The 46,614-nt window shown below is 62.8% G+C and carries 33 protein-coding genes; 17 read left to right on the forward strand and 16 right to left on the reverse strand.

What is annotated here, in order from left to right; all coding sequences use genetic code 11:
• On the reverse strand, window positions 1-369 hold a 369-nt coding region (locus ACXJMY_RS31910; protein WP_456623317.1), incomplete at its 3' end, for an Lrp/AsnC family transcriptional regulator.
• Between the two features lie 225 nt (window positions 370-594).
• On the opposite strand from ACXJMY_RS31910, the gene ACXJMY_RS31915 reads away from it, so the two are divergent.
• Together ACXJMY_RS31915 and ACXJMY_RS31920 are read left to right on the forward strand one after the other, a co-directional pair.
• Window positions 595-1,920 carry an NAD(P)/FAD-dependent oxidoreductase gene (locus ACXJMY_RS31915; protein ID WP_456623318.1) on the forward strand — a complete coding sequence of 442 codons (1,326 nt, stop codon included), beginning with the start codon at window positions 595-597 and terminating at the stop codon, window positions 1,918-1,920.
• A gap of 103 nt (window positions 1,921-2,023) precedes the next feature.
• On the forward strand, window positions 2,024-3,274 hold the full coding sequence (locus tag ACXJMY_RS31920) for a D-amino acid dehydrogenase (protein ID WP_456623319.1): 1,251 nt from the start codon (window positions 2,024-2,026) through the stop codon (window positions 3,272-3,274).
• Between the two features lie 704 nt (window positions 3,275-3,978).
• Here the strand turns inward: ACXJMY_RS31920 and ACXJMY_RS31925 are convergent.
• The 6 genes from ACXJMY_RS31925 to ACXJMY_RS31950 all read right to left on the reverse strand — a co-directional run bounded on the left by ACXJMY_RS31925 (window position 3,979) and on the right by ACXJMY_RS31950 (window position 10,055).
• Window positions 3,979-5,295 (reverse strand): NAD(P)/FAD-dependent oxidoreductase, encoded by a 1,317-nt coding sequence (locus ACXJMY_RS31925; RefSeq protein WP_456623320.1) that lies wholly within the window; start codon window positions 5,293-5,295, stop codon window positions 3,979-3,981.
• 199 nt (window positions 5,296-5,494) lie between these two features.
• On the reverse strand, window positions 5,495-6,811 hold the full coding sequence (locus ACXJMY_RS31930) for an NAD(P)/FAD-dependent oxidoreductase (protein ID WP_456623321.1): 1,317 nt from the start codon (window positions 6,809-6,811) through the stop codon (window positions 5,495-5,497).
• 121 nt (window positions 6,812-6,932) lie between these two features.
• Window positions 6,933-7,679 carry an amino acid ABC transporter ATP-binding protein gene (locus tag ACXJMY_RS31935; RefSeq protein ID WP_456623322.1) on the reverse strand — a complete coding sequence of 249 codons (747 nt, stop codon included), beginning with the start codon at window positions 7,677-7,679 and terminating at the stop codon, window positions 6,933-6,935.
• Window positions 7,676-8,494: an amino acid ABC transporter permease gene (locus ACXJMY_RS31940; RefSeq protein WP_456623323.1), complete on the reverse strand. Its 819-nt coding sequence runs from the start codon at window positions 8,492-8,494 to the stop codon at window positions 7,676-7,678. Before ACXJMY_RS31940 ends, ACXJMY_RS31935 begins: the two co-directional genes overlap by 4 nt.
• Window positions 8,491-9,207 (reverse strand): amino acid ABC transporter permease, encoded by a 717-nt coding sequence (locus tag ACXJMY_RS31945; protein WP_456623324.1) that lies wholly within the window; start codon window positions 9,205-9,207, stop codon window positions 8,491-8,493. The genes ACXJMY_RS31940 and ACXJMY_RS31945 overlap by 4 nt, the downstream gene beginning before the upstream one ends.
• A gap of 17 nt (window positions 9,208-9,224) precedes the next feature.
• Complete coding sequence (locus tag ACXJMY_RS31950) at window positions 9,225-10,055, reverse strand: transporter substrate-binding domain-containing protein (RefSeq protein ID WP_456623325.1); 831 nt, start codon at window positions 10,053-10,055, stop codon at window positions 9,225-9,227.
• A gap of 198 nt (window positions 10,056-10,253) precedes the next feature.
• Between ACXJMY_RS31950 and ACXJMY_RS31955 the strand changes: the two genes are divergently transcribed.
• On the forward strand, window positions 10,254-11,024 hold the full coding sequence (locus ACXJMY_RS31955; protein WP_456623326.1) for an IclR family transcriptional regulator: 771 nt from the start codon (window positions 10,254-10,256) through the stop codon (window positions 11,022-11,024).
• 35 nt (window positions 11,025-11,059) lie between these two features.
• On the opposite strand, the gene ACXJMY_RS31960 is transcribed toward ACXJMY_RS31955, so the two are convergent.
• Window positions 11,060-11,821 (reverse strand): GntR family transcriptional regulator, encoded by a 762-nt coding sequence (locus tag ACXJMY_RS31960; protein WP_456623327.1) that lies wholly within the window; start codon window positions 11,819-11,821, stop codon window positions 11,060-11,062.
• A gap of 77 nt (window positions 11,822-11,898) precedes the next feature.
• On the opposite strand from ACXJMY_RS31960, the gene ACXJMY_RS31965 reads away from it, so the two are divergent.
• From ACXJMY_RS31965 to ACXJMY_RS31995, 7 genes are read left to right on the forward strand one after another with little or no spacing between them, the layout of a single operon-like run.
• Window positions 11,899-13,215 carry a M20 family metallopeptidase gene (locus ACXJMY_RS31965; RefSeq protein ID WP_456623347.1) on the forward strand — a complete coding sequence of 439 codons (1,317 nt, stop codon included), beginning with the start codon at window positions 11,899-11,901 and terminating at the stop codon, window positions 13,213-13,215.
• An 18-nt stretch (window positions 13,216-13,233) separates the two neighbouring features.
• Window positions 13,234-14,781, forward strand: a complete 1,548-nt coding sequence (locus tag ACXJMY_RS31970; RefSeq protein WP_456623328.1) for an ABC transporter substrate-binding protein — start codon at window positions 13,234-13,236, stop codon at window positions 14,779-14,781.
• A 15-nt stretch (window positions 14,782-14,796) separates the two neighbouring features.
• Entirely contained in the window at window positions 14,797-15,744 is a 948-nt protein-coding gene (locus ACXJMY_RS31975; RefSeq protein ID WP_456623329.1) for an ABC transporter permease, read from the forward strand.
• Window positions 15,737-16,567, forward strand: coding sequence for an ABC transporter permease (locus ACXJMY_RS31980; protein ID WP_456623330.1), 831 nt, complete (start codon window positions 15,737-15,739; stop codon window positions 16,565-16,567). The genes ACXJMY_RS31975 and ACXJMY_RS31980 overlap by 8 nt, the downstream gene beginning before the upstream one ends.
• Complete coding sequence (gene nikE / locus ACXJMY_RS31985; RefSeq protein WP_456623331.1) at window positions 16,564-18,138, forward strand: nickel ABC transporter ATP-binding protein NikE; 1,575 nt, start codon at window positions 16,564-16,566, stop codon at window positions 18,136-18,138. Before ACXJMY_RS31980 ends, nikE begins: the two co-directional genes overlap by 4 nt.
• Window positions 18,139-18,156: 18 nt before the next feature.
• Window positions 18,157-19,371, forward strand: a complete 1,215-nt coding sequence (locus ACXJMY_RS31990; protein ID WP_456623332.1) for a M20 family metallopeptidase — start codon at window positions 18,157-18,159, stop codon at window positions 19,369-19,371.
• 40 nt (window positions 19,372-19,411) lie between these two features.
• Window positions 19,412-20,539, forward strand: a complete 1,128-nt coding sequence (locus ACXJMY_RS31995) for a M24 family metallopeptidase (protein ID WP_456623333.1) — start codon at window positions 19,412-19,414, stop codon at window positions 20,537-20,539.
• 288 nt (window positions 20,540-20,827) lie between these two features.
• Here the strand turns inward: ACXJMY_RS31995 and ACXJMY_RS32000 are convergent, their stop codons facing one another.
• On the reverse strand, window positions 20,828-21,715 hold the full coding sequence (locus tag ACXJMY_RS32000) for a LysR substrate-binding domain-containing protein (protein ID WP_456623334.1): 888 nt from the start codon (window positions 21,713-21,715) through the stop codon (window positions 20,828-20,830).
• A 225-nt stretch (window positions 21,716-21,940) separates the two neighbouring features.
• Between ACXJMY_RS32000 and ACXJMY_RS32005 the strand changes: the two genes are divergently transcribed.
• On the forward strand, window positions 21,941-22,309 hold the full coding sequence (locus ACXJMY_RS32005; protein WP_456623335.1) for a nuclear transport factor 2 family protein: 369 nt from the start codon (window positions 21,941-21,943) through the stop codon (window positions 22,307-22,309).
• Between the two features lie 50 nt (window positions 22,310-22,359).
• Entirely contained in the window at window positions 22,360-23,169 is an 810-nt protein-coding gene (locus ACXJMY_RS32010) for an MBL fold metallo-hydrolase (RefSeq protein WP_456623336.1), read from the forward strand.
• Between the two features lie 90 nt (window positions 23,170-23,259).
• Here the strand turns inward: ACXJMY_RS32010 and ACXJMY_RS32015 are convergent, their stop codons facing one another.
• From ACXJMY_RS32015 to ACXJMY_RS32040, 6 genes are read right to left on the reverse strand one after another with little or no spacing between them, the layout of a single operon-like run.
• Window positions 23,260-24,309, reverse strand: a complete 1,050-nt coding sequence (locus ACXJMY_RS32015; RefSeq protein ID WP_456623337.1) for a LacI family DNA-binding transcriptional regulator — start codon at window positions 24,307-24,309, stop codon at window positions 23,260-23,262.
• Window positions 24,306-24,950, reverse strand: coding sequence for a ThuA domain-containing protein (locus tag ACXJMY_RS32020; RefSeq protein ID WP_456623338.1), 645 nt, complete (start codon window positions 24,948-24,950; stop codon window positions 24,306-24,308). The genes ACXJMY_RS32015 and ACXJMY_RS32020 overlap by 4 nt, the downstream gene beginning before the upstream one ends.
• 10 nt (window positions 24,951-24,960) lie before the next feature.
• On the reverse strand, window positions 24,961-26,058 hold the full coding sequence (locus ACXJMY_RS32025) for a Gfo/Idh/MocA family protein (RefSeq protein ID WP_456623339.1): 1,098 nt from the start codon (window positions 26,056-26,058) through the stop codon (window positions 24,961-24,963).
• Window positions 26,059-26,080: 22 nt separating this feature from the next.
• Window positions 26,081-26,929, reverse strand: coding sequence for a carbohydrate ABC transporter permease (locus ACXJMY_RS32030; RefSeq protein ID WP_456623340.1), 849 nt, complete (start codon window positions 26,927-26,929; stop codon window positions 26,081-26,083).
• On the reverse strand, window positions 26,922-27,863 hold the full coding sequence (locus ACXJMY_RS32035; RefSeq protein WP_456623348.1) for a carbohydrate ABC transporter permease: 942 nt from the start codon (window positions 27,861-27,863) through the stop codon (window positions 26,922-26,924). The genes ACXJMY_RS32030 and ACXJMY_RS32035 overlap by 8 nt, the downstream gene beginning before the upstream one ends.
• A 2-nt stretch (window positions 27,864-27,865) precedes the next feature.
• Complete coding sequence (locus tag ACXJMY_RS32040) at window positions 27,866-29,125, reverse strand: extracellular solute-binding protein (RefSeq protein WP_456623341.1); 1,260 nt, start codon at window positions 29,123-29,125, stop codon at window positions 27,866-27,868.
• 166 nt (window positions 29,126-29,291) lie between these two features.
• On the opposite strand from ACXJMY_RS32040, the gene ACXJMY_RS32045 reads away from it, so the two are divergent.
• The 5 genes from ACXJMY_RS32045 (at window position 29,292) to ACXJMY_RS32065 (ending at window position 37,175) form a co-directional block, all read left to right on the forward strand.
• A complete protein-coding gene (locus ACXJMY_RS32045; protein WP_456623342.1) occupies window positions 29,292-30,050 on the forward strand; it encodes an SDR family NAD(P)-dependent oxidoreductase in 759 nt (252 codons plus the stop codon).
• Between the two features lie 500 nt (window positions 30,051-30,550).
• On the forward strand, window positions 30,551-32,224 hold the full coding sequence (locus ACXJMY_RS32050) for a TolC family outer membrane protein (RefSeq protein ID WP_456623343.1): 1,674 nt from the start codon (window positions 30,551-30,553) through the stop codon (window positions 32,222-32,224).
• A 312-nt stretch (window positions 32,225-32,536) separates the two neighbouring features.
• Window positions 32,537-34,699, forward strand: coding sequence for a type I secretion system permease/ATPase (locus tag ACXJMY_RS32055; RefSeq protein WP_456623349.1), 2,163 nt, complete (start codon window positions 32,537-32,539; stop codon window positions 34,697-34,699).
• Window positions 34,689-35,939: an HlyD family type I secretion periplasmic adaptor subunit gene (locus ACXJMY_RS32060; protein ID WP_456623344.1), complete on the forward strand. Its 1,251-nt coding sequence runs from the start codon at window positions 34,689-34,691 to the stop codon at window positions 35,937-35,939. The genes ACXJMY_RS32055 and ACXJMY_RS32060 overlap by 11 nt, the downstream gene beginning before the upstream one ends.
• 321 nt (window positions 35,940-36,260) lie before the next feature.
• Window positions 36,261-37,175, forward strand: coding sequence for a transglutaminase-like cysteine peptidase (locus ACXJMY_RS32065; protein WP_456623345.1), 915 nt, complete (start codon window positions 36,261-36,263; stop codon window positions 37,173-37,175).
• A 61-nt stretch (window positions 37,176-37,236) separates the two neighbouring features.
• Here ACXJMY_RS32065 and ACXJMY_RS32070 read toward each other — a convergent pair whose 3' ends face one another.
• Complete coding sequence (locus tag ACXJMY_RS32070) at window positions 37,237-46,533, reverse strand: immunoglobulin-like domain-containing protein (RefSeq protein ID WP_456623346.1); 9,297 nt, start codon at window positions 46,531-46,533, stop codon at window positions 37,237-37,239.
• Window positions 46,534-46,614: the final 81 nt, after the last annotated feature.

Raw genomic sequence — 46,614 nt, forward strand, 5'->3', positions numbered from 1 at the left:
CTCCATGATCGTCTGGTACTCGCCGATGCTGGCGGCGACGAATTTCAGCATGTAGTCGTAACCTCCCGAGACCAGATGGCATTCAATCAGCTGGTCGACTTTCTCAACCGCGCTCAGGAAGCGGGCAAAGTCGATCTGTCGATGGTTCTTCAACGTCACTTCCGTGAACACGGTCAGCGTCTGTCCCAGCTTGCGCATGTTGATCTGGGCCGAGTAACCCTCGATGTAGCCCTCGGTCTGCAGTCGCTTCACGCGCATGAGGCATGGGCTGGGCGATAGGTTGACCAGCTCGGCCAGCTCGACATTGGTGACGCGGCCATTCTTCTGGAGCTCGTGAAGAATCTTGATGTCAATCCGATCGAGTTTCATTGATCGCCCTCCACTCCTCAACGCGCAGCAGAAAATTCTGCACAGCGAGCAAAAAGCTTACTTCTCTCGCAGCCGACGTCCGTCACTGACATGTATCGTTCGGACAGAACGCCGTTTTGCAGTACACCGAGGATACAGCATAAAATGCTGGACCACCATCGAATCCGGTGCCGTCTACGCGAATGCGCGATCTAAGATGCAGTCATCGAAATCCAGGAACACAGGATGCCCGCGCCCCTCTGTCAGATTGAGACCTCGCCTGATCTTCCCGACCGCGCCGACGTGGTGGTCATCGGAGGCGGCATTATCGGAGTGTTCGCGGCCTATTATCTCACCTTGCGCGGCCTCAGCGTCGTTCTCGTGGAGAAGGGGCGGATTGGAGCCGAGCAATCCAGCCGAAACTGGGGTTGGTGCCGCCAGCAAAACCGCGATGCTCGAGAGCTGCCGATGGCAACCAAGAGCCTGGACCTGTGGGAGAGATTTGGCGCTGAAAGCGGAGAGAACACCGGTTTCTCCCGCTGCGGCCTCCTGTACCTGAGCAACGATGAGGCCGAGCTGGCGGGCTGGGCGCGCTGGTGCGACTTTGCCCGSGGCGTGAACGTCAGCACTCGCATGCTCGATGCGACCGAAGCTACTTCCCATGGCGCAGCCACCGGGCGCGCCTGGAAGGGCGGCGTCTTCTCGGCGAGCGACGGCATCGCCGATCCCTCCAATGCGGCCCCTGCGGCAGCGCGGGCCATCCTCAAGGGTGGAGGCACCGTGCACCAGATGTGCGCGGCACGTGGATTGGAGACTGAGGGCGGCCGGGTGAGCGCGGTCGTGACCGAGCGCGGTACGATCCGCACCAAGGTCGCCATATTGGCAGGAGGCGCGTGGTCCTCCTCCTTCTGCCACCAGTCCGGCATCCGCCTTCCGCTTGCCTCGATCCGCTCGTCCATCCTTTCGGTCTCGACGGCCGTGAAGGGCTTACCCGATGCATTGCATACCTCCAGCGTTTCGGTCACGAAACGCGGCGATGGCGGATATACACTCGCCATCAGTGGTCGAGGGCGCGTTGATCCGACAGCCCAGCAGTTCCGCTTCGCCCCGCAATTCCTCCCGATGTTTCTGCGGCGCTGGCGCAGTCTGCTCCCCGGCGGCCTCGAGGGTGTGTGGTCGGGACATGAAACACTCCACCGTTGGCGGCTCGACAGCCCTACGCCGATGGAGCGGGTTCGCATTCTGGATCCGGCGCCCGATCGAAGCACAATTGAACTCACGCATCGGCGCGCCCTCGACCTCTTACCGGCCCTGAGGGACACGAAAATCACCGCTGCATGGGCGGGCTACATCGACTCGACGCCCGACGGCGTGCCAGCCATCGGAGAGGTTTCATCTCTACCCGGCCTGATATTGGCCGCGGGCTTCAGCGGACACGGCTTTGGTATCGGCCCGGGCTCCGGCCACCTGGTCGCGGATATCGTGACTGGGGCGGCGCCAATCGTTGATCCGAAGCCCTACCGACCAGATCGCTTCGCTGGCTTTACGGTCGGAAAAGTTTCGGATTTCTGAGTGGTGGCCTGCCGATGTCTGAGGGGTATCGGCTGAGGCGATAGCGCCTGCAAAGCTTGAACACTGACCTCACCGGGTTGCCGCAAAGCGAGTAAGAGGATTCATGAAAGTCACGGTGTTGGGTGCGGGGGTGATCGGCGTCACGACCGCATATCAGCTTGCAAGGTCCGGACATGAAGTGACAGTCGTTGATCGCCAGCCAGGACCAGCGCTGGAAACAAGCTATGCGAATGCGGGCGAAATATCGTTTGGATACTGCTCACCTTGGGCGGCTCCAGGGATTCCGCTGAAAGCCCTTAAGTGGATGCTGATGGAGCACTCACCGCTAATCCTTCGCCCGAAACTGGACCGCGCGATGCTGTGTTGGCTGTTTAGGTTGCTCTCAAACTGCACTTCCCACCGCTACGCGCGTAACAAGAGCCGGATGTTGAGGCTTGCGGAGTATAGCCGCTTAGCGCTTGCTGCCGTACGAGCAGAGACCGGGCTGACTTTTGACGATCGCATGCAGGGAACGCTGCAGCTCTTTCGGACTCAACGGCAACTCGACGCCTCAGCAAAGGACATCGAGAGGCTTTCAGCAGACGACATTCCCTATGAGATCCTTGATCGCGACGGTTGTATCCGGATCGAGCCGGCACTGCATCATGCTCGCGATCGCATTGTCGGCGGGCTCCGAACTCCAAACGATGAAACCGGTGATTGCTTCAAGTTCACCAATGGACTTGAGAAAGCCGCTGCCAGGCTTGGAGTGACCTTCCGTTACGGCGAGACCATCAAGGATTTGGACGTTGGGAACGGACAAGCGCGCGGAGTTCTCACGAACAGGGGTGTCATTCGTTCTGATGCGATAGTCGTCGCGCTCGGCAGTCATTCGCCGCTCTTGCTGAAGAAGGCCGGAATCTCACTTCCTGTATACCCCATCAAGGGCTATTCGCTGACGATATCGATCAGTGACGCATCGCGCGCGCCTCAATCAACCGTGATGGATGAGACCTACAAGATCGCAATCACCCGTCTCGGCGAGCGCATTCGGGTGGGCGGAATGGCCGAGGTGTCAGGGTACACCAACGACCTAGGTTTGGCGCGGCGGCGTACGCTTGAGCACTCCGTGATGGACCTATTCCCCGGCGGAGATCCGAAGACCGCAACTTTCTGGTCTGGCTTGAGGCCGATGACCCCCGATGGGCCTCCGATCATCGGACCGACGGCAATCCGCAATCTGTTTCTCAATACGGGCCACGGCACATTGGGCTGGACGATGAGCTGCGGCTCGGCGCGGGTTATTGCGGATCTGATCTCCGGCCGAACACCCGAGATCGAGACGGCAGACCTCGGGCTGTCCCGTTACGATTGATCCGAGAGAGTGAAAATTTCCACGTCGGGTAGCCGAGACTACCCGTCAGTGCTCGACTGTCCTTCCCCTGCCCTCAGAAACTTTCGGTCGCTCCCGTCCGCCGACCACACGCGGCCCCACCAACTGGGAAGACCCGCTCACATTGGCTTTCGCGAGATTTTTCCTTGATCTCCCGGTGCACACGTCGTGCACACACCGCCTCCTAACCGCCTGAAAAGCTTGAGCTCTCGCTCCAATCCAGCATGGGGGCTACAGAGAATTTATATTCCATATCAACGACTTAGAGAATTCATTGATCCAATGCAACGGGAAGCGACGGAATTTTCCCGTTGAAGATTGAGGCGAAGTCCTGATGTCATGCAGCCGGCTCGCTGCTGTCACCGTGGGACGGAAGCGGAAAAACGTGACGATCCAACAGCTGGCTGGTCAAACAGGCTTATCAAGCCATCTTGTCAGCGCTTCAAGCACCCGATTGACGACGATGTTCCCGGCTCTCGGATGGCCTCCGGGTCTTCCTTTAGTCGGAGCGACGCGCTTCCTGCAGCGACATCCTGCCTGCCTGTTCTGTGCTCGGTTCGAAGGCGTACCTACGGCGCATCGCGCTACCACGGATGCGCCGGGCCGGACCCTGGCGAGATAGTCGAGGTCGCGAAGGGTGGAAACAGCAGCGGCCGACTTGATCTTGTTTGGCATGGGTTGGAAAATCAGGCGGCTCTCTTCAGGCGTTTGAAGCGCTCCATCCGGAAGGGGGCAGGATCGACACAGGGTGTCGATCCGATCACCAGATCAGCCATCAGAGCGCCCGCACCAGGGCCAATACCGAAACCGTGACCGGAGGAACCTGTCGCGAGATAGAAGCCCGGAACGGAGTTGACCGGCGCGATCACCGGTACAGCATCGGGCGTAACGTCCATGAGACCAGCCCATATCTTCGTGATCCTTGCGTCGCCGAACGCTGGGAAGGCCGCGCGAAGATGGCTCACGCCGCCCTGAGCGAATCGCTGCGACGGATCCGGATCGAGAATGCGGACCTGCTCGAAAGGCGTAACCTCGTCACTATTCCAGCGTCGAGCCATCGACAACTCACGAAAGAACTGGCCGCCGATGCGAAGCGTCAGTTCATTCCAGCTCTTGATCAGCGTCGGCGTATAGTCGCAGAACAAACGGAAGCTGTCCGGCGTGATCGGGGCGATGTTGGCGTTGCGTTGGGCGACGGTAAAGCCGCCGTCCAGGCGGCGACGGAAAGCGAAGTTGCCTGCACCGACTGGAAAATTCGGAACGCCGTCGACCGAGGACAGGCGGACAACGCTGCCAAGGATCTTCAGGACAGGAAGATCGATGCCCAGATTGCCGGCGAAGAGGCGCGACCAGGCTCCTCCCGCCAGAACCACGGACGAACAGCGGATCTCACCGCGCTCGGTCACGCAGCCGCTGACCCGGCCCGCCGATCGCTCGATGGAACGGACCGCACAATTGGTGAGGATATGCGCGCCCTTGGCGGCCGCTCCTCGCGCGATCGCCGAAGCTGCAATGAACGGCTCGGCCTTGCCATCGCTCGGCGTATGCAGCGCGGCGCGAAACGGCTTCGTCGCACCGGGAATGAGGGTCTCTAGCGCCTCGCCACTCACAAGGTGGGAATCGAGACCAAGCGAAGTGGCGTGCTTCAACCACGCTTCATGCATCGCAACGTCGGCATCGGTGTCGCAGAGATAGGCGATGCCGCCCTGACCAAAACCTGTTTCGCCGTCGATGCGCGCGTTCATGCCACGCCAGAGCCGAAGACTCTCGATGGCAAGCGGCAACTCGGCCGGGTCGCGCCCCATCTGGCGCACCCAGCCCCAGTTTCGCGACGACTGCTCCGCCCCGATCAATCCCTTCTCGCATAAGGCAACGCTGACGCCGCGCTCAACCAGCGAGAGCGCTGTCGATACGCCAATGATGCCGCCACCGATGATGACGACGTCCACCTTCGCGGGCAGTTCCYGCGGCGTGACGACGAGGTCGGGAATTATTCTGGACAAATTGTCCTCCTTCAAGACGAGCGAATGGAAGGCATGCGGATCAGACGTTTCTTGCCGCCCTGAAGCGGACAACCAGGCGTTCGGTCCGCTCGGGATCGGTGAAGACCGTGATGTCGCCAAACAGGAGATCGGCTTCCGCCCCGCTCATGAGGCCCCAGAGACCGACGCATCGCGGATCGACAACCCGTGTGCCGCTATTTCAGCGTCCCGGACGATCGAGAAAATCGCGCAGGCGATACCAGCCGGCAAACAGCGGCACGAACCACGGCTTGCCCGAATAAAAGGGCACGGCTGTGAATGTCTCGCGGTCGAAGGCCGAGGGCATGTTCTGCTCACCGAGAATTTTGCGCRCTGTCTGGTACCCAAGAAAGGTCATCAGCGCGACGCCGTTGCCGTTGCAGCCAGCCGCGAAATCCGCGCCGTCGCGGGCGCCGAGATGGGCGATCTTGTCGACGGTCATGGCCACGCGCCCGCTCCAGGCATGAGTGATCTTCACGCCCGCAAGCTGCGGCCAAACGGCCAGCATGCGCGCATAAAGCCGCTTCGCGGCAAGCTTGTCGGGCATGTCGAAGATGCCCGGACGCGAACCGAACAGAAGCCGCGTCCCGTCAGGCGACGGCCTGGCGTAGATCAAATCACGGCGCGTGTCGGACACCATGCGGGCCTGCGGAATGAGCTCGGCCAAGAGATCGGCCGGCACCGGCGCGGTGGCAATCTGATAGCTCTTGACCGGCACGATGCGGCTGGCGAGGCTCGGCGTCGCATCGGCGGCGGTGTAACCGTTTGTGGTTGCGACGACGTGGGCAGTCCGAATGCTGCCTCGAGCGGTCGGCACGATCTTCTCTCCGCTCGCACCATCCTGTACGACACCCGCACGCGCATGCGAGCGCAGCATGACGCCAGCGGCGCGCGCCCGGTCGCGTAGCGCCTTGTGATACTTGCCCGGATGCAGACCGCCATATTCATCGATCACCATGCCGCCATGGTAGTAGTCCGAGCCGATCGCCGCCTGCTGATGCGCGCGATCGTAGAAATGCACGGTCACGCCCGTCTTTTCCGCCAGGAGCGTGCCATGCCGCTTCAGGGTTTCGTAATCGCCCGCGGCGTGGGCGCCGAAAAAGCGGCCGGTGAGCGCAAGACCCGCATCCAGCTTCTCCGTCTCGACCAGCATCTTCAGATAATCGAAGCTCTCGTTGCTCTCGCCGATCAGGCGCGAGAAGAGCGCCGGATCGATCCCCTTGATCGCGCCACCAACCACCAGCTTCTGGCCACTCGACACCATGCCGCCCGAACGCGTCGAGGCTCCCTCCCCGATCCGGTCACCGTCGATGACGACGACGGAGCGCCCGGCGCGCGCCAGATGGGTCGCCGCATTCAGCCCGGCATAGCCCGAGCCAATGACCACGACGTCGGCTCGCTGCGGCAGCGGATCGAGATCGGTCTCCGGTTCTGCGGCCTCCCACCAGTAGGGCGCGTCCTTGAAGTCCTTGGCGTAGATGTCGTCAAAACGAGGCATGATGTATTGGGCCTTCCGGCTCACCTTTCATTTTCATTGCACGTGGGCGCGCAGCGTGCGCCCAATCCCGACGAGTCGTCTGCACCGGTCCGGACGACATTCGCCCGCCCCGGTGATGCGATCAGAGAACCTGACCGAGGAATTCGCGAGTGCGCGGGTCTCGCGGATTGTCAAAGAGTTCTGCAGGCGGCGCACTCTCCACGATCAGACCATGATCGGTGAAACAAACGCGGTGCGAGACGTCCCGGGCGAACTTCATCTCGTGAGTCACGAGAATGCAGGTGAGGCCTTCCTCCACCAGTTCGCGGATCGCGAAGAGCACGTCCTTCACCGTTTCGGGATCGAGCGCAGCCGTCACCTCGTCGAACAGGATCACTTCCGGCTGCATCGCGAGTGCGCGGGCGATTGCCACGCGCTGCTGCTGGCCGCCGGAAAGCTGCCCCGGATAGCTGTCCGCCTTCTCCGACAGCCGCACCTTCTTCAGGAGCTTACGGGCTCGCTCCTCGACTTCGGCGCGATCGTGTCCGAGCACCTGGATCGGCGCCATCATGATGTTTTCCAGTGCCGTGCGGTGCGGAAACAGATTGTACTGCTGGAACACCATCGCCACCTGATGGCGCAGCGCCCGCATCTGCTTTTCCGACCTCATTTCATGCACTCGGTGTGCGCCGACCCGGACAAAGCCGTCGTCCACGGGAATCAGGCCATTGATGCAGCGCAGGACGGTGGACTTTCCCGACCCGGAGGGGCCGATAATGCAGACTGCCTCGCCCTTCTGCACGAACATCGAGATGCCCTTGAGAACTGGGACGTTACCGAAGGACTTGCGGACGTTATCGAGCTCGATCAGCGCGTCGATGCGGTTCACAGGCTTTCTCCCTTCACGGCACGCTCCCACCGACGCGCCACGGCAGCGATCGGATAGCAGTAGGCGATGAACAGGAAGAGGATGGTCAGATAGAAGTAGACGATCACCCGCTCGTTCTCCATGGCCAGCAAAGTATTCAGAATCGTCAGCACGTCCTGGATTCCGGTCACCGTGGCGAGCGCTGTCGCGATCATCAGCAGCGCGTAGAGATTCATCCAGCCTGGGATCATGCGCCGCAGCGCCTGTGGCATGATCACGTGGCGATAGATCTGGCCGGTGCCATAGCCGAGCGAACGTGCCGCTTCCCATTGGCCGCTGTGAATGGACTGAACGGCACCCCGGATCACCTCGGAGAAATTCGCCGCCGTCGGCAACGCAAGGCCGATCACGGCCTTCACGAATGGCGGGAACGGAATGGTCGCGCCGAAGACGTGCATCTCGAACGGCAGGAAATAGAGCGTCGCAAAAAGCAGAACGAGCCACGGTGAATTGCGCAGGAAATTCATCAGCAGAAAGGACGGGACCCGGATCGGTCCGAACCTGGCGAGCGTCGCAAGACCCATGATCGTACCGAGCGCCGTCGCCAGTGCCATGGAGGCGAGCGAGAGAATGATATTAAGGACAAAGCCGCCCGTGATCGGCCAGCCGGACGCCGAGCCAGTGAGAAGCAGAGGAAGCCGCACCAGCACGCGGCTCCAGTGCGCCGAGCCGCCCGCCGCGGCATCGACCCCGATCCAGACGACGACGCCAAAGGCGATCAGCAGCAGAACGGCGCGCTTCTTTCCCTCATAGGAGAGCATGGAGCCCGCGATCAATGCTCCCTCCCGTAACCTGGGAAGGCCATGAAGGCCTCAAGCCTCGCCATTGCGAAGCTGAGAATGGACACCAGCACCACGTATATCAGGAGGACCAGAATCATGACCTCCAGCGTGCGAAACGTGTCATTGTAGATCTGTCCCGCGTAGTACATCAGTTCCGGCACGGTGATGACGGATGCCTGCGACGTCGTCTTGAAGAGGTTGGTCAGGATGTTCGTCAGTCCCGGCAGGCAGATGCGCGTGGCGATCGGCGCCTCGATGCGCCAGAAGCGGGCCCATCGGCCGTACCCCAGTGACCGCGCCGCATCGATGATCGACCGCGGCATGGTTTCGATGCCCGAGCGGAAGGCCTCGATCGCCAGCGCCCCGCCGAAGAGACTGAGCGAAGTCGCAGCGCAGGCAAAGGCACTGAGAAGCGGAACCGATAATCCCGTCGACGGATCGGTCACCCTGAGGCCGAGGGTTGAGAGGGTGAAATAGGCAAACAGCATCTGCAACAGCGGCGGCGTGTTGCGGAACACCTCTACGAACAACTCGATCAGGGCATCGAGCCAGAAAATCCGCAGCGTGAGCCCGAGAGCCCCGAGCATGCCGATGAGGATGGCGGCACTCGATGAGAGCGCCGCCAGCTTCAGCGTGTTGACGAGACCGGTCAGCAGCCATTGCTGGTACGCAGGATCCGCGAGCCAGGAATAATCGAGACCGAACAAAGGCCGCTCCGTGTCCGTCAGTTCTTCTTCGCAGCCGCTGCCTTCGCCCGCGCCGCAATGTAGTCGGAGTGCGGCATGCCGAACTCGGTCTCCCACGCGATCAGCTTGCCTTCGGCCTCGGCCTTCCCGATGGCCTTGTCGACGGCTTCGTGGAATTCGGTGTCTCCCTTGCGGAGGCCGCCCGCCATCGGCTGGAATTCATAGGGTGCCACCGCGATCTTGTAGCTTGCCCAATCGGGCTCCTTGAGCTTCTGCTGAAGCGTCATGTCGTCAAAGACGAAGCCGATGCAACGATTGTCCTTCAGCGCGCGATAGGCTTCCGGCTGGGTCTTGAAGGCCACGAGATTGATGCCGAACTCCTCGGTCATCTTCTTGTTGTAGTAGGAGCCCTGGATGCCGCAGACCGACTTGCCCTTCAGCTCTTCCCACTTGGAGATCGTCGCTTCCTTGGCCGCCAGCACGGACGGGCCGGCAGCGGAAACGTATTCCGTCGTGAAGTCGATGACCTTGGCGCGTTCGGCCGTGACGCCGAGCGTGGCAAAGATCGCATCGATGCGGCCGGCGGTCAGGAATTCGATGCGATTGGAAGCGACGACAGGTACGAGCTCGATCTTGTCCTCGGAGCCAAGGAGCTCCTTGGCAACGTACTTCGCAAGCGAGACCTCGAAGCCGACGACGTCGCCCTTGTCGTTCAGATAGCCATAGGGCACGTAGTCATTCTTCACGCCGACGACGAGCTTGCCGCGTGCCTTGACGTTCTCAAGCGTGCCCGCCACGGCGGCGCCACCAACAAAGGAGGCAGCGAGCGCAAGGGCGGAAACGCCCATCATCCTTTTGAAGCCTGTCATCCTGTTCCTCTGGAAAAATCACGGCCTTCCAGCGCTGTTGCCGCAGCGCCGCGTCAGCCATCAGCTTTTTGCGAATGAAGAAATCAGGTCGCTCAAAAAATATGCACCCTTCTCAAGCGACCTAATTTTCATCATTGGAGACACATCTTTCTCAATGTACAAGTTGCCAAGGCCTCTTTTTTCATAATGTGAGATTCCATGCCGGCGATCGCCCAACCGCCGTCCGGTGGAGCCCAGTTGCTCGACCGGACCGTCATCCTGCTGGATCTCGTCGCCGATGGCGGCGTCGAGGGCCTCTCGCTCAAGGACCTGGCGGCGCGCTCCGGGCTCAATACCGCCACCTGTCACCGCATCCTCAATACGCTGGTCGGTCACAAGCTGCTTGCCCGCGACGACAAGAAACGGCGCTACAGGCTAGGTGCACGCATGGCGATCTACGGCGTCCGCGCTGCTCGCGGCCCCGGTATCATCAGCCGCTGCGAGATCGCACTGTCCCGGCTCAGGCGCCGCACCGGCGACACGACGCACCTGATGGCCCGCTTCAATCACGATTCCGTCTGTCTCGACCGGCGCGACGGTGAATGCATCGTGCCGACGCTGACGGGATCGATCGGCGGCTTCGTGCCTCTCGGCGTAGGTCCCGGCTCGATCGCGATGCTCGCATTCCTGGACGAGGACGAGCAGGACTACATCATCCGCGCCAACCTCGGGCGCTACGCGTCCTATCGCAATCTCACCGAGGACAAGGTTCGGCAGCTGATCGCCGACACCCGCCGCCGCGGTTACGCGGTGGATGTGGGCGAACTCATTCCCGGCATTGCCGGCGTCGGATTGCCGATCATGACGCCGGGCGAAAAGCCGGGCGCCGCCCTTAGCTTCACGTTCCTCTGCGCGAAGCTGAGGCCAGGCGTCCTCGAACATTACGGCGCCCTCCTGAAGGAGGAAATCGACGTGATCGTCGGTCAGTAGGAAGCGTCACGGGCGCGCGGCACGACTCGCAAAGGTTAGCGGATCTCGTTCACGTAGTGATGATGCGCCGTCGTGGCGCGATGCTCGCTCAGGAGCGCAAGCGCACCGGCTTGATCGTACGCCTCCTCGCGGATCACCAGAACGGCGTTCGGCGAAGCCAGCGCAAGCAGACGCCGATCCTCCTTGTCGGCGAGCTCTGCCAGGAGCTTCTCGCGGATCGCCGCGATACGAATGCCGTAGGCGTCGAGCAGATGGAGGTAGAGCAGCGCAGGCACGCTCGCCGCCTTGCGCGGGAAATCCGGCACGCGGCGCGCAACGAGCCGTATTCGCGAGTGCATCACCGGCGCGCGGCCAACACGTCGGATGCGGTGAAGACAGAGCAGCGGCTCACCAACGGCTTCCGTGAAGAGCGCCGCCTCATCTGCGTCTGCCGGCCGCAGTACCACAGACAAGACTTCGGGCACGGAACGCTGGAGGCTGCCGTCTTCGCCGTGAAGTCGGAAATACTGGAAGAAGAAGCGCAGACTGTGTTGCGGTGCGCGGCCGGTCACGACCGTCCCGGTCTTGCGCCGGCGCACCAGCATGCCGTCGGCGGTCAAATCCGCGAGCGCCCGGCGAATGGTGCCGACCGCAACGCCATATCGCGCGGCAAGCGCAACTTCACCGGGAAGCACCGTGCCCGGAGACAGTTCGCCCACCAGGATCGCCTCGGCGATCTGCCGCTTGACGTGCTCGTACAACGGAACCGGCAGGCTCGATGGGCCGCTCGCCGCTGCTTTTGCCTGTTTACCGGTCACCCCTGCCTCATTCTTTGGAATTGACAGCAATCGGCTTCGCCTATTTCTTTATAGAATATAGAAATGAGCCGCCGCAAATGGTTTCTCCACCACCAGGCCCAGGACAGGCCAGCCCGACGCTGATCGACGGTTTCGCCGAGATCGAGCGCACAGCCGAGCGTGCGATCGACGATCTTGCGCGGATGGTGGCAATCGACACGACGTTCCCGCCCGGCGCGGGATACGAAGCGTTTGCCGACTTGATGGAGAGCGCCGTTGCGGCGCTCGGCCTGGACTGCCAACGCGTCAATGTCCCCGAACATTTGTGGCGCGTGGCGGGTGGCCCGGCGCAAGGGCGCAGAACCAATCTCATCGCGCGCCGCCGCTCGGACAAGCCGGTGCTCGGGCTGTATTTTCATGTCGACACCGTACCGGCAGCGCCCGGGTGGACCTCCAATCCGCTCCAGTTGACGCGCGATGGCGATCGCCTGATCGGCCTCGGCGCCGCCGACATGAAGGGCACCATCGCGGCCGTGCTGCTCGCGCTGCGCGCCGCCGACACGATCGGCCTTCCACTCGGCTACGACCCGATGCTGCTGCTTTGCACCGACGAGGAAGGCGGACTCTATCCCGGCGTGCGCTATCTGGCGGAGCAAGGTTTGCTCGAAGGCCACATTCTCAATTTCAATGGTGCCGCGGCGCCGCGCATCTGGGCCGGCTGCTTTGGCCTCTTCACGCTTCTGGTGCGCGTCCGCGGCAGGACGGTTCACGCAAGCGAAGCCAGGACCGCTGGCTCAAGCGCCAACGCTATCGAGGTTGCACTGCCGATCCTCAATGCGCTTGCAACATTGAAACCAGAAATCGCCGCACGGACGTCCGCCCTGCCTGCGCAGCCGCATGCAACGCATCCGCTCGCAGCCCAGCTTGATATTTCAGCAGCCCATGGCGGGCAATGCGGCGGGCAAATTCCATCGCTCTTTGAAGTTCTCGTCTGTCGGCGCTATGCGCCCGAGGAAGACTTTCAGGCCGCGCGTGCCGAAATCGAGAACGCCGTCCTTGCGGCGGCCCCCGGAGCCGACGTCGATGTGGCTCTCACCGGCCACCTGATGCCGACATCCGATCCGACAGGCCGGCACTGGCCGCGCTGGCAGGAGGCGCTGTCGGTCGGATTCGGATACGCACCGGACGATTTCGCCAAATGGGGTGCGACGAGCTGTTCCGATTTCGGCTGGGTGCAACAGACCGGAATGCAGGAGATCCTGCTGGCCGGCCTCGTTCGGCCGGACAGCTGCGTTCACGCGCCCGGCGAATTCACCACGCTCGCCGACATCGTCGCGTTGGCGAAATCGGTCCTTGCCTATCTGTCCGCCGAATTCCATCCCGATCTGTCTCCCGAAACACTCGCCGCCCGCTAACTCAAGGAGCACCCATCCATGCTGTCCGTCAGTCGCCGTCTTTTCCTCGCGGGAACCGCGATCGGCCTCGCCGGTCTGCCCAGGATCGCCTTCGCCGAAGCCCCGAAGCGCGGCGGCCTGCTCCGGATGTCGGTCGACCAGGCAGCATCGGTCATCCATCCGATGCTGGCGCGCGTGAACCCGGAATATCTCGTCACCGAACTGCTCTACTCCAACCTCACCCGGCTGAAGCCGGACATGACCGTCGAGCCGGACCTCGCGATCTCCTGGGAACCCAATGCGACGCTGACCGAGTGGACTTTCAAGCTGCGCCCGGGCGTGACGTTTCATGACGGTTCGCCACTGACCTCCGACGATGTCGTCGCCACCATCAACGCCATCCTCGATCCGAAGACCGCTTCCCCCGGCCGGACCAATGTCGGCCCGATCAAGGACGTCGCCGCGGTCGATCCGCTGACCGTCAAGTTTACGCTCACAGGTGCCTATGCCGACCTGCCAGTGGCACTCACCTATCTCAACGCGCGCATCGTTCCGGCCAAGGTCATCGCCGGCGACCTCGCGAGCCTGTCGACCACCGCCAACGGCACCGGCCCATTCAAGCTGGCATCCTACGAGCCCGATCGCCGGATCGTCGTCGAACGTAACCCCGCTTATTATGATCCGGCGCGGCCCTACCTCGACCGCATCGAACTGCTCGTCTATCCGGACCGCACCGCCGAGGCGTCAGCAATGATCTCCGGTGAGATCGATTTGCTGCTCACGACCACGCCGGGTGAATATGAGCGCCTCGTCAAGGCCAATGGCGTCAAGGCCCTGCGCACCCCATCCGGCCAGTTCCTGAATATCAACCTCGGATGCGACCAGAAGCCGTTCAACGACGTGCGCGTTCGCCAGGCCCTGGCATTGGCGGTCGATCGCGAGGCAACCGTGGGCTTCGTCGCGGGCGGCTATGGCACGCCGGGCAACGACACGCCGCTGAGCTCCGCCTACCACTTCTACAAGAACATTCCGCTGAAGAAGCCCGACATCGCCAAGGCAAAGAAGCTCCTGGCTGACGCGGGCTATCCCAACGGCATCGATTTGACGCTGGTCGCCTCCGACAGACCGTCGACCCGCACGCAGCTCGGCGTCGCGGTTCGCGAGATGGCCGCCGCAGCCGGTTTCCGCATCAACGTGCAGACCATGCCGCATGCCACCTATCTCGACCAGGTCTGGAAGAAGGGCAATTTCTACGTCGGCTTCTACAACATGCAGCCGACCGCCGACGCCATCTTCAACCTGCTCTACACGTCGAACGCGGCCTGGAACGAGACCCGCTGGAACAACACGGACTTCGACGCCGTCATCAACGCAGCCCGCGTCGAGACCGATGAATCCAAGCGGACAGCGCTCTATGCCAAGGCGCAGGAGATGATGAACACGGAAGTACCCACGGTCATCTCGGCGTTCTTCGACCTTCTTGCGGCACAACGATCCTATGTCGAAGGTTACATGCTGCACCCGCGCGGCTCGGTGTTCCGCCTCGACACGGTTTCGCTCGGCGCCGGTGCGCCGAAGCGCGCCTGACGCCGGAGACGTTGGGTGTCGCTCACCTGGTTTGCGCGCCGTCTGATGCTGATGGTCTACACCGTCATCGTGGTCTCGATGCTCGTGTTCGCCATCACCCAGATCCTGCCGGCGGACGCAGCCCAGTCGCTGCTCGGCGAGAATGCGACGCCGGAAATGCTGGCCGCGCTCAGGGCAAGGCTCGGGCTCGGCGGTCCGGCCTGGCTGCAATATGGGCGCTGGGCCGGCCGCGTGTTCACCGGCGATTTCGGCATCTCGATGCGCACGAGCCAGCCGGTCGGCCCGGAAATGCTGGCGGCGCTGTCGCGCTCGCTGCTGCTTGCCGTGTCGGCCATCCTGGTCACACTGGCTGTTGCCGTGCCCCTCGGCGTGGTCGCGGCGCTGCGGCAAGGCAGGCTCACCGACACGGGCGTCAGCCTCATCGCCTATCTCGGGGTCTCGCTGCCGGAATTCGTCACCGCGACGCTGCTTGTCCTTCTGCTGGCCGATACGTTGCATTGGCTGCCGGCGACCGGCTACGTCTCCCCACTGGAGGATTTCGGCGGCGGCATCCGTCATCTGGCGCTGCCGGTGCTCACTGTCTCGGTGATCCTCGTCGCGCACGTCATGCGCATGATGCGCTCCGAGACGCTCGACGTGCTGAAATCGGACTATATCCGCGCCGCGCGCTTGAAAGGCCTGCCGGAACGCACCGTGCTGTTTCGCCACGCCCTGCGCAACGCGCTGTTGCCGGTCGTCACCATCATCGCGCTCGACGTCGGCTATTTGCTCGGCGGCATCATCGTGATCGAGGAGATATTCGCCATTCCCGGCATCGGGCGGGCGCTGATGATCGCCATCACCACGCGCGACCTGCCGTCGATCCAGGCGGGCGCGTTGATCATGGCCGCGACCTATGCCGTCACCAACACGCTCGCAGACATGGCGTACGCCCTTCTCGACCCGCGGATCCGCTATGACTAACCTGTTCGTCCGTCTGATGCGAAAGCCGCAGGGTTTTGTCGGCGTCGTGCTCCTGGCGCTGATCGCGGCCGCTTGCCTGTTCGGGCCCGCATTGGCGCCCTATGCGCCGGAGAAAATCGATTTTCTCGGCCGGTTTCGCGCACCCGGCTGGCAGAACTGGCTTGGCGCTGATCAATTCGGCCGCGACGTCCTGAGCCGCCTGATGGTCGGCGCGCGTTCGACCGTGCCGCTCGCTTTCATCGCCACCGTCGTCGGCAGCGCAGCCGGCGCGATCATCGGCATTGGCTCGGCCTATCTCGGCGGACGAACCGACGAGGCCATCATGCGTACCAACGACGCCGTGATGGCGATCCCAGGCCTTCTGATGGCCCTGTTGCTGGTCTCAACGCTCGGCAACGGCGCCGGCAATGCCGTCATTGCCATCGCGGTGGCCTTTGCGCCCGGCATGGCGCGGGTGACCCGCTCGGCCGCGCTCAACGTGCGCAATCAGGACTACGTCAAGGCCGCCATAGCGCGTGGCGAGGGAGCGCCCTGGATCATCTTCCGCGAGATGTTGCCGAACGTCATGGCGCCGATCGTGATCGAATCCACCATCCGCGTGTCCTTCGCCGTCATGCTGTTCGCAACGCTGAGCTTTCTCGGCGTCGGCGCCCAGCCGCCCGCATCCGAATGGGGGCTCATGGTGGCGGACGCGCGCCAATACATGCATCAGGCGCCGTGGGGATTGATTGCGCCCTCGGCCGCGATCGCACTTACCGCCATTGCCTTCAACCTGGTCGGCGATGGTCTTCGCGACGCTCTCAATCCGAAGGACGAGCGGTGACCTCAGCGCTTTCGATCCGGAGCTATACGCTCGACTACATCACGTCAGCCGGGCCGGTACGCGTACTGCACGACATCTCGCTGCAGATCGCGCCGGGCGAGGTGCTGGGCCTCGTCGGAGAATCCGGGTCAGGCAAGAGCTCGCTTGCCTGGGCTCTGATGCGCCATCTACCCGACAACGCCCGCGAAGTCGCAGGCTCGCTGCGGCTAGGCGATGTCGACCTTCAGCGCCTGAGCCCGCGCGAGCTGACCGAGATCCGAGGACGCCGTCTCGGGATGGTGTTTCAGGATCCTTCGACATCGCTCAATCCGACGCTCACCATCGGAACGCAAATCACGGAAGCGTTGATACGGCATCGCGGTCTCAAACCGCGCGACGCTGACACGCTTGCCATCGATCTGCTCGGTCACGTCGACCTCAACAATCCTGCTGCAATCATGCGGCGCTATCCGCATGAAATCTCCGGCGGAGAAAAACAGCGCGTCGTCATTGCCACCGCCTTTGGCTGCCGACCCGACGTCATTCTCTTCGACGAGCCGACCACCGCACTCGACGTCATCACTGGCGCGCGCATCCTCGAGCTGTTCGCGCGATTACGCCGGGAGACGGGCGTTGCCGCGCTCTATATTTCCCACGATCTTGCACTTGTGACGCGCGTCGCCGACCGGGTCGCGGTTCTGGAGCGCGGCCGCCTGGTTGAGCAGGCGCCGGCGGCCGAGATCTTCCGCGCGCCGCGCCACGCCAACACGCGCGCACTTGTGGACGCCGTGCCTAGACCGGAACGTCGTCTTGTCCATGACATGCCGCGCGACCAGGTCCTTCTGGCGGCCTCCGAGATCGAAGTCCAATATGGCAGCGGCGGGCTGTTCCGCGACGCGCCGCCCCCGGCCACGAAAAAGATCGGGCTTGAGGTTCGTGGCGGCGAGATCCTCGGTCTCGTCGGCGAGTCCGGCTCTGGCAAGTCTTCGATGGCGCGCGCCCTAACCGGACTTGCGCGCTTCTCAGGCACAATCTCCTTCGACGAGCACGAGATCCACGGCATGCGCGACATGAACGCCGCTTACCGCCGCGACGTGCAGATCATTTTCCAGCATCCAGATTCGTCACTCAATCCGCGTCACAGGATCGACGAGATCCTGTCACGTCCTCTCAAGCTCTACGGCGGCCATCTTGCAGATATTCCCCGCCTGCTCGACCAGGTGCGACTGCCCCAATCCTACGCCAACCGCTGGCCGCATCAGCTTTCAGGCGGCGAGAAGCAGCGCATCGCCATCGCGCGTGCCTTCGCTGCGCGGCCGAAACTCGTGATCTGCGACGAGATCACCGCGCCGCTGGACGTCTCTGTGCAGGCCCAGATCATCGAATTGCTGCTGACGCTGCGTGAGGAGACTGGAACCGCCTTTCTCTTCATCACCCACGATCTCAACCTTATCCGTCAGATCGCTCACCGCATCGCGGTGATGCGCCGGGGTGCAGTGGTCGACCTTCTGCCCGTCGAAGATTTCGATGCGAACCACGTTCATCCCTACACCCGCGAACTGATGGCTGCTTCCCCCGTGCCGGTCGGTTGACGACAAGGACTTCCTGCCATGGACCACAACGCACTTCTCGCTCGGATCGACGTGCCCGCTGCCCTCGATCTTCTGTCACTCATGGTGCAGCACAAGAGCTACTCCAGATCGGACGACGAGAAGCAGCTCGCAGCCTTCATGGCTGGCCGCATGCGCGAGATCGGCCTCGATACCGAGCTCACAGCCTTCGGCAATGAGGGGCGCGTCAACGCCGTCGGCCGCTGGAAGGGCAGCGGCGGCGGCAAGAGCCTGATGTTCAACGGCCATCTCGACACCAACCCGGTGACCGAAGGCTGGACCGTCGACCCTTGGGCAGGCAAGGTCGACGACGACTTCATCTACGGCATCGGCGTTTCCAACATGAAGGCCGGTGATGCCGCCTACTTCTGCGCGGTCAAGACGCTGATCGACGCCGGCGTCAAACTCAGCGGCGACGTCATCCTCACCTATGTGGTCGGCGAGCTGCAAGGCGGCGTCGGCACCTACTCGCTGGTCGAGCAGGGACTTCGCGCCGACTATTTCATCAACTCCGAGCCGACCGACCTGAAGGCCATGACCATGCACGCCGCAGCGTTCATGTTCATCATCGAGCTGACCGGCAATACCCGTCATCTGTCCAAGCGCGAAGAGGCGGTCGATGCGATCACGGCCGCGTGCGACCTCATTCCGCGCCTCAATGCGATGAAATTCTCGGGCGCCCTCTCGCCGGAGCATGAGCGGATCAATCGCGTCCATGTTGGCGTCGTGCACGGCGCGCTCGGCCGCGAGTTGCACGAATGGCGCACGCCCCAGGTTGCGGACTTCGTGCGGATCAAGGGCTCGGGCCGCTACGCACCGGGCCAGTCCGAAGCCAAGGCCCTGGCCGACATGCGCCGCGAGCTCGACGCACTCGAAGCACGGTTTCCCGGCCTCAAGGCCGAGATCATGTCGGAGGACCGCTCCGGCGTGCCGACCATGCCGCCATTCGAAGTGGCACGCACGAGCCCGATCGTCCAGGCCGTCAACCGCGCTTATCGCGCAGTACGCGGAGAAGAGCAGCCGACGGGCGCCGTCGCCCCGAGCTGCTTCTACGGGACCGATGCTGGCCATCTGCACTATTACGGCGGAATGGAAGGCATCGTCTGTGGCCCCGGCGGCCGTTACAACACAATGCCCGATGAACGTGTCGACATCGGTGATTTCATCGACATGATCCGCATCTACATGCTGGCCATTCTGGAGATTTGCGGATAGCGGGCGCTGAAACGCGCGCACCTGATACCACGAAGGATGAATGGCAATGTTGTTTCCGATCGACGAATATGAGGCGCGCGTTAAGCGCGTGCACGAGCAGATGGCCGCTCGCGAGCTCGATGTCCTCATCGTCGACCAGAGCGAGTTCCTTGCCTACCTCACCGGCTTCTCGATCTCGGAGAACATGTACCGGGCCTGCCTTCTGCCGCGCGACGGCGAGCCGATCATGATCCTTCGCGCCGTCGACCTTGGCCCGTTCACCGAGAGCTCGTGGCTGTCGCGCTCCGTTGCCTTCGCCGATTGGGAAGACCCGATCCGGATGCTCGCCGACACCATCCGTAGCCTTGGCTATGCGACAGGCCGCGTCGGGCTCGATGAGGATTCCTATTGCATGCCGCTCTCCCGCTTCAAGCAGCTCTCGGCGCAACTGCCAGACGCGCGCTTTGTCGACTTCTCCGGCGTGATGGCCGAGCTCCGCGCCAGGAAGAGCACGAGGGAGATCGCCGTGCTCCGGCGCGCTGCCGCGATCGGCGACCTCGGCATCGATGCAGCTCTGAAAGCCTCCGGCGAAGGTCGATCGGGCCGCGACGCGGCAGCGGCCGTCTATCAGGTCTTCATGCAGGAAGGCGCGGACGCCGCACGCGCGGGGATCATTACCGCCGGCGTCGGCAACGCGTTCCTGCACGGCGGACTGACCAAGCAGCCGCTGGCCAAGGGCGATATCCTGCATATGGAACTGTTGCCCTATATTGACGGCTACAGCGCCCGCCTGATGCGCTCGGCCGTGATCGGAGAAATCGACCCGCGCCGGTCGCATCTCGCCCGGCGGCTCATCGATATCCAGGACCGGCAGTTCGAGGCGATCAAGCCTGGAGCCGACGCCGCCGAGGTCGACGCTCTGGCGCGAAACGCCATGCTCGCCGATGGACTACGGCCCGACTACCCCAACATCACCGGCTATTCGCTCGGCTGCTATCCGCTCCATAGCCCGCGCACCAGTGACTTCTCGCGCATCTTCCTGCCCACGGCCCATTGGACGCTGGAGGAAGGCATGGTGTTTCACATGTACGTCTCCGCCGATGGCATCGCGATCAGCGAGACAGTGCTCGTCACCGAGACCGGGCACGAGTGTCTGACGCGCTCGCCGCGGCAAGTGTTTCAGGTCTGAGCAACGCGCGACCCAGAGACGTGCACGTCCCGACCTGGGGCGACTCCTACCCACTTCAGAAGGCCTTCTCACATTGGCTGTGATGAGATTTTTCTTGATCTCCCGGAGCACACGTCGTGCACACGGCGTCGTCTAACTGTTTGAACATCCTGAACTCCTGCACGATGAAGACATGCACGAAGTTGGAGAGCCCCTCGCCGGTCAAAGGCAGCCGTGATGGCGTTGCTCAAGACTGCACTCGGCAGCATGAAGCTGTCCGCGCTCATGATACAGTTCGTCGCGTGCCAACTATTGTGAAGAGGCTCGCAGCGCGTTCGTTAGTGCAGACAGCGCGGCCGGCTGATGCCGACGACTGGGGTAATACATGAAGAATCCGGCAATTGGCGGCGTCCAATCTTCCAGCACACGAATGAGGCGATGTTTCGCAACATGCTCTGCGACCTGCTCTTCGAATGCGAGTCCCAGGCCGGCGCCAGCGAGTGCCGCCTGAATCACCAGGTGGGTATCATCGATTATGAGCGGGCCGTTCACGCCGACCGTGACCGCCTTTCGTCCCTTCTCGAATTCCCACCTATATGGACCGCCCGGAAGACGCAGGCTTATGCACCGATGGTCATTTAGATCCTTGGGCTTCCGGGGAATGCTTCGTGATGAAAAATAGCCAGGCGATCCGATCACCGCCAATCTCAGGTCCTGGGTGAGCCGCACCGCGATCATGTCCTTTTGAATGTACTCGCCGAGTTGAATACCGGCGTCGAACTCGCCCGCAACGAGGTCCACAGGACCAGTGACAGTAACAACGTCAAGAACGATATCAGGGTAGGCTTCCGCGAATGCCGTGAGCCGCGGCAACAATACCATCACGGCTGCCGACCGGGACATTACAATTCGAAGGCGCCCTGCAGGTCGGTGCCGAACGTTTCGGGCTTCGTTGACAGCACGAGCAATTTGCTCGAGTGCCGGAGACAATTCTTTCAAAAGAGCGGCGCCTGCGGCGGTTGGTGCGACGCTCTTGGTCGTTCGAGCAAGAAGCTGCAGCTCGAGCCGTTGCTCAAGTCCCCGGATCGTGTGGCTCAGGGCAGACTGAGACACACCAATCTTTGCCGCAGCCCGCGTAAAGCTTCGTTCTCTGGCGACGATTGCAAACGTAGCGAGTTCGTTCAGTTCGTTTCTCATGACTTATGAATATTCCTCATAACCCTATCTTATGCAACATGCCTAGCCTCATAAGCCACTTTGTCCTAGGTTCGGCCAACAAGGGAGATGTGAGCCGACCTTCTGCAGGTTTCGGCCGGCTTGACACTCGGCACGTGTGGTCAGCGTTCCCGGTTTGATGCTCGGAGACCGGACTTTCAGCACGCGCAGTTTCTTCCCATTCCCAACCTTTTGGATAACAGGCCTATGGATACCGATGCTCGTGCCTTGCGCTCCCTGGCGCAGATCTATTTCGACAGTGCCTATGAAATGGATGCTGACAAATTCGCGTCTCTATTTCATCCATCGAGTTCCGTGACCAAGGTCGGCGACGACGGCAACGTGAGCGTGACGCCAATTGCGACGTGGCTGGCAGCTGTCCGCAATTTGAAAGCTCCGAAACAACAGGGCCTGGAGCGCCAAGATCAGATCCTGTCAATAGACATTGAGGGAGAGCTCGCGCTTCTAAAGCTGAAATTGCAAATTCCGCCACGCTACTTCACCGACATGTTGTCATGCCTAAAGGTCAACGGAACCTGGAAGATCGCTCAAAAAGTGATGACTTCGAAGATCTGACGGCTTCGGTATCGTTTTGAGAAAATGAATCAACGCCTGGCAGGTTGTCCGTGGAAGCTCTGTCACAAAGCGCCAACACCTTGGGCTGCGCTTCGGGATCGTGGAGGATTTGGTCGCTCTCTGATGGATATGTCGACCTGCCCGCCGAATCCCTCAACTATCCAGACAACAAAGTATGCAGGCAGACCGAACCGCCTCAGCGGGACGCTTCGCTAGTTCGATTATCGGTCAACTGCTTCCTGTTCGATCGCTTTGGCATGGATCGCGTCTTGATCGACTGTGGAGCGGGCGGGAGTTGGGACCCGACCATGGGTCACCTCGTGGAGGCGATGGCGGAGGCAGGCATCGACACGTCATCGGTTACGACGATCGCCCTCACTCATGCTCATGGCGACCACATCAATGGACTCCTCATGCCTGACGGCCGACGAGCATTTCATGGCCTGAGGAAGATTGTGATAGGGGAAGACGCCGTTGAGGAGTTTCTTGCCGAGCCAGTGTTGGAGGAGTTTCGTTCACTCCTTGCCCCAATTAACGGAGGAGATCGGCTGGCCGATCATTTACTGGCGGTGGATATACCTGGGCATGCTCGGGGTCATATGGGTTATCTCCTCAACACTGACGAGGACGATGTCTTATTCTGCGGCGACCTTATCCACGTTCCCGCCGCACAGTTTTCCCGTCCCGAGCTTACCTGGGCCTATGACGATGACGAAGCCGTGGCGAGGGCTAGCCGGATCAAGCTGCTCCAGGACGCGGCACATGCACATACGTGGCTAGCCGGCGCTCACCTAGGTCGACCAGGCATCGGCAGAGTGGTCGAGGAAGGGCAAGGATATGCGTTCATTCCGGTCGCGTAGCGGCCCGTGATCTCGATTGATGCAACGGTCGCAAGCGCGCGGCTGCCCATATTCGACCCGAGCAAGTGCGCGTCACCTGCGAGCTCGAAGCTACGGCAGATTGTCCCGCAGAAAAATGTCGATGCGGATGCGCTCCTGGTCGGGGCTGATCGGCTCACCCGAACAATGCGCCAGCAGGACTCGCGCCGCAGACCGCGCCTCATGGCCGGGATCCTGGTTGATGATGGCATCGAGCGTGCCGCGGACCAGGAAACGCCGCGTGTACTGGGTCAGCTCATGGGTGATCCAGACCACCTCGCGCGCGCGGCCAGAGCTCTCCAGCGCATCGGCAATGCCACGGTTTCCGGCGCCGCAGCAGTATATGCCGCGGAGATCGGCATGGCGGGCGAGCAGCGCGGCAGTGAGCTCCCGCGTGCGCTCGCTGTCGTCGCGGCCCTCGATGACCGGCAGCGCGAGCAGGTTTGGATACTCGCTGGACAGGATCTGGTGGAAGCCGAACTGCCGCTCGGTGTGATCGCGCAGCGACAATGATCCCGCGATCACGGCGACCATCCCCTCGCCGCCGGTGAGGAAACGTCCCATCAGCGTTGCCGCGGTGCGCCCCGCGGCCGGGTTGTCGATACCAACATAATGCAGGCGGCGCGAGCTCGGCGCGTCCGACACAAGCGTCACCACGACGACCCCGCGCGCGGCGAGTTCGTCGATCGCGGCGCGCACCCTCGGATGGTCGAGCGCGATGACGGCGACGCCCTGATAGGCAGGCGACAGGTTTTCCAGCGCACCGGCCAGCACGTCCGGATCGAACACGTCGACATGGAGGATATCGATGAAGCCGCGCTGGCCGGCGAGCCAGTCCGCGGTTCGCCGGACCTGCTCGGTCAGGTTGGTCATGAAGCTGTTGCTGCCGGTCGGCAGCACGAAGGCGAAGCGGAAACTTTGCCCGCGCGCGAGCCGCGCGGCCGCGACGTCGGCACGATAGCCGAGTTTTGCCACCGCGGCCTCGACACGCGCGACCGTCTTGGCGCGCACGCCCTCACGCCGGTTGACGACGCGGTCGACGGTGGCGAGCGAAACGCCCGCCGCGCGCGCGACGTCCTCGAGCGTGGCGCGAACCATCGGCTGGGTCGCACCAGCCGTCATTCACGCGCCGCCCACAGCATGCCGCGGGTCATCAAGGTTCGGATCTCCGGTACGTCGAGCTCGTAGGCGCGGTGGCCGAGCGAGGAATAGAACACCCTGCCCGCGCCGTAGCGTTTCTTCCACACCACGGGCATGACCACGCCCTCGATCCAGGGCGCGTGTTCGCCGCTGAAGGTCGTGGTCGCCAACACCTCGTTGGCGGGGTCAACATGCATGTAGTACTGCTCGGAACGATGCTCGAAACTCTTCAGACCCTTCATGATGGGGTCATCCGGCTTGGTCAAATCCACCTTGTAGTCGATGATGTTGCCGGGATGCGCGACCCACTGCCCGCCGCACAGGAACTGGTAGTCGACGGAATCGCGGAACGCATCGCCCATGCCGCCATGATGGCCGGCGAGCCCCACGCCGCTACGCACCGCCGCGCAGAGATTGAGCGCCTCCGCCTTCTCGATCTTCGCCATGGTGTAGATCGGGATGATCAGCGACAGATCGTGAATAGCAGGATCGGCGAAAGCCGCCGTCGTGGTCTCGATCCGCACCTCAAAACCTTCCGCCTTCAGCCAGCCGCGGATCATCGAGGCACAGAGATCGGGATCATGTCCCGGCCAACCGCCCCAAACTATCATTGCCTTGCGCATGTTCTTGTCCTCAGTCGATCTGTCCGGTTTCACGTCCGGCCGGCAGCATCGCCGGCCGCTCGACGCGGTTCTCGATCTTGACCCGCCGCCCCTCGTCGGCGGAGGTCTGGAACGCCTCCATCACCTCCAGCACATGGAAGGCGAGCGCGCCGGAGGCACGATGCGGCCGGTTGTTCAGGATCGCGGAGGCCATGTCGGCGACGCCGATGGAACGGAACTCTCCTTCCACATGCCCGTGAGTTAGCGGCACCGTCTCCCATTCGCCACCGGTCTTGGCAACCTGCACCTCGCCGCCGAAGCGGTTCGGGTCCGGCACCATCATGCTGCCGTTGTCGCCATAGATCTCGATCGGCGCATGCCGGTGCTTCGGTACATCGAAGCTCATCGCGATCGAGACGAGCGCCCCGCTCTCGAATTCGAGCGTGCCCGCGACATGGGTCGACACTTCGACCGGGATCAGCGTGCCGTTCATTGGCTCGCTGGTGACCAGCCGCTCGGACTTCGGACGCGCGGTCGATCCCATCACGCTCGCGACCGGGCCGAGCAGCTGCACCAGATCGGTGATGTAATACGGTCCCATGTCCAGCATCGGCCCGCCACCGCGCAAATAATAGAAGCCCGGCGCCGGATGCCAGCGCTCATGGCCGGGACAGCCGAAGAAGGCGCTGCCCGCCACGGGCGTACCGATCGCGCCGTCGTCGATCAGCTTGCGAGCGGTCTGGTGCCCACCGCCGAGGAACGTGTCGGGCGCGCAGCCGACGCGAAGATTCTTCTGCGCGGCGAGATCCATCACCTTGCGCGCCTCCGCGACGTTGATGCCGAGCGGCTTCTCGGAATGGACATGCTTGCCGGCATTCAGCACCGCGAGACTGACGTCAGTGTGGGCGAGCGGCACCGTGAGATTGATGACGATCTCGACGTCATCGCGTTTGAGCAATTGATCGACCCGCATCCCCGGCAGTCCAAAGGCGGCGCCCTGGCGCTCCGCAGCATCGCTGCGCATGTCGGCGAGCGCCTTGATCTCCATGACCGGGAAGCGCTGCGCCGCCTTCAGATAGGCGGTGCTGATATTGCCGCAGCCGATGATTCCGATTCCGACTTTTCTCATTGTGATCTCCGTGAGGTACCGCTCATCCCTTGACCGCGCCCGCGGTGAGGCCGGCGACGATGTGCTTCTGCGCGAGAAGGAAGAGAATGATCGTCGGCAGGATGGTCAGCGTGATGAAGGCCAGGATCAGGTGCCACTCGGACGAATACTCGCCCTGATAGACCATGATGCCGAGCGGCCAGGGATAGAGCGCATCGGTGTTGAGCATCACCAGCGGCAACAGATAGGCGTTCCAGCTGTTGACGAAGGTGATGGTGCCGACGGTCGCCAGGATCGGCCTGGACAACGGCAGCGTCACGTAGCGGAAGAATTTGATATAGCTGCAGCCATCGACCAGCGCTGCCTCGAGCAGTTCATAGGGAATGTCCTTGAAGAAGCGTCGCAGCAACAGAACGCTCATCGCGAGGCTGAAGGCCACCTGCGGCAGGGCAACGCCAAAATAGGTATCGAGCAGCCCGAGATCGCGCACCTTGATGAACAACGGCAGCACCGCGGTCGCCGCCGGAAACAGCAGGCCGAGCGTCAGGTAGCTCAGCAGCATCGATGAGCCGTAGAACTTGATATGGGCGAAGGTGAACGCCGCCATCGAGGCGACGATCAGGGTCAATGTCACCGTGAGCGTCGAGATGATCAGCGAGTTGCGCAAGAGCTGCCAGTAGCGCGCGGAGAACAGGATGTCGGCATAGTTCTGCCACTCCCAGTGATGCGGCAGGCCGAACGGATTGACGCGCAATTCGCCGAGCGATTTGAAGCCGCCGAGCAAGGTCGCGAGCAGCGGCACCAGCACGAAGATGGCAACGACGGCGAGGAACACCGCCTTGAACAGCACGGCGGGATCGAACGGCGTGCGGCTGGTCTCGGCATTACTCATCGCGCATGAACCATCGCTTGTAGGTGAAGGCAAAGGTCACGCAGATCACGAACAGGATGACACCGATGGCGCTGCCATAGCCGACCCGCATGCGGGAGATGCCGTTGTTGTAGAGGAAGCTCACCATCGTGTTAGAGGAATCCGCAGGTCCCCCGCGCGTCAGCGGCATGACGAGGTCGAACAGCTGCAGCGAGCCGACGATGGCGAAGAACACGGAGAGCCGGATCGTCGGATAGAGCAAGGGGATGACGACATGGCGCAGGGCTTGCGACCGCGTCGCGCCGTCGATGCGGGCTGCCTCGATCAGGCTCTTGTCGAGGCCCTGGAGCGCCGCGATGAACAGCATCATGTGGAAGCCAAAGTACTTCCAGACGATCACGATCAGCACGGCCAGCATCGCCGTGTCGGTCGAGGCCAGAAGATGCGGTGGCTCGGCGCCGAAGCTGCGCCAGATCGAGGCGACGAGGCCGTAGTCGCCGTCATAGACGAAGCTGAAGATCAACCCGGTCGCAATCTCGGCCAGGATGTACGGCATGAAGAACAGCATGCGCAGCGCCACCGCCCCACGGAAGCGTTCGGCGAGCATCACGGCCAGCGTGAGCGCAAGCGGTAGCTGGATCGCCAGCGAAACAGCGATGATCAGCCCGTTGTTGCGCAGCGCCAGCCAGAAGGCGCGTGTCTCCAGCACGAAACGGTAATTGTCGAAGCCGATCCAGTTGGTCGGCCTGCCGAACCCGTTCCAGTTGAACGCCGAATACCAGGCTGCCTCGCCGATCGGCAGCACCACGAACAACGTGAACAACAGCAGCGCCGGCGGCAGGAACAGGATCAGGACCGTAAGCCTGCCGTCCCAGCTCGGACCGCGGGCCGCGACCTGCGGGACCATCTCACCGGCAACGCCCATCGCCGACACGCTCGCGGCCCGACGCGCCACCGTCAGTTGCCCTGCTTCCACGCCGCTTCGATCGCCTTAGCGGCGTCCTGCGGGCTCATGCTGCCGCCGGCGATCTCCGCGGTGACGTCATTGACGACGCGGCCGACCGACGGACCGAGGCTCTGGTCATAGAAGTTCTGGTGGTAGTTCGACTTCGCGAGATTGGCCGCGATCAGCTTCATGAAGGCGTTGTTGAGGCCGGCGTCCGCGCCCTGCACCACCGGGATGATGAAGTTGCCCGCTGCAAGCCGCGTCTGCACGTCCTTGGAAACGAAGTATTTCAGGAAATCGACCGCCTCCTTCGGCGAGCCCTTGGTGATCAGCCAGCCGGTGATCCCGCCGAGCGTATCGGTCGGCGCGCCCTTGCCGCCGGCCACGACCGGGAAGTCGAACCAGCAGATCTTGTCTTCGCTCAATCCGACCTTGTCGGCGGCGAGCGCGCGCTGCAGATGATAGACGGTGCTGATCGCGAGCGTCATCGCCGCCTTGCCGTCGCCGAAATAGCCGACCGCCTGCGGATTCTTGAAGCCCAGGAAACCGTTCTGGAACGGCTGAAGATCGACGAGCTGCTTGAACAGCTCGCCGGATTTCTGGAAAGTCTCGCCGGCGAAGCCGCCGTTCTCGCCGCGCAGCGCCGCGTCGAACGCCGCCTTGCCGCCGATGCGCACTGCAAGATGCGTCCAATAGAAGTGCAGCGGCCATTTGTCCGCGCCGCCGACCACGATCGGGGTGACGCCGGCGGCTTTCAACGTCTTCACGGCAATAAGCAGATCGTCCCAGCTCTTGATCCCTGCAGGATCGACCTTCGCCTTGGCCATCAGCTCCCTGTTGCAGAGGAAGCCGACCTGCGACAGAGCGGTCGGCAGACCATAAACGCGGCCATTGCTGGTGAAGGCGGCGAGCGCTGCCGGCGTCAGGCTGTCGCTGTAACCCTTCACGGAATCGGTGATGTCGTCGAGGACGCCGGCCTCGATCTGCGTCTTCAGGACGCCGCCGGCCCAGCTGTAGATGATGTTCGGCCGGTCCTTGGATTGCAGGATGGTCGGCAGCTTGGCCTTGTAGGCCTCGTTCTCGAGGAACTGCATCTCGACCTTGACGCCCGGATGCGACGCCTCATAGGCGCGCGCGACCTCCTCCCAGATCTTCACCTGGGCCGGATTGGCCTCGATGTGCAGCCATTTTACGGTCGTGTCGGCTGTGGCGGCGTTGGCCCAAAGCAGGCATGCGGCAGCGGCGAGTCCCAGCTTCTCGAGCAGTCTCATCACATTCCTCCCAACCGGCTCTTATTCTTTGGCTGCAATCCTGCCTTCGATTTTTGAGGTACGCAACTAAAATTCTGATCTATGCACCTCACCCAGGGAGTGGCTAAGGTCTGCGGGACAATTGGGCGCCGCGTCGTTTCGCCCGTAAGCAAGCCGGGAGGTGCCCATGGCCGCCGTTTATTCCGACCTCGCCGGCAAGGTCGTTCTCGTCACCGGTGGTGCATCGGGAATTGGCGCTGCGATCGTGCGGAGCTTTGCGCAACAGAAATCCAATGTGGTGTTCTTCGACATCAAGGCCGACGAGGGCCAACGCCTGGCGCGCGAGCTGTCGGATCAGGATCTCCGCGCGCATTTCCAGCGCGTCGACCTGACTGACATCGCCGCGTTGCGCGCTGGCGTCGCGGAAGCGCGCAACGCGCATGGTGCGATCAACATCCTCATCAACAACGCCGCGCACGACGAACGGCACAAGACCGAGGAGATGACGCCGGAGTATTGGGACGACCGCATCGCGGTGAACCTGAAGCACCAGTTCTTTGCGGCGCAAGCCGTGTTGCCGGACATGAAGGCGGCGAATGCCGGTGCCATCATCAATTTCGGCTCGGTGTCGTGGATGGCCGGACAAGGCGGCATGGCCGCATACACGGCCAGCAAATCTGGCGTCGTCGGCCTCACGCGCTCCCTGGCCCGCGACTACGGTCCCTACAATATCCGGGTGAACGCGATCGCGCCGGGCTGGATCATGACCGAGCGCCAGCTCGAGAAATGGATGACGCCGGCGGGCGAGATCGAACTGCAGCAGCGACAGTGCCTGAAGCGCCGGCTGGTGCCGGACGAGGTTGCGAAATTCACCGTCTTCCTCGCCTCCGACGAAGCCTCCGCCTGCACCGCCCAGCACTACGTCGTCGATGGCGGCTGGGTGTGAGATGCTTTGAGATGGTGGCGGACCAGGGAGCGCCAAACCGGTCGTTCGGCATCCAGACCCGCTTTCGATAACCGCCGGCTCAAACGCTCAAATTTGCGTTTGATGGATTTCGTGCACACGCCGGCTTCCAATTACTTGAAAACCTGAGCTCGCGCCTCAATCCACCATGGGCGACCGCGCGGGGTAATTTATATGATATATCAATAGCTTATGCGAATTGAACGCACTCCGGCGAGAATCGATGGGCGTTCGATTGGTGTGAGAGGAGTAACCTACGACAGCAAAGCCCAAATTGGCGTCATCCGCGGCCCGCGGCTTGGCGGCGAGGTACCATGCCACCCTTTCGATGTCTTCTGAGTGGCAAAAATGCGACAAGGGCGCCTACGATTTGTTCAGCTTTCTAGTTTTTCCTAGCTTGTCGTTCCAGTCCTTGCCAAGCTGAAGCCAATTTCCCGGGGGGCCCCGCGACCGAATTGCTCGGAGAGGGGGGGAGGACCAAATTGTTTAGGCGCATTCTCTTTTCAGGTGCATTGTTTCTCCTTCCATGCAGCGGCGCCGTAGCGGAGCCGTTCTCGATCAACGACGCCTTGAAGCAGGCCGTTCACACCAATCCGGGGGTCGGCGAAGCGTCTGCCAACCGTCGTGCCACCGAGAGTGAGCTTCGTCAGACCCAGAGCACGCTTCTTCCGCAGGTGCGCGTGGAAGCGCGCTGGGGTCCCGAGAAATTTGACCAGAGCGCGGCCGTGTCGACCAGTACCGCCCTGCCCATTCCTGTCGCCGGGAATGGTTCGTGGCGAAACGGATCCCAGGAATCCGTCGTCGTGCGGCAAATCTTGTTCGACGGCTTCGCATCGATTCACGACATCTGGCGCCAGACGGCACGCGTTAATGCAGCCGCGTTCCGGGTGCGCGAGCGCACCGAGCTGATCGCTTTGGACGCAGCTGAAGCCTATATCGACGTGGTTCGCTATCTGCGGCTGGTGACGCTCGCCGAACAGAATGTCGCCGCCCATGAGAAGATATTCGCCAACGTCAATACCCGCTTTTCCGGCGGCCGCGCGGGTGAAGGCGATCTCGAACAGGCGCGCGAACGCGTTGAGAATGCGCGCGCAACACTCGCTGAATTCCGCCGCAGCCTGGACGAGTCCCGCGCCAAGTACCGCAAGGTCGTGGGACTTGAACCCCTCAACCTGCGTTTCCCGGGGCCTCTCGGCGGCTTGCCGTCGACCCGCGATGAGGCGCTCGCAACCACTGTGCGGTTCAATCCCACCATTCAGGCCGCGCAGTCGGACGCTGATGCGGCCAAGCATGCGTTTCGCGTGACTGACGGCGCCTTTGTTCCGACCTTCTCGCTCGAGGGCCGGGCGACACACAACGACAATACCTATCCTTACCTCGGCGTCACTCACGACGACTACAGCGGCAAGGTCGTGATGTCCTGGGATGTCTTCCGGGGCGGTCAGGATGTCTGGCGGCGATCCGAGATGGCCGAACGCTACGTCGAAAGCACTGCGCGCCACGCGCGTCTCCAGCGCGATGCCATCGAGTCCATCGATAAGGCCTGGGCGGCCCGCACGGTCACGGCGACACGGATCGCGGCACTGGTGCGGCAAATTGAGGCCGATCGGAAGGCCATTGCGGCATATCAGAAGGAATATGAACTCGGTCAGCGATCGCTGATCGACCTTTTGAATGCTCAGAACCAGTACTTCAATGCGGTCGTTTCGCTGACGTCGGCACGCGGCGTCGTGGTGTTCGCCGATTATCAACTCCTCGCGGCGATGGGCACGTTGCTTGAATACCTGAAGGCTCCCCCGCCAGTCGATTCGGCGCCGATGGACCTCGGGATTTTCGCAACTCCCGACTACAAGGCTCCCACGCTTCGCGTGAAGCTGCCTCAGACCGGCTCCGAGCCGCTGAACGTCCCGGTGCCTGCGCCCGCGCCGGTGGCCAAGCGTCTGGGTTATGCCAGTGAAGCGCCTGAGCCTGACGCCTTCAGGGACCGCTGGCCGAAGTGGGCATATCAGCCAAGTATGGTCGGCGTATCGGAATGGTTCACGCAGCAGCGCAGCAGCAATGATCCTGTCATCCTGCCCGCCGCTCCCGTTGTCGCGTATGCGGCGGACAAGAAGCCGCATTGGCTCGCGACGGCGTTCGACCCGGTTCAGAGATAGTCCCGACTTCCGCGAATGGAGGCGTGGCGCGAACACGTTTTGCAGTGCCGCCGAACGGCGAAGGGCGACTTGCGGATTAACCTTTAGTCGCGTTTTTGCCGATTAACCAAATGATTCTACTGCGTTTCCGCTATCCTGGAAGGACGGTTTGCTTTCTGCTCCGTGTCATTTCATTTTGGGCATTGGCACTTGTTATTTCGATCATCCGAGTCAAGGCGCACGCCTGACCGCCCCGTTGCGGAGACAACGGTTGCGTCTCAACCCAGGCAAACGAATGATCGTCTCGAAAGGGACGACCCGCTTGCCGCATCGCTGGTGTACCTCGCCTCGTATCATGGCCGCGCTGTTAGCCACGAGGCGTTGCTGGGCGGCCTGCCGATCGTCGACGGGCGGTTGTCGGTCCCGCTCTACGATCGCGCAGCCCGGCGCGCGGGGCTCGAAACCGAAGCCGTCAAGCGGGACATTGCCGACATTCCAGCGCTGGTGCTGCCGGCCGTCCTGATCATGAAGGACGGGACGACCCTCGTCCTCCTGGAGTTCGATCAGACCCGGAGCGGCGTCAAGGTCCTCAACCCATCCCTGACGGACTACACGCCCGAGTTCCAAGCGATCCGGTCGATCTCGTCAGGATACACCGGATACGCATTCTTCGTCAGGGCTGCGTTGGAGAGCAACGCGCGCGCCGTCGCTGCCGGCGATCTGCCGCGGAGCCACTGGTTTTGGTCGGTGGTGAAGCTGCATTGGCGCAGCTACGGACACATCGCGCTCGGCGCCTTTCTGATCAATATGCTCGCGCTGGCGACGCCGCTCTTCACCATGAGCGTTTACGACCGCGTCGTTCCGAATGGCGCAATTCCCTCGCTCATTGCGCTCTCGATCGGAATGGGGTTGGCGATAGCGTTCGACTTTATCTTCCGAACGGTTCGCAGCCGCATGATCGACGTCACCGGCAAGACGATCGACGTCATCCTCGCTGCCAACATCTTCGAGCACATCATGGGCGTGAAGATGGYGCAGCGCCCCCCCTCGGTGGGCATCGTCGCCAATCAGTTGCGTGACTTCGATTCGGTTCGCGAGTTCTTCACCTCCGGCAGCGTCGTCTCCGCGACGGATCTGCTGTTTGCTTTCCTGTTCATAGGCGTTCTCTTCGTCATCGCCGGCCCGCTTGCCTGGATACCTCTGGTGATGCTGCCGGTGATGCTCCTGATCGGCCTGGCACTGCAGCGTCCGCTCGACCGGGCCATGAAGCGTCAGCAGGCTGAAGCGGCGGCCCGGCATGGCGTGCTGGTCGAGTCGCTGTCTGGCATTGAGACGATACGCGCGACCGGCGCCGAGGCCCGGATGCAGACAGCCTGGGAACGATCGGTCGCGGCAACGGCCCGCTCCGGCGAAGACGTCCATTTCTGGGCCTCGCTCGCGCTCACGAGCGCCAATACGGCGCAGCAGCTCACCAGCCTCGGCCTGATCGTCGTCGGTGTCTTCCTCATCCTCGACGGCAAGCTCACGGTCGGCGCGCTGGTGGCGGCGAACATGCTGGCCGGGCGCATTCTGGCCCCGATCGCGGGAATCGCATCGGTGATCACGCGCGGAACGCAAACGCTGAGCTCGTTGAAGGCCATCGATCGCATCATGTCGCTGGAGCGCGAGCGATCTCCCGCGCGCGCCTACGTCTCCCGAAGGATCCGGGACGGTGCAATCGCTTTCGACGGCGTCAGCTTCACCTACCCCAATGCACCCGGCAAGGCGCTCGACAAGGTTTCCTTCCAGATCAAGGGCGGCGAGAAAGTCGGCATCATCGGACGCGTCGGATCCGGCAAGACGACTGTGGGGCGGCTTCTGTTGGGCTTCTACGAGGCGCAGGAAGGCCGCATCCTCGTCGACGGCGTGGATTCGCGGCAATACGATCCGTCCGACCTTCGCCACGGGGTCGGCTTCGCGATGCAGGATACCGAGCTGTTCTTCGGAAAGCTGCGCGACAATATCGCGTTGGGCAAACCCGAGGCGAGCGACGAGGAAGTCCTGGCCGCCGCGCGCCTGTCGGGCGTCGAGGCGTTCATCGCGGGCCACCCCTTGGGCTACGACATGCCGATCTCCGAAGGCGGCCGCAGCCTCTCGGGCGGCCAGAAGCAGGCGATCGGCCTCGCGCGCGTGCTCATCAGGAAGCCCAAGATACTGTTCCTGGACGAACCGACCGCACATTTCGACATCCGCACCGAAGCCGAATTTCTCGAACGCCTGAAGACGCTGCGCGACGAGCAAATGACGATCCTGATCTCGACGCATCGGCTTTCGCTGCTCAACATGGTCGATCGCCTGCTGTTGTTCGACAACGGCCGGCTGATCGCCGACGGCCCGCGCGACAAGGTTCTCGCGCTCCTGCAGGGCAAGCCGGCGACGTCGACTGCGAGTGAGACCCCGCCACCGCCGGCTACCGCGCAACCGGCCTCCCCCATGGCTAGAACCAATGTCGTCTGATTTCGCCTTTGCCAACGACGTTCGGGCTGCTGCCGCGCTTCGCGCGCCGCGGACCTCGCGCATGCTGCTCGCGGCCTCCCTCGCCCTGCTCGTGGCATTCCTGACCTGGGCTCATTTCGCCGTGCTCGACGAGGTCAAGCGAGGCAATGGTCGCGTGGTCCCCTCGCGCCAGATGCAGGTGGTGCAGTCGCTCGAAGGCGGCATCGTCGGCGACATCCTCGTGCAGGAGGGCGCGATCGTCCAGCAGGGACAATCCCTGATGCGCATCGACGATACCAAGTTCGCGTCCGAGTTCGGCGAGATCCGCGAACGGCGCGCCGCGATGGCGGCGCGTGTGACGCGATTGGAAGCCGAAGCCAGGGGCAAAAGCGAGTTGACCTTCCCCGATCAACTCGACCAGGTCGTGCCGTCCGCCGTGGCTACGGAAAGCAGCGTGTTCAGGATGCGCGCGCAGAAACTGGCGCAGGATGTCGACGTCCTGAACCAGCAGGTCACCCGGCTGACCGGCACCCTGAAATTGCTGGACCGGGAATTGGCTCTGACGCGCAAGCTGTACGAGCAGAAGGTCGTGCCGGAGATCGAGATGTTGCGCCTCGACCGGCAAGCGACCGAGATGAGAGGGCAGCTCGCGGAATCCCAATCCAAGATCGCGAGCACGATCTCTTCTTTCCGCTCCCAGGCGGATGAGGATCTTGCCAAGTCGAAGGGCGACCTGGCCGTGCTCGACGAAAACATCAAATCGGCGCAGGACCGGGTTCGGCGAACCGACCTGAAGGCCCCGGTGCATGGCATCATCAACAAATTGAACGTGACCACCGTGGGGGCCGTCGTGCAGCCCGGCGCCAATGTGATGGACATCGTTCCTCTCGACGATACCCTGCTGGTCGAAGGTCGCATCAAGCCCCAGGACATCGCCTTCATTCGGCCCGGCCAGGACGCCGTGGTGAAGATCTCAGCCTACGATTCGTCGGTCTATGGCTCGCTGAAGGGCAAGGTCGAACGGATCAGCGCCGACACCATCGTCGACGAAAAGGCCGAAAAGACGCCGGAGCGCCAGGAGAGCTTCTACCGCGTCATGGTGCGGACGGAGAAGAACCATCTGGGCACGGAACAGAAGCCGCTTCCGATCATTCCCGGCATGGTCACGACCGTTGAAGTCCTGACCGGTGAGAAATCGGTTCTCGATTATCTGGTGAGACCGGCCCGCACGCTGCGGGACGAAGCCCTGCGCGAGCGCTGAGCGCGCCAGGGTTAACGAAAGGTAGAGGCTGGACCGACAATTTGCCGGTTGCTCGAAGCGAGCGATTGACCGCCTCGGCGACAATCCCCCCGCCCCTCTCCCATCTTAACCGCGCCTAAGCGTCCCAGACCGCAGTCTCGATCCACAACAGGATCGGGGCGTGGATCGGCGCGATAGACGTTGACGACGCTCCCGGCGCAGGGGACGTCGTCTATGACACTGCATTGGGAATTGCAGCGGGGAAGCCTGTGCGCGCTTGGCGCCGGGCTGGCTGCCTTGATCGTTGCAGGCGCGACATCGCCTGCCCGGGCAGATGACGCCATGGCTCAGGATATGGCTCTGGATGCCCAGGAAACGCCGGCGCCGGCCATCGACGCGGCAGCGCGTGCTCCGGCGACGTTCTTCCGCATCAACGACGTGCTGGCGAAGCTCGATGCCATGCGCGGCCGCGGACCGAATGCGGTCCGTTTCGCGGCGCTGACGCCTTCCAATATTGCGACCGACGCGGCCCCGGAGCCCAAGCCGGCGCCGGCGAAAGGTGACGAGCCGTTCGGCCTCTTCACCTTCCGCGCGCCCGAAGGTCTCTTGTGGCAGAAATGGCGGGGACTCGAGGCCAGGCTGTCCAGGGACGCAGAGACGCTGAGGCAGTGCGAGGCCGACGCCGGCAATTGCCCCTCGAACGCCGCGCAGTTCCTGCGATTGATCGGCGCCGTCAAATCGAAATCGGGACGCGCAAAGCTCGACGAGGCCAACCGCGCGGTCAACATGGTCGTCCGCTACGTGAGCGACCATGCGCAGCACGGCGAAGCCGACCGCTGGAGCTCGCCGCTGGAGACCTTCGCGACGGCCAAGGGCGATTGCGAAGACTATGCGATCGCGAAATACGTCGCGCTGCGCGAAGCCGGGTTTCCGCGCGAAGATCTGCGGCTCGTGCTGGTCCGCGATCGCGCCGTGCGTCAGGACCATGCGGTGCTCGCCGCGCGCGTCGACGGGCAATGGCTCGTGCTGGACAACCGGCGCTCCGAGCTGATCGAGGATTCAGGGGCGACGAACCTGGCTCCGCTGTTCGCGATCGACCACGCCGGTGTCCATCTGTTCGCCGCGCCCTATGCCCAACGCCGGTCCGCGGGCCCCGCGGAAGCGGCGCCCGCCGCCAGCGACGAAGCGGCGGAATGGGGTAATGCGGACGTCGCTGCCGGCAGCGCCTGGCCCGGCGCCCTTCCGCTGCTGATGTGAGACAAAGAGAAAGCGGCTCTCATCGAGCCGCTTTCCAATGTCGATTACGCCGTTCCGCCGGCTAGGCCTGCGCGGCGTGATTCACCTGCAGGTCATTGTCGATGAACAACGTGGCCGCAGGGCCGCTGGTCGAGACCCATTGGTGGAAGACCTGCCCGCCCGCAGAGGTGTGGGTCGCTGCGGTCTCGGTGAAGCCGGTCAGCTCGACGTCGTCGCCTCCCGATCCGATCACGAACAGCGTATTGGCCGTGCCGGTCTGGCTGTTGATCGCGCCTGCCCCACCGGTGAAAGCCACCACGTTGGAAGCCGTCAGCCCGTGCAGCTCGGTGCCGAACGAACTGCTGGCGGAAGCCTCCGCCGTGAGCAGGATGGCTTCCAGGTTGGTCAGGTTTTCCGTCGACAAATCGACGTCGTACAGCCGGACGCCGCCGGTGACGTGCGAATTGCCCGAGGAGAGACCGCCGGTCGGCGCGCCGCTCACCTGGAAGGAGCTGTTGTAGATCGCTCCCTCGTCGATACGCAGGATGTCGAAGCCGGCGCCACCGTTGACGCTGGTATCGTTCGTATCGAACACGATGACGTCGTTCTTGCTGCCGCCCGTGATGACGTCAGCGCCGGCGCCGCCGTTCAGGAAGGTATTTCCGGTCCCACCGACCAGAGTGTCATCGCCGCTGAAACCATAGACATAGTTGCCGTTAACAGCAGTGCCGGTCAGCGGGTTGTTGGCGGCACTGGATCCATCCAGCGAGTTCACATAGGTGTCCGCGTTGTGAGCACCGTCGAGAACGATCTCTGATGTCAGCGCTTCCGCCGTGTTGCCGCTCAGCAGATATTCAATCTTGGTTGTGACACCGGACCCGCCCTTGTCCATCGTAACGTTGTTCAACGTGAAATCCGTTACGTTGACCTGGCTCGTGGCGGTAAAGGCGGCGTCCAGGACGACCTCGAACGTATGCGAGCCGGTGATATTGAAACCCGCATCGCCGGCGAAAGTGGAAGCCTGGCCGGTGCCCTGGAACGTCATAAGCTGCGCGAATGCATCCAGGGGCTGCGCCTCGTCGATAAAGCTGAGAACCGCCTCCTGCACACTGCTGTTCGTGTTGGTCTTGAACGCACCCGATAGCAGCCTGGCGGCCGGAATGGCCGAGCTGTCGAGGAACGTGGCCACGTTGTCGGTGGTCAGGTCGGCGTTGGCAGCACCGACGCCGCCACCGGACAAGGTCGATTCCGTCGAGGTTGCCGTGATGCTGAAGTTCAAATTGTCCGGCAGCGTGCCGGTCAATGGCGCCGTCACGGCGAAGCTCAGATCGATCGTGGCGGTCTGGCCTACGTTCTGGTTCAGGGCCGTATCGTTGGGAACGATGATGTGGATATCCCCGGTCCCGCTGCTGTAGGTGTAGCTGAAGTTCGTGCTGACACCGTTGTAGGTCCCGGCGATGGTGCCGCTGGCGGCAAGGCTGGCCGTAAAGCCGGTCTGCAGATGGATATCCAGCACGTGGGTCTCCGACCCGTCGTGCACGTCCCCGAGTGTCGCCTTGACCTGCAGCGACCCGGTCTCGCCATTGCTGAATGCCGAGTTGGAGTCGCTGGCCGAGTCCTTGACGAAGATGATGTGGCTCTGGCCGGTCACCGGTGCGGGCGCATCCGCGACGGCGTCGACGTAGATCGTGCCCGGAGTTGCGGCGCTGGTGGCCGTCGTCGCCCCCTGCGCGGCCGTCGCCGTCATCGACACCGTTGCGTCGACGTCGCTGTTGAGCGGCGGCGACATCAGCACCGCCGCCGTTACGGCCGCACCGTCGGCCGCACCGGTGATGTTGATGGTCAACACGCCGCTACTGAACGAGGTGCCGCTGACCGAGGCGGTGCCACCGCCTCCCGTGAGCGCGATGTTGGCCGCCGTCGCATCCACGGTCCATCCGGTGAGACCGGAGACGACGATCTGCGTGACATGCGAGCTGCTACCTACGCTCGCCGTGAACTGGATTCCCTCCTGCGTGTCTTCGGGCAAGCCGTTGTTCGGCCCGACGGCAATTGTCGGTGAATAGACGACCGGAACGATTGTCGTTCCCGTGGTCAGCAACTGCTCATACTGCGCGCCACCGCTGACACTGTTGATGGAATCGACGATCGAGACCTGGCTGGTAACCTCCGCGTCGGTGTACGTCCTGGTGACCGAACCGCTGCTCGCGTTCGCGGCAATGATGACGTGCTCGCCATTGCTCAACAAGACATCCAGCGGTGAGTTCGGGGTGAACGGGCTCAGCCCGCTCGACAGCGTCACGGTATAAGTGATCGAACCGCCGTACTCCGAGATGGTCGTGGTGGAGGTCGTCAGCGTGGCGGTGACCGGGTTGATCGTGTCGGCGATCTGCGTCACCGCGGGCGTGCTGTTCACGACCAGGTGCTCGAAATTGCCGCCGGTCGCCGTGCTGATCGACGCGCTGACCGAGGTCGGGTCGAGATAGACGTCCTCGTTCGGCACGACCGTGTGCACCACCGAGCCGCTGCTGGCGCCACCTGCGATCGTGATGACGTCGCCGGTCGACAGCGTCACCGTCACCGGCTGGCCCGCCTGCGCCGGATGGCCCAGCGTCGCCGTGTAGGTGATGCTGGTGTCCGCTTCCGTGATGCTCGGCGTCGCCGTCAGGCTCACCGTCGTGTCGTCGATCGTGTCCTTGATCGTAACCGTGGCGTTGCCGTAGGTGGTATAGTTCACCGCCTCGAAATTGCCGCCGGAGGTGCCGGCGATCGAGACCTGGGTCGCGCTGCCATCCAGGTAGACGTCATCACCCTGCGCCGGCTGCGGACCGGACGACGCAGTCGACTGACCGGGCGCGAAGGTGATGTTCACGCCATTGTTCAGCGTTACCGTGAACGGCGTCAGCGACACGTAGTTCATGTGCGCCGTGTAAACGAACGTCTGGTTCTCGAACGCCACGACGTTGTCGAGGGTCACGAAGTTGGTGTTGATGGTGTCGTTGACCGTCACCGTCGCCGTGTCGGTCGTGTTCAGCGCCTCGTAATTGCCGCCGGTCGCGCCGGTGACCGAGACGCTGTAGCTCTCGTGATCGACATAGGGATCGTCGCCCTGCACTGCGAACGGCGTCGAGCTGCCCGTGGTCTGACCAGCAAGGATCGTGATCGTCGCATTGTTGCTCAAGGTCAGCACGAGATTGCTGCCCTGCGGCGCATGATCCACGCTGGCCGAAATCGTCGCCGTGCCGACACCCTCGTTCACCGTCACGTCGTTCAACGTCACCGTGGTCGGGTCGCTGTCGTCGGTGATCGTCGTGGTCACCGTCGCCGGGTTGGTGACCAGGCTCTCGTACTCGCTGCCTCCGGTATGGTTGACAATGTTGTTCGTCACCGGATGGGTGTCGATATAGACATCGTCCTCGTTGACCGAGATCGTCGTCGAGCCGCTGGCCTGACCCGCCTGCACGATGACGTGCTCGCCGTTGGCCAGGGTGAAGTCCAGATTGCCGGTCGGCGTAAACGGGCTCAGCCCGCTGGTCAGCGTCACCGTGTAGGTGATCGAGCCGCCCTGCTCGCTGGTCGACGGTGTCGCCGTCAGCGTCGCCGTCACCGGGTCGCTGTCGTCGGTGATCGTCGTCGTCACCGTCGCCGGATTCGTCACTAGGCTCTCGTACTCGCTGCCTCCGGTATGGCTGACAATGCTGTTCGTCACCGGATGGGTGTCGATATAGACATCGTCCTCGTTGACCGAGATCGTCGTCGAGCCACTGGCCTGGCCCGCCTGCACGATGACGTGCTCGCCGTTGGCCAGGGTGAAGTCCAGATTGCCGGTCGGCGTAAACGGGCTCAGCCCGCTGGTCAGCGTCACCGTGTAGGTGATCGAGCCGCCCTGCTCGCTGGTCGACGGTGTCGCCGTCAGCGTCGCCGTCACCGGGTCGATCGTGTCCTTGGTCGTAACGGTGGCGTGGCCGTAGGTTGAGTAATTCACCGCCTCGAAATTGCCGCCGGACGTGCCGGCGATCGAGACCTGGGTCGCCTGGCCATCCAGGTAGACGTCATCGCCCTGCGCCGGCTGCGGGTCCGACGTTGCGGTAAACTGACCGGGCGCGAAGGTGATGTTCACGCCGTTGTTCAGCGTCACCGTGAACGGCGTCAGCGACGCATAGTTCATATGCGCCGTATAGGCGAACGTCTGGTTCTCGAACACCACCACGTCGTCCAGCGTCACGAAGTTGGTGGTGATGGTGTCGTTGACCGTCACCGTCGCCGTGTCGGTCGTGTTCAGCGCYTCGTAATTGCCGCCGGTCGCACCGGTGACCGAGACGCTGTAGCTCTCGTGATCGACATAGGGATCGTCGCCCTGCACCGCGAACGGCGTCGAGGTTCCGGTGGTCTGGCCGTCGAGGATGGTGATCGTGGCGCCATTGCTCAGTGCCAGCACGAGGTTGCTGCCCTGCGGCGCATGATCGACGCTGGCAGCAATCGTCGCCGTGCCGACGCCCTCGTTCACCGTCACGTCGTTCAACGTCACCGTGGTCGGGTCGATCGTGTCCTTGATCGTGACCGTAGCGTTGCCGTAGGTCGTGATGTTGACCGCCTCGAAATTGCCGCCGGACGTGCTGGCGATCGAGACTGGGATCACTTGGCCGTCCACATAGACGTCTTCGCCTTGTGCCGGCTGCGGGTCCGACGTTGCGGTAAACTGGCCGGGCGCGAAGGTGATGTTCACGCCGTTGTTCAACGTCACCGTGAACGGCGTCAGCGACGCGTAGTCCATGTGCGCCGTGTAGGCGAACGTCTGGTTCTCGAACACCACCACGTCGTCCAGCGTCACGAAGTTGGTGGTGATGGTATCATTGACCGTCACCGTCGCCGTGTCGGTCGTGTTCAGCGCTTCGTAATTGCCGCCGGTCGCACCGGTGACCGAGACGCTGTAGCTCTCGTGATCGACATAGGGATCATCGCCCTGCACCGCGAACGGCGTCGAGGTTCCGGTGGTCTGGCCGTCGAGAATGGTGATCGTGGCGCCGTTGCTCAGTGCCAGCACGAGGTTGCTGCCCTGCGGCGCATGATCGACGCTGGCCGAGATCGTCGCCGTGCCGACGCCCTCATTCACGGTCACGTCGTTCAACGTCACCGTGGTCGGGTCGATCGTGTCCTTGATCGTGACCGTGGCGTGGCCGTAGGTCGTGGTGTTGACCGCCTCGAAATTGCCGCCGGACGTGCTGGCGATCGAGACTGGGATGACCTGGCCGTCCACATAGACGTCTTCGCCCTGCGCCGACTGCGGATCTGACGTTGCGGTCAACTGGCCGGGCGCGAAGGTGATGTTCGCGCCATTGTTCAGCGTTACCGTGAACGGCGTCAGCGACGCGTAGTCCATGTGCGCCGTATAAACGATCGTCTGGTTCTCGAACATCACGACATCGTGCAGCGTCACGAAGTTGGTGTTGATGGTGTCGTTGACCGTCACCGTCGCCGTGTCGGCCGTGTTCAGCGTTTCATAATTCCCGCCGGTCGCGCCGGTGACCGAGACGCTGTAGCTCTCGTGGTCGACATAGGGATCGTCGCCCTGCACCGCGAACGGCGTCGAGGTGCCCGTGGTCTGACCGGCAAGGATCGTGATCGTCGCATTGTTGCTCAAGGTCAGCACGAGGTTGCTGCCCTGCGGCGCATGATCCACGCTGGCCGAAATCGTCGCCGTGCCGACACCCTCGTTCACCGTCACGTCGTTCAACGTCACCGTGGTCGGATCGAGCGTGTCCTTGATCGTGACCGTCGCGTGGCCGTAGGTTGCGTAATTCACCGCCTCGAAATTGCCGCCGGAGGTGCCGGCGATCGAGACCTGGGTCGCGCTGGCGTCCAGGTACACGTCTTCGCCTTGCGCGGGCTGCGGATCGGACGACGCGATCAACTGACCGGGCGCGAAGGTGATGTTCACGCCATTGTTCAGCGTCACCGTGAACGGCGTCATCGACGCGTAGTCCATGTGCGCCGTGTACACGAACGTCTGGTTCTCGAATACCGCGACATCGTGCAGCGTTATGAAGTTCGTGTTGATCGTGTCATTGACCGTCACCGTCGCCGTGTCGGTCGTATTCAGCACCTCGTAATTGCCGCCGGTCGCATTGGTGACCGAGACGCTATAGCTCTCGTGGTCGATATAGGGATCGTCGCCCTGCACTGCGAACGGCGTCGAGGTGCCCGTGGTTTGACCGGCAAGGATCGTGATCGTCGCGCCGTTGCTTAAGGTTAGCACGAGATTGCTGCCCTGCGGTGCATGATCCACGCTCGCCGAGATCGTCGCTGTGCCGACGCCTTCGTTCACCGTCACGTCGTTCAACGTCACCTTGGTCGGGTCGCTGTCGTCGGTGACCACGAAAGATACCGTCGATCCCGACGTATCTCCGTCACCATCGGTCACGGTGTACGTGAAGTTCGCCGGGCCGCCGGTTTTGTAGACGTCGTCGGGCTGCGCAACGAACTTGTAGGCGCCGTCCGCGGTGACCTGGAGACTGCCATGGGCGAGCGCGATCGCCTGGGAATACCCGTCCTCACCGAAGGACAGGTTCACCCCGTTGATCTCAGTGACGGTCGCACCGTCAGCGCCCGGATCGAAGTCGAGCTGTCCGGTGACCGGCGCGGAACCTTCGAGGACATTCTGCGGCGCTTCCGCAAAGGCATGCGGGCCATCGTCCTGGAAATTGATGTGAAGCCCGGCGGGCGAAACGGCATGGGCTGTGTCGCCGTCCCCGTCGGTCGCGGTCGCCGAGATGTACACGAGGCCGTTCGTGATCGAGACCTCGTCGTCATAGGCGGCAGGCGTCGAGCCATCGACATTGTGTGCGATGGCCGCGAACTGTGCGACCCACAGATGCCCGCCGGTGTCGACATAAAGCGCGAACACCTTCTCGCCGGTCTGGAAGTTGTTGCTGTCGACGCCCCAAACGATGTTCGGGTTGGTGGAATCCGTGAACAGGAAGATGTCGTGGTTGCCGACGGTGGTGTTCAGGCCGGAATCCTGGCCGGTGAACCCGCCACCGCCGGAATTCGTCAGTTGATAGGACACACCCCCGGCCGGGCCGGGTCCATCCGTGCCAAAATCGGGCGTCGTGAACAGAGTGTTGGCGGCGCCGGTCGACTCGGCGTAGCCGAGAACCGTACTGATCTGGGCGCCGGCAATCGCGGCCGTCAGCACGCTCGGAGCCGTCGCGGGATCGACGTCGTTCTCCGGGTTCGGGCCGGACTGCGGGGTAAATCCCGCGCTCTCGTCATGGGTGACGCTGAGCGTGGCGGGCTCGCACACGACGGACGAAATGCCGCTCACCGAGAACGGATGACCGACATTGTCCTCCTGAGGATCATTCGGGTCGGCCGGAAGCGTCGGTGCGCCGTTTGGCGTGCTCGAGAACGCGACGTTGTCGTAGTTGGAGATGACGAGACGATTGAAGTCGTCGGTCGTGTCGACCGTGACGGTGGCGCCCTCGTTCAGGCCGACGATGACGACGCCGACCAGCGTGTTGCCGTCATAGACCGGAATCTTGGTGTAACTGGCATCCCCGGTCACGGTGACGTCGTTCAGCGTGATCGGCAGCGGATTGCCGTCGTCGTTGAAATTGGTGTTGTCATTGGCATTGAAGACCTGGACGAAGACCGTCGCCGTATTGCTTGGATTGCCCTGGATCTGGTGGATGGTGAATGAGGCCGCATCAACCTCATAGTGCCCGTTATAGGCGAAGGGATTGGTAGAGAATGTGAGATTGTTGACGAAGTCGAGCCGCAGGATCTCCGCAGGCTGGTCGTTGCCGCCGTGGACCTCATGGCCCTCGATCGACTGGTTGCCGACGCCGATATCGCTCCCCGTCGTATTGATCGTGTTCGCGTTCGGGCCATTGCCCTGACCGACGCCGGACAACAGCGCGTCCTGATCGCTCGGACCATCGAGACCGCGCTCGTCGACGTTGCCCGCCTTGATGCCGACATAGCTGAGCGGCGTATCGACGCAAGCCTCCGAAGCGGAGATCGTCGGACCGGAATCGTCGATCGAGACGATGGAATTGCCGTTGTCGATGAGAGTCGCGGTGGCCGATTTCGTGACATGGTCACCATCGCCGTCGGTCACCGTCACCGTCAGCTTCACGCCGACGCTCTGGCCGGCAATCGCCGTCAGCAACGAGATCGACTCGTCGAACAGCGAGGGATTCTCGGGCAACCGGGACCCGGCGGGCTCCGACGCGTCGTGATCGATCGGCAGGAATTGATCGACCACGAGCCGTGCCGTGGCCGGATCGGTCGAATTCAGGGAAATACGCAGCACGACGAAATCATCGCCTGTCGACAGCGTATCATGACCGACGCGGCCGACGATCTGACCGCCCTCGAGCGTCAGCCAGACGGTCCGATGCGCCTGTGAGGTGCCTTCGAGCAGCGCGGTCGCGACGAGGTTGGTCTTGATGCCGCCCGCCTCGGGCGCGCCTGTCAGGACGAGGCTAAGCGCGGACGTGACGGGATTGACCAGGGCGGGACCATCAGCCCCGTAATCGATCACCGCATTCGTGAACAACGGCGCCAGCAGGCCCGCGCCGGTCTTCAACTCGCCGATCTGGGCGGTCGAGGCTGCGTTCGTCGTGAATGTCACGGTGGCGTTGGCCGTGTCGTCGACGATCCCGTTCGGCGCGCCGCCGCCCGACTCGCTCTCGCCGACATTGTATTGGTCGGGCGAATGACCGATCGTCTCGTCCAGATTCAGCTTGAGTGCGACAAATTCAGGCTCCGTCACGCCGGTGCCGATCGTCAGCGCCGGCCCGTCGTCCCTGAAGTGGATCGTGCTCGAAATATCTGCCGACGCGGACGCGGTGTCGCCATCGCCATCCTTGATCGTTACGACGGCCGAGATCGAGCCGGCGGCCAGCGAAACCTGATCGTTGGGATTGGACGTATCGGAGTGATGCAGCGAGAGATATTCGACCACCGACACCTTGCCGGAGACCGGATCGATCGCCACCGCAAAGGCGGTGGTGCCGCTCAGTTCGGGATGCACGTTGTCCGTGCCCACCGTGCCGATCACCCGGCCGGAGCTATCCAGCGACAGCGTAATCGCCGTTCCATCCRTCAACGTCACGCCGGAATCGGACGATTTCAGATCGAGCGAATAGGTGATGGCCGCGGCCGGATCGGGTCCGTCGACGCCAAAGTACGGCAGGATGCTCAGGGCAGCGCCGTTACTGGTCGCGTAGGCAAGCACCGGCCCGGGCTTATCCGGATCATCGCCGGGATTCTGCACGTCCGCAAAGATCTGCAACGGGCCGGTAACATCGTTCGCCTGGTTGCCCGGTGTCTCGTCCGCCGTCACCCCGAAATTATGAGACAGCGTCGCCGCCACCAGCGGGCCGTCGTCTTCGAACCGGATGTCACCGCCAATGTTGGCGGACGCCGACGCGTGGTCGCCGTCGCCATCGGTGAC

The organism is Bradyrhizobium sp. P5_C12 (genome assembly GCF_054049735.1).

Bases quoted from the DNA above. Each gene is read 5' to 3' on its own strand.
- ACXJMY_RS31995 (WP_456623333.1), top strand. From the start codon at position 19,412: ATGGCAATGTTGTTTCCGATCGACGAATATGAGGCGCGCGTTAAGCGC.
- ACXJMY_RS32000 (WP_456623334.1), bottom strand. From the start codon at position 21,715: ATGAGAAACGAACTGAACGAACTCGCTACGTTTGCAATCGTCGCCAGA.
- ACXJMY_RS31955 (WP_456623326.1), top strand. From the start codon at position 10,254: ATGCCGGCGATCGCCCAACCGCCGTCCGGTGGAGCCCAGTTGCTCGAC.
- ACXJMY_RS32040 (WP_456623341.1), bottom strand. From the start codon at position 29,125: ATGAGACTGCTCGAGAAGCTGGGACTCGCCGCTGCCGCATGCCTGCTT.
- ACXJMY_RS32065 (WP_456623345.1), top strand. From the start codon at position 36,261: ATGGCTCAGGATATGGCTCTGGATGCCCAGGAAACGCCGGCGCCGGCC.
- ACXJMY_RS32045 (WP_456623342.1), top strand. From the start codon at position 29,292: ATGGCCGCCGTTTATTCCGACCTCGCCGGCAAGGTCGTTCTCGTCACC.
- ACXJMY_RS31920 (WP_456623319.1), top strand. From the start codon at position 2,024: ATGAAAGTCACGGTGTTGGGTGCGGGGGTGATCGGCGTCACGACCGCA.
- ACXJMY_RS31990 (WP_456623332.1), top strand. From the start codon at position 18,157: ATGGACCACAACGCACTTCTCGCTCGGATCGACGTGCCCGCTGCCCTC.
- ACXJMY_RS32005 (WP_456623335.1), top strand. From the start codon at position 21,941: ATGGATACCGATGCTCGTGCCTTGCGCTCCCTGGCGCAGATCTATTTC.
- ACXJMY_RS32015 (WP_456623337.1), bottom strand. From the start codon at position 24,309: ATGACGGCTGGTGCGACCCAGCCGATGGTTCGCGCCACGCTCGAGGAC.
- ACXJMY_RS32030 (WP_456623340.1), bottom strand. From the start codon at position 26,929: ATGAGTAATGCCGAGACCAGCCGCACGCCGTTCGATCCCGCCGTGCTG.
- ACXJMY_RS32060 (WP_456623344.1), top strand. From the start codon at position 34,689: ATGTCGTCTGATTTCGCCTTTGCCAACGACGTTCGGGCTGCTGCCGCG.
- ACXJMY_RS32020 (WP_456623338.1), bottom strand. From the start codon at position 24,950: ATGCGCAAGGCAATGATAGTTTGGGGCGGTTGGCCGGGACATGATCCC.
- ACXJMY_RS31950 (WP_456623325.1), bottom strand. From the start codon at position 10,055: ATGACAGGCTTCAAAAGGATGATGGGCGTTTCCGCCCTTGCGCTCGCT.
- ACXJMY_RS32025 (WP_456623339.1), bottom strand. From the start codon at position 26,058: ATGAGAAAAGTCGGAATCGGAATCATCGGCTGCGGCAATATCAGCACC.
- ACXJMY_RS31980 (WP_456623330.1), top strand. From the start codon at position 15,737: ATGACTAACCTGTTCGTCCGTCTGATGCGAAAGCCGCAGGGTTTTGTC.
- ACXJMY_RS31970 (WP_456623328.1), top strand. From the start codon at position 13,234: ATGCTGTCCGTCAGTCGCCGTCTTTTCCTCGCGGGAACCGCGATCGGC.
- ACXJMY_RS31965 (WP_456623347.1), top strand. From the start codon at position 11,899: ATGGTTTCTCCACCACCAGGCCCAGGACAGGCCAGCCCGACGCTGATC.